Source organism: Streptomyces sp. NPDC059989 (genome assembly GCF_042736975.1).
GTDB lineage: Bacteria > Actinomycetota > Actinomycetes > Streptomycetales > Streptomycetaceae > Streptomyces.
The window spans coordinates 1,503-44,063 of the sequence record NZ_JBHWUO010000057.1 but is presented as its reverse complement, the minus strand read 5'-3'; the positions used below and the strand labels follow the sequence as shown (position 1 = coordinate 44,063).

The 42,561-nt window shown below is 73.0% G+C and carries 38 protein-coding genes and 1 pseudogene; 9 read left to right on the top strand and 30 right to left on the bottom strand.

The features are described from left to right. Window positions 1–258: 258 nt before the first annotated feature. Window positions 259–1,347, bottom strand: coding sequence for a prephenate dehydrogenase (locus ACFWBN_RS33690; RefSeq protein ID WP_385183531.1), 1,089 nt, complete (start codon window positions 1,345–1,347; stop codon window positions 259–261). 119 nt (window positions 1,348–1,466) lie between these two features. Beyond that, window positions 1,467–1,982, bottom strand: a complete 516-nt coding sequence (locus tag ACFWBN_RS33685) for a YidB family protein (RefSeq protein ID WP_385183528.1) — start codon at window positions 1,980–1,982, stop codon at window positions 1,467–1,469. Between the two features lie 59 nt (window positions 1,983–2,041). On the opposite strand from ACFWBN_RS33685, the gene ACFWBN_RS33680 reads away from it, so the two are divergent. The 3 genes from ACFWBN_RS33680 to ACFWBN_RS33670 all read left to right on the top strand — a co-directional run bounded on the left by ACFWBN_RS33680 (window position 2,042) and on the right by ACFWBN_RS33670 (window position 3,648). Continuing rightward, the gene (locus ACFWBN_RS33680; protein ID WP_385183525.1) at window positions 2,042–2,383 is read left to right on the top strand and encodes a DUF952 domain-containing protein; all 342 of its coding nucleotides are present in this window, start codon (window positions 2,042–2,044) and stop codon (window positions 2,381–2,383) included. An 82-nt stretch (window positions 2,384–2,465) separates the two neighbouring features. Beyond that, window positions 2,466–2,939 (top strand): ubiquinol-cytochrome c reductase iron-sulfur subunit, encoded by a 474-nt coding sequence (locus ACFWBN_RS33675; protein ID WP_385183520.1) that lies wholly within the window; start codon window positions 2,466–2,468, stop codon window positions 2,937–2,939. A gap of 28 nt (window positions 2,940–2,967) precedes the next feature. After that, a complete protein-coding gene (locus tag ACFWBN_RS33670; RefSeq protein WP_385183517.1) occupies window positions 2,968–3,648 on the top strand; it encodes a DNA polymerase beta superfamily protein in 681 nt (226 codons plus the stop codon). On the opposite strand, the gene ACFWBN_RS33665 is transcribed toward ACFWBN_RS33670, so the two are convergent. The 14 genes from ACFWBN_RS33665 to ACFWBN_RS33600 form a co-directional block, all read right to left on the bottom strand. After that, window positions 3,637–4,395 carry a DNA polymerase beta superfamily protein gene (locus tag ACFWBN_RS33665; protein ID WP_385183514.1) on the bottom strand — a complete coding sequence of 253 codons (759 nt, stop codon included), beginning with the start codon at window positions 4,393–4,395 and terminating at the stop codon, window positions 3,637–3,639. The two genes, ACFWBN_RS33670 and ACFWBN_RS33665, sit on opposite strands and share 12 nt — an antisense overlap. A 3-nt stretch (window positions 4,396–4,398) precedes the next feature. After that, window positions 4,399–5,409, bottom strand: a complete 1,011-nt coding sequence (locus ACFWBN_RS33660) for an ADP-ribosylglycohydrolase family protein (RefSeq protein WP_385183511.1) — start codon at window positions 5,407–5,409, stop codon at window positions 4,399–4,401. After that, window positions 5,406–6,134 (bottom strand): NUDIX domain-containing protein, encoded by a 729-nt coding sequence (locus ACFWBN_RS33655; RefSeq protein WP_385183508.1) that lies wholly within the window; start codon window positions 6,132–6,134, stop codon window positions 5,406–5,408. The genes ACFWBN_RS33660 and ACFWBN_RS33655 overlap by 4 nt, the downstream gene beginning before the upstream one ends. Next, the gene (locus ACFWBN_RS33650; protein ID WP_385183505.1) at window positions 6,131–7,210 is read right to left on the bottom strand and encodes an AAA family ATPase; all 1,080 of its coding nucleotides are present in this window, start codon (window positions 7,208–7,210) and stop codon (window positions 6,131–6,133) included. The genes ACFWBN_RS33655 and ACFWBN_RS33650 overlap by 4 nt, the downstream gene beginning before the upstream one ends. Further along, window positions 7,207–7,803: a nicotinamide riboside transporter PnuC gene (gene pnuC / locus ACFWBN_RS33645; protein WP_385183502.1), complete on the bottom strand. Its 597-nt coding sequence runs from the start codon at window positions 7,801–7,803 to the stop codon at window positions 7,207–7,209. The genes ACFWBN_RS33650 and pnuC overlap by 4 nt, the downstream gene beginning before the upstream one ends. A 117-nt stretch (window positions 7,804–7,920) precedes the next feature. Then, on the bottom strand, window positions 7,921–9,330 hold the full coding sequence (locus ACFWBN_RS33640) for a pseudouridine synthase (RefSeq protein ID WP_385183499.1): 1,410 nt from the start codon (window positions 9,328–9,330) through the stop codon (window positions 7,921–7,923). Beyond that, on the bottom strand, window positions 9,330–9,977 hold the full coding sequence (gene scpB, locus ACFWBN_RS33635) for an SMC-Scp complex subunit ScpB (RefSeq protein WP_385183496.1): 648 nt from the start codon (window positions 9,975–9,977) through the stop codon (window positions 9,330–9,332). The genes ACFWBN_RS33640 and scpB overlap by 1 nt, the downstream gene beginning before the upstream one ends. Further along, window positions 9,974–10,999 carry a segregation and condensation protein A gene (locus ACFWBN_RS33630; protein ID WP_385183493.1) on the bottom strand — a complete coding sequence of 342 codons (1,026 nt, stop codon included), beginning with the start codon at window positions 10,997–10,999 and terminating at the stop codon, window positions 9,974–9,976. The genes scpB and ACFWBN_RS33630 overlap by 4 nt, the downstream gene beginning before the upstream one ends. Window positions 11,000–11,422: 423 nt before the next feature. Then, window positions 11,423–11,923: a hypothetical protein gene (locus ACFWBN_RS33625; protein ID WP_385183490.1), complete on the bottom strand. Its 501-nt coding sequence runs from the start codon at window positions 11,921–11,923 to the stop codon at window positions 11,423–11,425. Further along, window positions 11,908–12,945 (bottom strand): ParA family protein, encoded by a 1,038-nt coding sequence (locus tag ACFWBN_RS33620; RefSeq protein ID WP_229340921.1) that lies wholly within the window; start codon window positions 12,943–12,945, stop codon window positions 11,908–11,910. Before ACFWBN_RS33620 ends, ACFWBN_RS33625 begins: the two co-directional genes overlap by 16 nt. Before the next feature lie 416 nt (window positions 12,946–13,361). Further along, window positions 13,362–14,477, bottom strand: a complete 1,116-nt coding sequence (ald, locus tag ACFWBN_RS33615) for an alanine dehydrogenase (RefSeq protein ID WP_385183486.1) — start codon at window positions 14,475–14,477, stop codon at window positions 13,362–13,364. A 153-nt stretch (window positions 14,478–14,630) separates the two neighbouring features. After that, the gene (locus ACFWBN_RS33610; protein WP_385183483.1) at window positions 14,631–16,604 is read right to left on the bottom strand and encodes a tetratricopeptide repeat protein; all 1,974 of its coding nucleotides are present in this window, start codon (window positions 16,602–16,604) and stop codon (window positions 14,631–14,633) included. Window positions 16,605–16,994: 390 nt separating this feature from the next. Beyond that, entirely contained in the window at window positions 16,995–17,633 is a 639-nt protein-coding gene (locus ACFWBN_RS33605; RefSeq protein ID WP_385183540.1) for an NUDIX domain-containing protein, read from the bottom strand. A gap of 82 nt (window positions 17,634–17,715) precedes the next feature. Continuing rightward, on the bottom strand, window positions 17,716–19,386 hold the full coding sequence (locus ACFWBN_RS33600; RefSeq protein ID WP_385183537.1) for a CTP synthase: 1,671 nt from the start codon (window positions 19,384–19,386) through the stop codon (window positions 17,716–17,718). A gap of 487 nt (window positions 19,387–19,873) precedes the next feature. Between ACFWBN_RS33600 and ACFWBN_RS33595 the strand changes: the two genes are divergently transcribed. Together ACFWBN_RS33595 and ACFWBN_RS33590 are read left to right on the top strand one after the other, a co-directional pair. After that, window positions 19,874–21,679, top strand: coding sequence for a glycoside hydrolase family 15 protein (locus tag ACFWBN_RS33595; RefSeq protein ID WP_385183480.1), 1,806 nt, complete (start codon window positions 19,874–19,876; stop codon window positions 21,677–21,679). 51 nt (window positions 21,680–21,730) lie between these two features. Further along, window positions 21,731–23,113 (top strand): FAD-binding oxidoreductase, encoded by a 1,383-nt coding sequence (locus tag ACFWBN_RS33590; protein WP_385183477.1) that lies wholly within the window; start codon window positions 21,731–21,733, stop codon window positions 23,111–23,113. A 197-nt stretch (window positions 23,114–23,310) separates the two neighbouring features. Here ACFWBN_RS33590 and ACFWBN_RS33585 read toward each other — a convergent pair whose 3' ends face one another. Both ACFWBN_RS33585 and ACFWBN_RS33580 read right to left on the bottom strand, forming a co-directional pair. After that, window positions 23,311–24,942 carry a flavin monoamine oxidase family protein gene (locus ACFWBN_RS33585; protein WP_385183474.1) on the bottom strand — a complete coding sequence of 544 codons (1,632 nt, stop codon included), beginning with the start codon at window positions 24,940–24,942 and terminating at the stop codon, window positions 23,311–23,313. An 11-nt stretch (window positions 24,943–24,953) separates the two neighbouring features. Beyond that, a complete protein-coding gene (locus ACFWBN_RS33580; RefSeq protein WP_385183471.1) occupies window positions 24,954–26,504 on the bottom strand; it encodes an APC family permease in 1,551 nt (516 codons plus the stop codon). 184 nt (window positions 26,505–26,688) lie between these two features. Here ACFWBN_RS33580 and ACFWBN_RS33575 point away from each other — a divergent pair, with 184 nt between their 5' ends. Beyond that, window positions 26,689–28,314 (top strand): PucR family transcriptional regulator, encoded by a 1,626-nt coding sequence (locus ACFWBN_RS33575; protein WP_385183468.1) that lies wholly within the window; start codon window positions 26,689–26,691, stop codon window positions 28,312–28,314. 228 nt (window positions 28,315–28,542) lie between these two features. On the opposite strand, the gene ACFWBN_RS33570 is transcribed toward ACFWBN_RS33575, so the two are convergent. Then, complete coding sequence (locus ACFWBN_RS33570; RefSeq protein WP_385183465.1) at window positions 28,543–29,286, bottom strand: SDR family NAD(P)-dependent oxidoreductase; 744 nt, start codon at window positions 29,284–29,286, stop codon at window positions 28,543–28,545. 87 nt (window positions 29,287–29,373) lie between these two features. Here ACFWBN_RS33570 and ACFWBN_RS33565 point away from each other — a divergent pair, with 87 nt between their 5' ends. Continuing rightward, window positions 29,374–29,985, top strand: coding sequence for a TetR/AcrR family transcriptional regulator (locus ACFWBN_RS33565; protein ID WP_385183462.1), 612 nt, complete (start codon window positions 29,374–29,376; stop codon window positions 29,983–29,985). 26 nt (window positions 29,986–30,011) lie between these two features. Here ACFWBN_RS33565 and ACFWBN_RS33560 read toward each other — a convergent pair whose 3' ends face one another. The 5 genes from ACFWBN_RS33560 to ACFWBN_RS33540 all read right to left on the bottom strand — a co-directional run bounded on the left by ACFWBN_RS33560 (window position 30,012) and on the right by ACFWBN_RS33540 (window position 35,229). Continuing rightward, window positions 30,012–31,136: a glycosyltransferase family 4 protein gene (locus ACFWBN_RS33560; RefSeq protein ID WP_385183460.1), complete on the bottom strand. Its 1,125-nt coding sequence runs from the start codon at window positions 31,134–31,136 to the stop codon at window positions 30,012–30,014. A 270-nt stretch (window positions 31,137–31,406) separates the two neighbouring features. Beyond that, window positions 31,407–33,131 (bottom strand): DNA repair protein RecN, encoded by a 1,725-nt coding sequence (gene recN / locus ACFWBN_RS33555; protein WP_385183534.1) that lies wholly within the window; start codon window positions 33,129–33,131, stop codon window positions 31,407–31,409. A gap of 103 nt (window positions 33,132–33,234) precedes the next feature. Then, complete coding sequence (locus ACFWBN_RS33550; RefSeq protein ID WP_385183457.1) at window positions 33,235–34,116, bottom strand: NAD kinase; 882 nt, start codon at window positions 34,114–34,116, stop codon at window positions 33,235–33,237. Between the two features lie 68 nt (window positions 34,117–34,184). Next, the gene (locus ACFWBN_RS33545) at window positions 34,185–35,000 is read right to left on the bottom strand and encodes a TlyA family RNA methyltransferase (RefSeq protein ID WP_385183455.1); all 816 of its coding nucleotides are present in this window, start codon (window positions 34,998–35,000) and stop codon (window positions 34,185–34,187) included. Between the two features lie 7 nt (window positions 35,001–35,007). Further along, a complete protein-coding gene (locus tag ACFWBN_RS33540; protein WP_385183452.1) occupies window positions 35,008–35,229 on the bottom strand; it encodes a hypothetical protein in 222 nt (73 codons plus the stop codon). Between the two features lie 65 nt (window positions 35,230–35,294). On the opposite strand from ACFWBN_RS33540, the gene ACFWBN_RS33535 reads away from it, so the two are divergent. After that, window positions 35,295–35,642: an SCP2 sterol-binding domain-containing protein gene (locus ACFWBN_RS33535; protein ID WP_385183449.1), complete on the top strand. Its 348-nt coding sequence runs from the start codon at window positions 35,295–35,297 to the stop codon at window positions 35,640–35,642. Between the two features lie 206 nt (window positions 35,643–35,848). Here ACFWBN_RS33535 and ACFWBN_RS33530 read toward each other — a convergent pair whose 3' ends face one another. The 4 genes from ACFWBN_RS33530 to ACFWBN_RS33515 are packed head-to-tail and all read right to left on the bottom strand — an operon-like array spanning window position 35,849 to window position 39,850. Next, complete coding sequence (locus ACFWBN_RS33530) at window positions 35,849–36,667, bottom strand: ABC transporter ATP-binding protein (protein ID WP_385183446.1); 819 nt, start codon at window positions 36,665–36,667, stop codon at window positions 35,849–35,851. Then, entirely contained in the window at window positions 36,664–37,710 is a 1,047-nt protein-coding gene (locus ACFWBN_RS33525) for a FecCD family ABC transporter permease (protein WP_385183443.1), read from the bottom strand. Before ACFWBN_RS33525 ends, ACFWBN_RS33530 begins: the two co-directional genes overlap by 4 nt. Then, the gene (locus tag ACFWBN_RS33520; RefSeq protein WP_385183441.1) at window positions 37,707–38,765 is read right to left on the bottom strand and encodes a FecCD family ABC transporter permease; all 1,059 of its coding nucleotides are present in this window, start codon (window positions 38,763–38,765) and stop codon (window positions 37,707–37,709) included. Before ACFWBN_RS33520 ends, ACFWBN_RS33525 begins: the two co-directional genes overlap by 4 nt. A 50-nt stretch (window positions 38,766–38,815) precedes the next feature. After that, on the bottom strand, window positions 38,816–39,850 hold the full coding sequence (locus ACFWBN_RS33515) for an HAD-IIA family hydrolase (protein ID WP_385183438.1): 1,035 nt from the start codon (window positions 39,848–39,850) through the stop codon (window positions 38,816–38,818). Between the two features lie 114 nt (window positions 39,851–39,964). On the opposite strand from ACFWBN_RS33515, the gene ACFWBN_RS33510 reads away from it, so the two are divergent. Further along, on the top strand, window positions 39,965–41,236 hold the full coding sequence (locus ACFWBN_RS33510; protein ID WP_385183435.1) for a DUF1015 family protein: 1,272 nt from the start codon (window positions 39,965–39,967) through the stop codon (window positions 41,234–41,236). An 89-nt stretch (window positions 41,237–41,325) separates the two neighbouring features. Here ACFWBN_RS33510 and ACFWBN_RS33505 read toward each other — a convergent pair whose 3' ends face one another. Then, a complete protein-coding gene (locus ACFWBN_RS33505) occupies window positions 41,326–42,183 on the bottom strand; it encodes a tetratricopeptide repeat protein (RefSeq protein WP_385183432.1) in 858 nt (285 codons plus the stop codon). After that, a pseudogene (locus tag ACFWBN_RS33500) lies at window positions 42,165–42,561 on the bottom strand (hypothetical protein); the annotation flags it as partial. The pseudogene ACFWBN_RS33500 and the gene ACFWBN_RS33505, both read right to left, overlap by 19 nt.

Sequence of the window (42,561 nt, the reverse complement as noted above, 5' to 3'; positions counted from 1 at the left end):
CAGCCCCGCCGGCGTTTGAGGCGCGGGGTCCGGGGCGGAGCCCCGAATCCAGCCCCGCCGGCGTTTGAGGCGCGGGGTCCGGGGCGGAGCCCCGAATCCAGCCCCGCCGGCGTTTGAGGCGCGGGGTCCGGGGCGGAGCCCCGAATCCAGCCCCGCCGGCGTTTGAGGCGCGGGGTCCGGGGCGGAGCCCCGATCGGTAGGCCGCACCGGCCCACTCAGGCGGCCCCGCGGCAGCGGCACGGCACGGCACCCGGCCGCCTACTGCTGCCGCAGCGCCCAGCCCCGCTCCCGCAGCTCGGCCGTCAGGCCGGCGACCGCCCGCGGCTCGACCATCAGCTGGACCAGACCGGCCTGCTGCCCCGTCGCGTGCTCGATCCGCACGTCCTCGATGTTGACGCCGGCCCGCCCGGCGTCGGCGAAGATCCGCGCCAGCTCGCCCGGCTGGTCGCTGATGAGGACGGCCACCGTCTCGTACACCGTCGGCGCGGCACCGTGCTTGCCCGGCACCCGGACCCGGCCCGCGTTGCCGCGCCGCAGGACGTCCTCGATGCCCGCCGCGCCCCCGCGCCGCTTCTCCACGTCGGCCGACTGCAGCCCCCGCAGCGCCTCGACCGTCTCCTCCAGGTCGGCCGCGATCCCGGCGAGGACGTCGGCGACCGGGCCCGGGTTCGCCGACAGGATCTCCACCCACATCCGCGGGTCGGAGGCCGCGATGCGGGTGACGTCCCGGATCCCCTGGCCGCACAGCCGGACGGCCGTCTCGTCGGCCTCCTCCAGCCGCGCGGCGACCATGCTCGACACCAGCTGCGGGGTGTGGGAGACGAGCGCCACGGCCCGGTCGTGCGCGTCCGCGTCCATCACCACCGGTACGGCCCGGCACAGGGACACCAGCTCCAGGGCGAGGTTCAGCACCTCGTGGTGCGTGTCCCTGGTCGGGGTCAGCACCCACGGGCGGCCCTCGAAGAGGTCCGCGGTGGCGGCCAGCGGCCCCGACCGCTCCTTGCCCGCCATCGGGTGCGTGCCGATGTACTCGGTGACGTCCACGCCGAGCGCCTCCAGCTCCCGGCGCGGTCCGCCCTTGACGCTGGCGACGTCCACGTACGCGCGCGCCGCCCCGCGGCCGATCGCGTCGGCCAGCGTCGCCGCCACGTGGGCCGGGGGCACCGCGATGATCGCGAGGTCGACCCTGCCCTCCGGGGCCTCGTCCGTGCCGGCCCCGAGGGCGGCCGCGGTGTGGGCCTGGGCCGGGTCGTGGTCGACGAGGTGGACGGTGATCCCGCGCGCGGTCAGCGCGAGCGCCGCGGAGGTGCCGATCAGTCCGGTTCCGATGACGACGGCGGTTCTCACGGAGCTCTCCAGGGGATGCGTGACGACGAGTTGCGACTCAGGGTAGCCAGGCGCCACGGCGCGAGGGCCCGGCTGCCCGTCCTCTGGGACGGCGGCCGGGCCCTCTCGTACGGCGGCTGCTAGAGGTTCTGCTGCCTGATGATGTCCTCCAGCGAGCCGGAGGGGATCGCTCCGGTCGGGGTCAGCTTGTCGACCGCCTGCGGCAGGACCTGGGCGATCTGTTCGGCGGCCGCCTCCGGGCTGACACCGGCCTCCCCCGCGACCTTCTGCAGGGTGTCGGCGGGCAGCGCCTCCTTGATCTGGTCGGCGCTGACCGGCTGGTTGTCCCCGGTGCCGATCCAGGACTGCGCCTGGTCGGCGAGGCCGGACTTGGTGAGCATGTCCATCAGGCCGCCGAGCGGGTTGTTCCCGCCGGCCGCCTGCGCGCCGCCGGCGCCGCCCATCAGCGCGCCGAGCAGCGAGCCGAGGATGTTGCCGCCGCCGCCCTGGCCACCAGCGCCCTGGCCACCGCCCCCGAGGAGTCCGCCGAGAAGAGAACCGAGGTCATTGCCCGCCATGGTCATGCCTTTCGAAGAGGGACCGGGCCGCGCGGACAGCGCCGTACCCGGCTTCGAGACACGGACAATGTCACCCATGGCGGACATGCCCGCCACTTGGCGCACGGACTCGCGCCCATTGCGGTAGAACGATCGGCATGATCTTCCACCTCGTCCCGCTCACCGACTGGACCGCCGCGCCCGAGCTGCCGTACGCCCCGCCCTCCCTCGACTCGGAGGGGTTCGTGCACTGTTCGGCGGACCGTGTCACGGCGCTCGCCATCGCCGAGGCGCGCTACAGCGACGTCGGTGGGACGCTGCTCGCGGTGGAGCTCGACGAGGACGCCCTCACCGCGGAGGTCCGCCGCGAGGGTGAATCCGGCGGCCGCTACCCGCACGTGCACGGCCCGTTGAACCGGAACGCCGTGATCCACGTGTGGGAGGTCGTACGCACACCCGGCAGCCCTGCCTCACTGGCCCCATGGCAACCGGGTCACTGAAACGGCGCGGCGGACTTCTCCTGAGGCCCGCCGCAGGCCAGGATGCTGCTCGCCCATCCGGCCACAATGCGAGGAGAGACTCATGAGCGACCCCACGCGCACCGCCCGGCGCACGGTACTGGCTGCAGGCGCGGCCACCTTGGCAGGCGGTGCGCTGGCCGCCTGCGGAAGCGACGGCGACGCGGCGACGGCCGGGAGCGGGGCGGCCAGCACGCCCGCCGGGTCCGCGTCCGCGTCCGCTCCGGCCACCGCATCCGCGGGCGCCGGGAAGGCCATCGCCAAGGCGGCGGACGTACCCGTCGGCGGCGGCACGATCCTGAAGGAAGAGAAACTGGTCATCACCCAGCCCACGGCGGGATCCTTCCGCTGCTTCACGGCGGTCTGCACCCACCAGGGCTGCCTGGTGAACAAGGTGGAGAACGGCACCATCGACTGCCCCTGCCACGGGAGCATGTTCAAGGACACGGACGGCGCGGTGGCCAAGGGCCCGGCGACCCGCCCGCTGGCGGAGAAGAAGATCACGGTCGCGGCGGACGGCAATATCTCGCTCGCCTAGCGGCGAACCCCTTGCCTAGGCTCGCCGGATGGACGATCTGACGCTGGTACGGGACCACACGGTCTACCAGTGCGTGATGGGCTCCCGGGCGTTCGGGCTGGCGACGGAGGCGAGCGACACCGACCGGCGCGGTGTCTACCTCGCCCCGACGCCGCTGTTCTGGCGGTTCGAGAAGCCCCCCACGCACGTGGAGGGCCCTCGGGACGAGGAGTTCTCCTGGGAGCTGGAGCGCTTCTGCGAACTGGCCCTGCGGGCCAACCCGAACATCCTGGAGTGCCTGCACTCCCCCCTGGTGGAGCAGGTCACCCCGGTCGGCGAGGAACTCCTCTCGCTCCGCGGGGCCTTCCTCTCCCGGCGGGCCCACACCAGCTTCAGCCGCTACGCCGCGTCCCAGCGCGGCAAACTCCTCGCGGACGTCCGCATCCACGGCGCCCCGCGCTGGAAGCACGCCATGCACCTGCTGCGCCTGCTCCTGTCCTGCCGCGACCTGCTCCGCACGGGCCGCCTGACCATCGACGCGGGCCCGCACCGCGACCGCCTCCTGGCGGTCCGGCGCGGCGAGCTCACCTGGTCCGAGGCCGACACCTGGATGGCCCGCCTCCAGGCGGAAACGGACACCGCCCTCGCAACCACCCCCCTCCCCCCGGCCCCGGACCGCGCCCGCGTCGAGGACTTCCTCCTGCGCACCCGCCGCGCGTCAGTGCGCTAGGGCGCGCCGCCGTACGACGAACTCGTCGAGCGCGTCGTACGCCGATCCGTGCTCGGGCAGCCCGGAGGCATCCTGAGCCACGTCCAGCACCCCGTGCAGCGCCTCGAAGTCCTCCCGTACCCGGCCGACGGCCGGTCCCCCGTACGCCCCGTGCTCGGCGGCCACCTTGGCCTCGATCAGGTCGGCGAGGAAACCGGGGGCCTCCGGCACCTCTGCGAGCAGGGTCGGCAGGTGCGCCTGCACCTCGGCCGACCGCATCAGGTGGATGCCGGTCAGCAGGGCCCTGAAGGCGTAGAGCAGCGGTTTGAGTTCGTCGGCCTTCTCGAAGAGCCGCCACTGGGTGTTGGCGAAGCCCCGGTAGTGGTGGGCGTGGTGGGAAGTCAGTACGCCCGGGGCCAGCGCGATGAGCTCCTCGTGCGCCGGCGTCGTGTGGACCACGAGCGGGGACAGCAGCTGCTCCAGGACGTAGCCGTTGCGGTTGAGCATCAGACGGACGAACTTGCGCAGGTCGTGGGTGACGAGGTCCATCTCCACGTCGTCCCGGTCCCACATGCGGGTGCGGGTCTCCTCTGGCTCCCGCAGGCCCAGGAGGGCCTGCGCCGGGAGCAGATGGGCGCCCCGCAGGTCGATGTCGGAGTCCCGGGACGGGAAGCCGTACAGGTGGGCACCCGACACCGTGGCGAAGAGCAGCGGGTCGGGCTGTTCCGCGACGACGGGGGTCAGGTCGAGACTCAGTGCATCCAGCATGGATCAAGCATCCCAGAGGGCCCCGAAGGCGAGGAGTTCGTCGCGGTATTCGATGCGGCCCTCCCAGTCGCGGGGCCAGACGTCCGCGCCGAGGTGGGCTCCGGCGAAGGCGCCGGCGAGGCAGGCGATGGAGTCGGAGTCGCCCCTGGTGCAGGCCGCGCGGCGCAGGGCCGTCAGCGGGTCCTCGGGGAAGAGCAGGAAGCACTGGAGGGCGGTGGCCAGGGCCTCCTCGGCGATCCAGCCGTCGCCGGTGGTCAGGCAGGGGTCGGTCTCGGGGGACGGGGTGCGCAGGGCGGCCGCGAGGCGGTCCAGGACCGCCAGGCATTCGTCCCAGCCGCGCGCGATGAAGGACTCGGGCGAGGCGTCGGAGGCGGTCCGCATCCAGAGGTCGCCGAGCCAGCGCTCGTGGTAGCGGGTGCGGTTCTCCAGGGCGTACGAGCGCAGTCGCCCGACCAGGCCCGTCACCTCGGTGCCCTGCGCCAGCAGGTACGCCGCCCGGGCGGTGAGGTCGGAGGCGGCCAGCGCCGTCGGGTGGCCGTGGGTGAGGGCCGACTGGAGCTGGGCGGCGCCGGCCCGCTCCTCCTCGGTCCAGCCGGGGACCAGCCCGACCGGGACCACCCGCATGTTCGCGCCGCAGCCCTTGGAGCCGAGCTGGCTGGCGTCCCGCCAGTCCCGCTCCGGGTGGTCCAGGAGCCGGCAGGCCTTCAGACAGGTGTTGCCCGGGGCCCGGTTGTTCTCCGGGGAGTGGTACCAGTCGACGAACTCCTCCCGGACCGGGCGGGCGAGACGGAGCGGGCCCACCGGGCCCCGGTCCGTCGCCGTCCGCATGCCCCGCGCCAGGGCGAGGGTCATCTGGGTGTCGTCCGTGACGATCGCCGGCCGGGGCAGCTTCATCTCCCGCCACGGGCCGGTCTTGGCCAGGATCGACGGGACGTCGTTGAACTCCGTCGGGAAGCCGAGGGCGTCGCCCAGGGCCAGGCCGATCAGGGCGCCCGTCGCGGCTCGCTTGGTCATCGGGTGGATCCTTCCGGTCGGAGCAGAGGGGGATGCAGAGCGGTGGCCGGTCCCGGCCGGTACAGCGCGGCCGGTTTGCCGCGGCCCCCGGTCAGCCGGGCGGCTCCCGGTACGGCCTCGACGAAGCCGGGCGTGGCCAGGACCTTGCGGCGGAAGTTGGGGCGGTCGAGGACCGTGTCCCAGACCGTCTCGTAGACGGCCTGGAGCTCCCCGAGGGTGAACTCGGGCGGGCAGAAGGCGGTGGCCAGGCAGGTGTACTCCAGCTTCGAGCCGACCCGCGCCCGCGCGTCCGCCAGGATCGCCGCGTGGTCGAAGGCCAGGTCCGGGACCTCCCCCACCGCCACCCAGCGGGCGTGCGCCGCGTCCCCGCCGCCCTCGGCCGCGGGCTCCGGCATGTCCGGGACCAGCGCCGTGAAGGCCACCGAGACCACCCGCATCCGGGGATCCCGGTCCGGCTCGCTGTAGGTACGGAGCTGCTCCAGGTGCAGGGACGCCACCACGGCCTCCGACAGGCCGGTCTCCTCGGCCAGTTCCCGGCGGGCGGCCGCCTCCGCCGATTCCCGGGGCAGCAGGAAGCCGCCGGGGAGCGCCCAGGCCCCCTCGTACGGTTCCTGCCCGCGCCGGATCAGCAGGACGTGCAGCCGTCCGCCCCGCACGGTGAAGACGGCCAGGTCGACGGTCACCGCGAACGGCTCGAAGGCGGACCGGTCGTATCCGGCGGTCATCGGGTCTCCGGCAGGGGATCGGCGAAGTGCCGGCCCTCGGCGAGCAGTTCGTCCACGGCCCGCACGGCCGCCGCCAGCCGTTCCTCGCGGTCGCCCCGTACGACGAGGAAACGCCTCCCGGTGCGTTCGAGTTCCTCCCGGAACCGCCCGGTCATCCAGGGCCGCAGGTGCGGGCCGTCGCGCAGCCCGTCGTCCTCGAAGGGCACGTCGGCGTGGTCCGTCAGCAGGTAGAGGTCCCGCCGGGTCAGCGAGGCGGTCTTCTCGACCTCCTCGCTGCGGCCGCCCGTGTACCGCTCGTGCCAGATGCCGGTCGCGAAGGAATCGGTGTCGCAGAACAGCACCGGCGAGCCCAGCCGGGCGGCCCGCTCCTCGTCCGCGTCCTGGCGCCGCGCGATGACCGGGAACTCCTCGGAGGCGAAGGAGATGTCCGCCCAGGTGGCCGCGGGGTCGGCCGCCCGGGCCGCCGCCAGCTTCTCCTCGCTGTACCGGCGCCCGTACTCGGCGACCCAGCCCGTCCCGGCCCACACCCCGCCGCGCCGCCGGTAGTGCGCGGCCAGCGCCCGCGACAGCGTCGTCGTCCCGGTGGACTCGGCGCCGAGTACGACGACCCGCCGCGCCAGGGAGGCCCGTACGGCCGGCCCCAGGAAGTCCCAGCAGCCGGCGGGATCCGCCCGCACCGCCGTCCCGGAGACCGGGAACAGCGTCCGCGCCGGGTCCACGCAGACCTCCTCGGCGCCGAACCGCCGCGCGAGCTCGGTCCCGTACTCCTCCGAGGTGAAGACGGCGTCCACCGGCCCGGCCACCGCCCCCCGGAAGATCGCCATGTGCGCCTCCCACACGGCCGGGTCGTGCAGGTCGACCGGGACGTCGTCGACCGCGCCGACGACCTCCGCGCCCGGGTGCGCCTCGCGCATCCATGCGACCCGGTCGGCGAGCGGGACGGACTCCACGGAGGCCGCGCAGACCAGCACGGTCAGCCGTTCGCACTGGTCCTGGGCGGTGCGCACCAGGTGGTGGTGGCCGGCGTGCGGCGGATAGAACTTGCCGAGGACCAGGCCGTGCCCGTAGCGCCTCATGCCTGCGCCTCCAGGGCCGTACGGAGGCCCCGGGCCGGGAGCGTCCGGCGCCAGTTGAGCAGGCCGACCACGCACAGCGCGAGGAAGCCCACGTAGAGGACGGAGGTGAGGTAGAGCTCCTTGTAGGCGTAGAGCGGGATGTACACGAGGTCGGCGGCGATCCACAGCCACCAGGACTCGACGAGCTTGCGGCACTGGCCGTAGGTGGCCGCGAGCGAGAGCCCGGTCGTCAGGGCGTCCCAGAACGGCACGGTGGAGTCGGTGACCTCGGCCAGCAGCAGGGTCAGGCCGAGCACCCCCACCGCCCCCGCCGCGGCCAGCCCGGCCCATTCGGTGCGCGTGGTGCGGCGCACCGGCAGGGCCTCGGCGGTTCCTGGTCCACCCCCGTGGGTCCAGGACCACCAGCCGTACGCGGCGAGGGCGATGAAGACGATCTGCAGCCCGGCGTCGGCGTAGAGGCCGGCCTGGGCGAAGAGCACGATGAAGAAGATGTTGTTGGCGATGCCGATGGGCCAGTTGGCGACGTGCTGACGGGCCACGAGCCACACGCACAGGGCACCAGTGGCGAATCCGAGTACCTCGGTCCAGCTCATGACCGCCCCTCCCTTTTATAGTCAAGTTGACTATAAACACGGATGGGGGCGCCGCACAAGGAAAGAGCCCGCAGTGCCTCAGGGCACTGCGGGCTCTCACGCCTGGATCGGGCGGTACTACAGACCGACCTCGCGCATCAGCATGCCGACCTCGGTGTTGGTCAGGCGGCGCAGCCAGCCGGACTTCTGGTCACCGAGCTCGATCGGACCGAAGGAGGTCCGGACGAGCTTCTCGACCGGGAAGCCCGCCTCGGCCATCATGCGGCGGACGATGTGCTTGCGGCCCTCGTGGAGGGTGACCTCGACGAGGTAGTTCTTGCCGACCTGGTCGACGACGCGGAAGTGGTCGGCGCGGGCGTACCCGTCCTCCAGCTCGATGCCGTCCTTGAGGCGCTTGCCGATCTCACGCGGCAGCGGGCCGGTGATCGCGGCGACGTACGTCTTCTTCACGCCGTACTTCGGGTGCGTGAGGCGGTGGGCCAGCTCGCCGTGGTTGGTGAGCAGGATGATGCCCTCGGTCTCGGTGTCGAGCCGGCCGACGTGGAAGAGACGCGTCTCACGGTTGGTGACGTAGTCGCCCAGGCACTGGCGGCCGTCCGGGTCCTCCATGGTGGAGACGACGCCGGCCGGCTTGTTCAGCGCGAAGAACAGGTACGACTGGGTGGCGACGGTCAGGCCGTCCACCTTGATCTCGTCCTTCGGCAGGACGCGCTTGCCCTGCGACAGCACGATCTCGCCGTTGACCTCGACACGGGCCTGCTCGATGAGCTCCTCGCAGGCGCGGCGCGAGCCCATGCCGGCGCGGGCGAGCACCTTCTGCAGACGCTCCCCCTCCTCCTCGGCGCCCGGGAAGGTCTTCGGGGTCTTGATCACGGGCTTGTCGGCGTACCGGTCGCGCACGCGCTCCTCGATGCGCGCGTCCAGCTCGCGCGGACGGGACTGGCCGCTGCGGCTGCCCGGGCCGCTGCGCGGGCCGCCGGCGCCGCCGATGCCGGGGGTCTTGGAGGTCTTGGGGCCGCCCTTGGCGCCACCGCGCGCGGCCGCGCCGCGGGCACCGCCACCGCCGGCCTTGGGGCCGCTGCGGCCGCTGCGCTCGCCCTCGGGGCCCACGTCGTAGCGACGCTCCTCGGGGCGCGGGTTGCGGATGCGGGCGGGCGGCTGGTCGCGGTCGCGCGAGTCGGAGCCGCCCTGGTAGCCGCCGCCGGAGGAGGAGCCTCCGCGGTAGCCACCGCCGCCGGAGGAAGAGCCACCGCGGTAGCCACCGCCGCCGGAGCCGGAGCCGCCGCGGGAGCCGCCCCCGCCGGAGCCGGAGCCGCCGCGGGAGCCGCCCCCACCGGAGGAGCTGCCGCCGCGGTAACCGCCGCCGCCGGAGGAGCTGCCGCCGCGGGAGCCACCACCGCCGCCGGAGCCGCCGCCGCGGTAACCGCCGCCGCCGCCGGAGGAGCTGCCGCCGCGGGAGTTACCGCGTGCGCCACCACCCCCGCCGCCGCTGTTCCTGTTGCCGCCGCCGTTGCCGTTGCTTCGCATCAAATGTCCGTCGTCTTGTCGTCGTCTTCATCAGTGTCCGGTGCGTCCGGATCGAACGACGGCACACCTTCTTGCGTCTCGGCTTCGATCGCCTCCGCCTCGGGGAGGAAGGGCGCGAGCTCCGGGAGCTCGTCCAGGCCGCGCAGGCCCATCCGCTCCAAAAAGTGGTTCGTCGTCCTGTACAGGATCGCACCTGTTTCGGGTTCCGTCCCCGCCTCCTCCACCAGACCCCGCTGGAGGAGGGTCCGCATGACCCCGTCGCAGTTGACTCCGCGGACCGCCGAGACCCGCGACCGGCTCACCGGCTGGCGGTACGCGACGACCGCGAGGGTCTCCAGGGCCGCCTGGGTGAGCCGGGCCTGCTGGCCGTCCAGTACGAAGCCCTCGACGGCCGGGGCGTAGGCGGCCCGGCTGTAGAAGCGCCAGCCGCCGGCGACGAGCCGGAGCTCGAAGCCGCGGCCCTGGACGGTGTACTCGTCGGCGAGCTCGCGCAGGGCGTCCGCGACCTCGCGCGGGGTGCGCTGCAGCACCTTGGCGAGGTGCGCCTCGGTCGCGGGCTCGTCCACGACCATGAGGACGGCTTCCAGGGCCGGCTTCAGCTCCAGCGCGGCCACCGTGCCGGCGGCCGTCGCGTCGTCGCTGCTCAATCCTTCGCCTCCACGATCTGGTCGAACTCGTCGGTCACGGTCGGCATGCCGTCGCCGTCCCCGCCGCTCCAGCGGACGGTCAGGGTCTTCAGGGCCTCCTCCTGGTCGAGGACCACCGCCTTCTCGCGGTAGAGCTCCAGGAGGGCCAGGAAGCGCGCGACGACGGTGAGGGTGTCCTCGGCGTCCTCGGTGAGCTCCTGGAAGGTGGCCTCCCCGCGGGCCTTCAGCATCCGTACGACGAGCCCGGCCTGCTCGCGCACGCTGACGAGCGGTGCGTGGATGTGGTCCACGTACACCTGGGGCTTCGCCTTGGGCTGCATGGCCTTGACGGCGAGGCGGGCGAAACCCTCCGCGCCGATGCTGATGACGACCTCGGGGAGCAGGTCGGCGTGGTGCGGCTCCAGCCCCACGGTCCGCGGGTAGCGCCGGGCCTCGGCCTCGGCGCGGTCCTCGAAGATCTCGGCGATGCGCTTGTACGCCCGGTACTGGAGCAGGCGTGCGAAGAGCAGGTCCCTGGCCTCGAGCAGGGCGAGGTCGGCCTCGTCCTCGACCTCGGCGGCAGGCAGCAGCCGGGCGGCCTTCAGGTCGAGCAGGGTGGCGGCGACCACGAGGAACTCGGTGGTCTGGTCGAGGTCCCAGTCGGGGCCCATGGCCCGGATGTGGGCCATGAACTCGTCGGTGACCTTGGACAGCGCGACCTCGGTGACGTCGAGCTTGTGCCGGGAGATCAGCTGGAGCAGCAGATCGAAGGGCCCCTCGAAGTTGGCGAGCCGCAAGGTGAACCGGCCGCCTCCGGCGGGGTCGGCGGTCTCGGGCACCTCCCCCGGCCCCCCTACGGGCGCTTCGCGGCCCTCCGCGGGGGCGTCATGGCCCCCGGGGGCCTCCCGGGGGTCCTCGCCGGGTCCGGGCGGTCCGGGCCGCACAGCGGGCGCCCCGGGGGCCTCAGGGGCTTCAGAGGCGGTACCGGGCCCCCGGCCCAGGACGCGGCGGGTGGGTCGGCCGGGTTCGGCGGGCAGGGGCATCGCGGTCCAGGGTGGTACGGAAGGGTCGTCGGGGCAGCCTACGGCCGGACCCGGCCCCACCGCCGGGCCCCCGGCCGTGTCGGCCGCCGGACACGTGCGGCGCCGCTTCCTGGGGCTCCGCCCCAGACCCTCCCCCAGACTCCGTCCGGGGGGACCCCCACGCCTCAATGGCCGGCGGGGCTAATCTTTGCCCGCTCCCGGCCGTCGTGTGCGGCGCACAACCCACAGAGCGGCACCTGCGGGGCGTAGCCCAGCCAAATCCAGCCCCGCCGGCGTTTGAGGCGCGGGGGCTCGGGGGCGGAGCCCCCGCAGCGGCGCCGCACCTGAAGGCGGCCTGCGCGGGCTCGGGGGCAGGGCCCCCGCAGCGGCGCCGCACCTGAAGGCGGCCGGGCATCCGCGCAGCGGGAAGCGCAGCGGGAGCGGTCAGCGGCCCCGAAGGCGGCGGACCAGGATGCTGGCGTCCCCGCGGGATTCCAGATCGGCGAGGACGACCGCGACCGCCTCGCGCACGATGCGCCCGCGGTCGACCGCCAGCCCGTGCTCGCCGCGCAGCACCAGCCGCGCGTGCTCCAGGTCCATGAGCTCCTCGGCGGAGACGTAGACCGTGATCTTCTCGTCGTGCCGCTCGCGCCCGCTGGGCCGCCGGTTCGCGCCCCGGCCCTGCCCCTTGCCCCGCCGGTCCGGCTGGGAGGTTCCGTTGACAGAACCTTCCTGCGACCGCCGGGGTGCGCCCACGCCGGGCTCCGTGCCGGCCTCAGCCTCCCGGCTGCGGCCCTCCCCCGCCGTGCCGTCCGCCGAGGCGGCCGAGTGCTCGGCGCCCTGCGCCTCCTCGGCCCCGCGCCGGGGCGAGGACGACTGGAGGGCCATCCCCCCGGTCGTGCGGAACAGTTCGTCGGCTCCGGGCAGACTCACTCGGCGTGACACCGGGCGAGCACCTCCCTGGCCAGCTGGCGGTAGGCGGCGGCGCCGACGGAGTTGGAGGCGTACGTGGTGATCGGCTCACCGGCGACCGTGGTCTCAGGGAAGCGCACCGTGCGGCCGATGACCGTGTGGTAGACGTGGTCGTCGAAGGCCTCGACGACGCGCGCCAGCACCTCGCGGCTGTGCACCGTACGGGAGTCGTACATCGTGGCGAGGATGCCGTCGAGCTCCAGCTCGGGGTTGAGTCTCTCCTGCACCTTCTCGATGGTCTCGGTCAGCAGCGCCACACCGCGCAGCGCGAAGAACTCGCACTCCAGCGGGACGATGACCTTGTGAGCCGCCGTCAGGGCGTTCACGGTCAGCAGGCCGAGCGAGGGCTGACAGTCGATCACGATGTAGTCGTAGTCGGCCATCAGGGGCTTCAGGGCCCGCTGGAGGGTCGACTCGCGCGCGACCTCGCTGACCAACTGCACCTCGGCCGCGGACAGGTCGATGTTGCTCGGCAGCAGGTCCATGTTGGGGACCGCCGTCTTGAGCAGCACCTCGTCGGCCGACATGCCCCGCTCCATGAGCAGGTTGTAGACCGTCAGGTCGAGTTCCATCGGGTTCACGCCGAGGCCCACGGACAGCGCGCCCTGCGGGTCGAAGTCGACGAGCAGCACGCGGCGCCCGTACTCGGCGAGGGCGGCGCCCAGGTTGATGGTCGACGTGGTCTTGCCCACGCCGCCCTTCTGGTTGCACATCGCGATGATCTTCGCGGGACCGTGGTCGGTCAACGGACCCGGGATGGGGAAGTACGGGAGCGGGCGTCCGGTCGGGCCGATCCGCTCGCGGCGCTGGCGGGCAGCGTCGGGGGCGAGGGTGGCCGCGTACTCGGGGTCCGGTTCGTACTCCGCGTCGGGGTCGTAGAAGTGCCCTTCGGGCACGTTTTCGTAGTCGGCGAAACCCACGGGCTTTTCGCCGCTCAGGTCGCCGGCCCTGGAGTTCACGTCTAGGCCGTCCATGCTCTTTTGGGGCGTCGTCATGTGCTGGTGGTTTGCGAAGGTGCGGACTGCGACGGAGCCGACAGCTTCGAGCCCTCGACCACCCCCAGGAGCAAATGTCGACTCATTCACAAGTCGTCTTACCTCCTCGGACGTGACCAGGACACTTATCGATAGGTCAGCGTGGCACCATGCCGACGGTTGGCGACTCTATGGCGTGTCACCACTCAGCGGCAACACAATCCGCCGGACCCGGCACGATGTGTCGGCAACCGAACACCACTCTGTCAAGGGCGTGCGGGCTGCCACCGCGAAGTTTCGCGGGTGCGCGAAAGGGTTAAAGGGTTACGTTCGAGGCGAGTTGAGCGGGCTCCGCGGGCACCCCGCAAACGCGTCCGGCCGGACCTTGCGGGCAAGGTCCGGCCGGATACGTGAGATTGACGTCAGTCGTTGACGTTTCAGCCGAGCAGCGTGCTCAGCTCGAGGGTCTCGAGACCGTGGGCCTCGGCGACCGGACCGTAAACGACCTGGCCGTCATGGGTGTTGAGGCCCAGCGCGAGCGCCGGGTCACGACGCAGCGCCTCGACCCAGCCGAGGTTCGCGAGCTGCACGATGTAGGGCAGCGTGGCGTTCGTCAGGGCGTAGGTGGAGGTGTTCGGCACCGCGCCCGGCATGTTGGCGACGCAGTAGAAGACCGAGTTGTGGACCTGGAAGGTCGGCTCGGCGTGGGTGGTCGGACGGGAGTCCTCGAAGCAGCCGCCCTGGTCGATCGCAATGTCGACAAGTACACTTCCGGGCTTCATCTTGGCGACGAGCTCGTTGGTGACCAGCTTCGGGGCCTTCGCACCCGGGATCAGCACCGCGCCGATGACGAGGTCGGCCTCGACGACGGCCTTCTCCAGCTCGTAGGCGTTGGAGACGATCGTCTTGATCTTCGTACCGAAGATCTTGTCGGCCTCGCGGAGCTTGTTGATGTCGCGGTCCAGCAGGGTCACGTGGAAGCCCATGCCGATGGCGATCTGCGCGGCGTTCCAGCCGGAGACGCCGCCGCCGATGACGACGCACTCGCCGGCGTGGGTGCCGGGGACACCGCCCGGGAGGACGCCGCGGCCGCCGGCCGAGCGCATCAGGTGGTAGGCGCCGACCTGCGGGGCCAGGCGGCCCGCGACCTCGGACATCGGGGCGAGCAGCGGGAGCGCGCGGGTGGCGGTCTCGACCGTCTCGTACGCGATGGCGGTGGTGCCGGACTCCAGCAGGGCGTCCGTGCACTCGCGGGAGGCCGCGAGGTGCAGGTAGGTGAAGAGGGTCTGGTCCTTGCGGAGGCGGTGGTACTCCTCCGCGATCGGCTCCTTGACCTTCAGCAGCAGGTCAGCGGTCGCCCAGACCTCGTCGGCGGTACCGAGGATCTCGGCGCCGGCCGAGACGTACTCGGCGTCCGTGATCGAGGAGCCCACACCGGCGTTCTGCTCGATGAAGACCTGGTGGCCGTTGCGGACCAGCTCATGCACGCCGGCGGGCGTGATGGCGACCCGGAACTCGTTGTTCTTGACCTCGCGGGGGATGCCGACCTTCATCGTCGATCACGGTCCTTGACTCAGGGGGAATAACGGGGGCACTTCCATACATACCCGCCCACAAGAACGCGCAACGGGATGCACCACAGGATGACGTGGTGAAGCCAGTTTAATGAAGGATGAACTCGTGTCTAGCCTTGCAAACAAATAATCTTAGTCGGATCCACTACGGATTTCGCAGGCTGCGGGGTCCTCTCCCAGCAATCTGTCGGCCGCGGAACGGTGCAGCCTGGCGGCCGCGGGGTCGCCCAGCCGGTCGAGCGTGTCGGCCAGCCGCACCTGCAGCGCGGCCTGGAGCCGCTGGTCCCCGGCACGGCGCGCGAGCTCCACCGCCTCGCGGCAGGTGTGGAGCGATTCCTCGGGCCGGCCGGCGTACTCCTGGACCCGGGCCATCTCGCTCAACGCCTTTGCCTGACCCGGGACATCGGCCAGCCGCCGGTAGCCCGCGGCGGCGGCCCGCCAGCTGCGCAGCGCGTCCCCGTAGCGGCCCGCGTACGTGTGTACGTTTCCGAGCCGCCCGTACAGCCGGGCCTCGTCTTCGCGCTCCCCCCGCGCGTGCGCCTGGGCGAGTGCCCGGCCGAACCAGTCGGAGGCCCGGTGCCAGTCCGCCAACTCCTGGTACGCGCCGCCTACGGATTCCATCGCGCGGCCGGTGGCGTACGGGTCATTCGCGGCCCGTCCGGCGTCCAGCGCGGCCCGGTAGCGCTCCAGCGCCTCCTGGGTCCGGCCGGTCTCGGCGTCCAGATCGGCCAGATTGAGCAGCGCGGCGGCCTGCTCGCGGTGCAGGCCGCGGCGCTCGGCCACGTCCAGGACCAGGCGGTGCAGCCCGTACAGCTCGGGGGCGGCCCCTGCGGTGCCGCGGTGCTCCGCGAGCGCCCGTACGAGGGCTGCGACCAGCCGGCGGGCCAGGGTGTCCAGCTCCCCGTCGGCCACGGCGAGGGAGGCCGCGGCGGAGAGGGCGGGCAGCCGGGTGTCCAGCCAGGTGGCGGCGGCCCGCCGGTCGGGGAAGCGCAGGGCGCGCGGCAGGGCGTCCAGCTTCTCGGACACGCCGAGAAGACCGTCCTCGTCCGCCTCGGCCATGGCCCGGCAGGAGTGCAGCAGCCGTACGGTGCGCTCCAGCATCCGGGCCCGGGCGAGCTGGACCTCGGCCAGCCGCTCCTTGGCCTCCAGCAGGGCCTGGAGCAGGGGCGCCAGGCAGCCGGGCAGCAGGAACAGGCCGTCGTTCGCGTGGTGCAGGAGGCCCAGCCCGACGAAATCGTCCAGCGTGGACTGCGCGGCGGCGACGGAGCAGCCGGCCAGGGCGGACGCGGTGTGCGAGTCGACGACGCCGGCGGGGGCGAGCGGCAGGAGCCGCAGGGTCCGCTGGGCGGGCTGCGGCAGGGACTCGTAGACCAGCCGGAACGCGCGGCCGAGCGGTCCGCCGGCACTGGCGGGCATGTCGTGCAGCTGCTTGGCCACGTCGGCGACGGAGGCCTTGGGGTGCGCGGCGAGCCACCCGCCGACGAGGGCGAGCACGGCGGGCTGGCCCCCGCACTCCTCCGCGACGGCTTCGGCGGCGCGGGGGTCGACGGTGACGCGGATGTCGCCGATGCGGTGGGCGAGCATCCGGACGGCGGAGGGGGTGTCCAGTCCGCCGAGGGTGCAGGGGCGCACGTCGGGGATCCCGGTGAGGGGGCCCTCGGCGGTGACGACGACGAGGCACTCGGGGGTGTCCGGCAGCAGGGCGTCGACCTGGTGCGGGTTGTCGGCGTCGTCGACCAGGATGATCATCCGCCGGCCGTCGAGCGCGGTGCGCAGGGCGGAGCTGAGCTCGTCCTCCCCGGCCCCGGGGGGCGTGGTCTGCCCGAGCCCCTCGATCAGCCCCCTGACGGCCCGCTCGGTGGCCACGGCCTCCCCGCCGGGGGCGGTGAGCCGGGTCCGGAGCACGCCGTCGGGATACTGCTCGGCGACCTCCCGCACGAACGCCTCGGCCAGCGCGGTCCGCCCGGAGCCCGGCCGCCCGGCGATGAGCAGGACCCGCGCGCGGGGCGCCTTGGCCTTGCGGCCGGAAAGGGTGTCGAGTCCGGTCCGTGCGATGTCCTCGCGCAGCTCCTTGAGCTCACGCCGCCGCCCGACGAAATCCGCCACGGATCCGCTCCTCTCGCTGCCTTCGGATTGCGAGCGTAGTTCACGCAGAGCGACGGACAGGGTGGAGCGCGGCGGACAAATCCCCCAATCGGATCAGCCGATGTTCCCATTTTCTACCCGCGCCTCGTCCGGGCGGACCCGGCGCCTCAATCGCCGGCTCAAACGCCGGAGGGGCTGGATTTGGCTCATGCCGCCCGCCTGGTGCGGCTGGATTGCCCGCAGGGCAATTTCAGCCCCGCCGGCGTTTGAGGCGCCGCCGGGGGCAAAACCAGCCTCGCCGGCGTTTGAGGCGCGGGGGTCCGGGGGCCGGCCCCCGGCAGCGGCGCCGCGCCCGCGGGACGGCGGGGGCACATCCAGCCCCTCCGGCGGAGCCGGCGCGGCGCCCGCGGGCTACGCCTCGTACGGGCGGGCCGGCCAGGGGGCCGAGGCCGGGCGCAGGGACTCCACCCCGCCGGGGCCCGCGGCAAGGGCGGCCGACAGTGCCAAGACCCCCGTCACCAGCCCCGGGTTGCCCAGTCGGCCCGCCAGGACCCCGGCGACCAGGTCGGCGAGGGGGACGCGGGCGATCTCCATGTCGGCCTCCTCCTCGGAGACCTCGTACCGCTCCCCCTCCGCCTCGGACAGGTCACGCGCGAGGAAGATCCGGACCGCCTCGTCCGAACCCCCCGGCGAGGAGAAGAAGTCGGCGAGCACCCGCCAGTCCTCCGCCTTGACGTGCGCCTCCTCGTACAGCTCCCGCTCCGCCGCGCTCAGCGGGTTCTCCCCCGGCACGTCGAGCAGTCCCGCCGGCAGCTCCCACAGCCGGTGCCGCACGGGGTGCCGGAACTGCTTGAGGATCAGCACCCGCTGCTGCTCGTCGAGGGCGAGGACGCACACCGAGCCGGGGTGCGCCTGGTAGTCGCGGCGCACCACCGAACGGTCCGGCATCCGCACCTGGTCCGATTTGACCGCGGTCTTCGCGCCCTGGAACGGGGTCCGCGAGGCGATGACCTCCCACGACTCCGGTGTGTCCACGATGTCGTTGCCCATGGCCATGGCCAGTACCTTTCCGAAAACGCGACAGCCGGGGCACGATCCGTGCCCCGGCTGTCTACGTTATGCGGTCAGGCGCTCACTTCGCGGACTGCTGCCGCTCCACGGCCGCCTTGACCAGGCCCGCGAACAGCGGGTGCGGGCGCGTCGGGCGCGAGCGCAGCTCCGGGTGGGCCTGGGTGGCCACCAGGTAGGGGTGCACCTCGCGCGGGTACTCGACGTACTCGACCAGCTTGTTGTCCGGGGACGTACCGGAGAAGACCAGACCGGCCTTCTTCTCCAGCTCGCCGCGGTAGGAGTTGTTGACCTCGTAGCGGTGGCGGTGGCGCTCGTCCACGTACGCCTGGTCGCCGTAGACCTCGCGCACGATGGAGCCCTCGGCGAGCTTCGCCGGGTACATGCCCAGGCGCATGGTGCCGCCCAGGTCGCCCGCGCCCTCGACGAAGGCCAGCTGCTCCTCCATGGTCGAGATGACCGGGTGCGGGGTGGAGGCGTCGAACTCGGTGGAGTTCGCGTCCTCGATGCCCGCGAGGTTCCGCGCGGCCTCGATGACCACGCACTGCAGGCCCAGGCACAGGCCGAGCAGCGGGATCTTGTTCTCGCGGGCGTAGGTGATCGCGCCGACCTTGCCGTTGACGCCGCGGTCGCCGAAGCCGCCGGGCACGCAGATCGCGTCCACGTCGCCGAGCACCTCCGCGGCGCCGGCCGGGGTCCTGCAGTCGTCGGAGGTGACCCACTTGATCTGGACGCGGGCCTTGTTGGCGAAACCGCCGGCGCGCAGCGCCTCGGTCACCGACAGGTAGGCGTCGGGCAGGTCGATGTACTTGCCGACGAGCGCGACCTTGACCTCGTGGTCGGGGTTGTGGACGCGGTCCAGCAGGTCCTCCCAGACCGTCCAGTCCACGTCGCGGAACGGCAGGTCGAGCTTGCGCACGACGTAGGCGTCCAGGCCCTCGGTGTGCAGGACCTTCGGGATGTCGTAGATCGACTTGGCGTCGATGGCCGCGACCACGGCCGCCTCGTCCACGTCGCACATCAGCGAGATCTTGCGCTTGATGGAGGTCGGGACGTCGCGGTCGGCGCGCAGCACGATCGCGTCGGGCTGGATGCCGATGTTGCGCAGGGCCGCGACCGAGTGCTGGGTCGGCTTGGTCTTCAGCTCGCCGGAGGGGCCGATGTAGGGCAGCAGCGAGATGTGCACGACGAAGACGTTGTCGCGGCCGACCTCGTGGCGGACCTGGCGGACGGTCTCCAGGAACGGCAGCGACTCGATGTCGCCGACGGTGCCCCCGACCTCGGTGATGACGACGTCGACGTCCTCGGTCGCCATGCGCCGGATGCGGTGCTTGATCTCGTTGGTGATGTGCGGGATGACCTGGACGGTGTCGCCGAGGTACTCGCCGCGCCGCTCCTTGGCGATGACCGTGTTGTAGACCTGGCCGGTGGTGACGTTGGCCGAGCCGTCGAGGTCGACGTCGAGGAAGCGCTCGTAGTGGCCGATGTCCAGGTCCGTCTCGGCGCCGTCGTTGGTGACGAACACCTCGCCGTGCTGGAACGGGTTCATCGTGCCCGGGTCGACGTTCAGGTACGGGTCGAGCTTCTGCATCGTGACCCGCAGGCCGCGCGCCTTCAGGAGCGCACCCAGGCTGGAGGCCGTCAGGCCCTTGCCGAGGGAGGAAGCGACACCCCCGGTGACGAAGATGTGCTTGGTCGTCATGGCTGTGCTGTTTCGAAAAGCAGCGGGCGGCATCGCCAAGAGGGGGCTCCCGTGGTCGCGAGGTGAGGTGCGTCCGACGCCGGCCACCGTCGATCCGGAAGGGTCTCAGGGGGCGCCGAAGCTGCGGTTTCGGGGCTCCTGATTTGCACAGGCAGACCACCGGTCCACGGGGTACCAGCCTATCAGCGCCCGGAGCCGTCCGCCTCCGGCCACGCGGCGCGGAGGTTCCGTCCGCGGGCGGTCGCGGGGGCGTCGCGGGACGTCGTGCCCGCGCACCGGCCGCTCACCCGTTTGGCCCAACCACATTCTTCCGGGGCTTAAGGAGATCACTAGGGTGCCGTCATATCCTGCTCGGATATCGCACACATCGCCGCCGAGCAGTCCGTCGGACGACTCTCACCGAGCCGGTATACGGAATCATGGCTCTCACGCGGGGATCCCCACACACAGGAGACCGCGCAACCAGCGCAATGCAAGCGCCCTTCGGGGTGGACGTGACCGTTCGACTGGAGATGCCAACGTGTCCGGGCGCATCGAGGATTACGCACTGATCGGGGACATGCAGACCGCGGCGTTGGTCTGCCGGGACGGGGCAGTGGACTGGTTGTGTCTGCCACGTTTCGACTCCCATGCCGTGTTCGCGAGCATTCTCGGCACCGAGGATCACGGCTTCTGGCGGATCGGCCCGGCGTTCCCGGCGGGATCCGAGGCCCCGCGTGCCGCCCGCCGCCGCTACCGCGGCGACTCGCTCGTGCTGGAGTCGGAGTGGGAGACCCCGCGCGGCACCGTGCGGGTGATCGACTTCATGCCGCCCCGCGAGGACCACGCCCCGCAGCTGATCCGCATCGTGGAGGGCGTCAGCGGGCGCGTCCCGATGCGCTCCGCGCTGCGCATGCGGTTCAGCTACGGGCGCGTCGTGCCCTGGGTGCACAAGGTCGACGGGCGCACCGTCGCCGTGGCCGGCCCCGACTCGGTCTGGCTGGACACCGAGGCGCAGACGTACGGCAAGGACCTGACCACGTACTCCGACTTCACCGTCGGGCCGGGCGACCGGATGGCCTTCAGCATCAGCTGGGAGCGCTCGCACAAGAGCGCGCCGGAGCCCCCCGACGCCGAGGCGGCGCTGGAATCGACCACCGAGTTCTGGCGCGAGTGGGTCGAGCAGTGCACGTACCACGGGCCCTACCGGGAGGCCGTGGTCCGCTCCCTGATCACCCTCAAGGCCCTCACGTACGGCCCCACGGGCGGGATCGTCGCCGCGCCGACCACCTCCCTGCCGGAGGAGATCGGCGGCGTCCGCAACTGGGACTACCGCTACACGTGGCTGCGCGACGCCGCCATCACCCTGTCCTCGCTGCTGCGCACCGGCTACCGCGAGGAGGCCCGCGCCTGGCGCGAGTGGCTGCTGCGCGCGGTGGCCGGCGACCCGGAGAACCTGCAGATCATGTACGGGATCGCGGGCGAGCGGGAGCTCGGCGAGACCGAGCTGGACTGGCTGCCGGGCTACGAGGGCTCCCGCCCGGTCCGCGTCGGGAACGGCGCCGCGGGCCAGCTCCAGCTCGACGTGTACGGCGAGGTCACCGAGGCCCTGCACCTGGGCCACATGACCGGCCTGGCCCGCAGCGACTACGCCTCGCTGCTCCAGCTGAAGCTGATCCGCTACCTGGAGACCCACTGGGACCAGCCGGACGAGGGCATCTGGGAGGTGCGCGGCCCGCGCCGCCACTTCGTGCACTCGAAGGTGATGGCCTGGGTGGCCGTGGACCGCACGATCAAGCTGATTGAGAGCGGGGACGCGGACGGCCCGCTGGAGCGCTGGCGCGAGCTGCGCGACGAGATCCACCAGGACGTGTGCGAGAAGGGCTACGACAAGGAGCGCAACACCTTCACCCAGTCGTACGGGTCGAAGGAGCTGGACGCCTCCCTGCTGCTGATCCCGCAGATGGGCTTCCTGCCGCCGGACGACAAGCGGGTCATCGGCACCATCGAGGCGATCCAGCGCGAGCTGTCCACGCCCGACGGTTTCATCCTGCGCTACCCGACGGCGGGCGAGGAGGCCGGCGTGGACGGCCTGGAGGGCGACGAGGGGGCCTTCCTGGCCTGCTCGTTCTGGATGGCCGACGACCTGGCGATGATCGGGCGGGTGGACGAGGCGCGGCGGCTCTTCGAGAAGCTGCTGTCGCTCCGCAACGACCTGGGGCTGCTGGCCGAGGAGTGGGACCCGCGGCTCCAGCGGCAGGTGGGGAACTTCCCGCAGGCCTTCAGCCACGTTCCGCTGATCGACACGGCCCTGCGGCTGACGGCGAGCGGGGCGTACGGAGGCTGACTAGCCTGGAAGTGTCGTACGCCCCTCCGCCCCTCTCGGAAGGGGGTAGCCATGGCTCCCCTCTCGAAGGCGGGCACGGCACTCGCCGAGCTCCGCGACGATCTGTCCGGTGACGTCTTCGCTCCGGACGATCCGGGGTACGACGAGGCCCGCACGCTCTACAACGGGATGATCGACCGCAGGCCCGCCGTGATCGCGCAGTGCGCGAGCCCGGTGGACGTGGTGACCGCCGTGCGCTTCGCACGGCGGCTCGACCTGCCCGTCGCGGTGCGCGGCGGCGGCCACAGCGTCGCCGGGATGTCCCTCAACGACGGCGGCCTGGTCGTGGACCTGCGCCGGATGAACGCGGTCACGGTCCATCCCGGGGCGAAGGCCGTCCGCGTCGAGGGCGGCGCCACGATGAGCCACCTGGACCGGGCCTGCGAGCCGTACGGGCTGGCGACCACCGGCGGCCGCGTCTCCACCACCGGGGTCGGCGGCTTCGTGCTGGGCGGCGGCACCGGGTGGCTGGACCGGAAGTTCGGCCTGGCGGTGGACAACCTGCTGGGCGCGGAGCTGGTGACCGCCGACGGCGAGATGGTGACGGCGACCGAGCAGGACCACCCCGAGCTGTTCTGGGGGCTGCACGGCGGCGGCGGGAACTTCGGCATCGCGACCTCGCTGACCCTGCGGCTGCACGAGCTGCCGGTCATGTCCGTGGCGTTCGTGCTGTACCTGCCGGAGCGCGGGCCCGAGATGGTCCGTACGTACCGGGACGTCATGGAGGACGGTCCGCGCGAGGCCGGCGGCGGCGCCATCTACATGACCGGCCCGCCCGAGGAGTTCGTCCCGCCGCACCTGGTCGGCCTGCTGCTGGCGGCCGCGCTGGTCACCTACGCGGGCCCCGAGGAGGAGCTGCGCAGGCTGGTCGCGCCGCTGCTGGCGATCCCGCACGAGGCGGAGATGGTGACGGCCCTGCCCTACGCGGACCTCCAGTGCATGATCGACGACCCGCCGGGCATGCGGAACTACTGGTCGGCGGAGTACCTGACCGGTGTGCCCGACGAGTTCGTGGACGTGTTCTGCGCCCGCGCGGACTCCATGCCGGTGCCGTCCGGCACCCAGCACGTCGTGTGGCCGCAGGGCGGCGCGATCGCGGAGGGCCCGGCCGACTATCCGGTGTCGTTCCGCGACGCGCCGTGGGCGGTGCACCCGTTCGGCGCCTGGGAGGACCCGGCCGACGACGAACGCGGCCGCCAGTGGGTCAAGGACGTCCGCGCCGACGTCCAGCCGTGGAGCACCGGCGCGGTGTACCTCAACTTCACCGGGGACGAGGGCGCGGACCGGACGGTCGCCGGCCTCGGCCCCGACAACATGCGGCGGCTGGGCGAGCTGAAGCGGCAGTACGACCCGGACAACGTCTTCCGCTTCAACCACAACATCCGGCCCGTCTAGTGCTGTGGCCGGAAAGGTTTGCCGGGTCGCGGCGTCCGGTGCGGTGCATCGCAAGGCGGAGGACCGCGGCTCGTACTGGACGTACTTGCGTGGTCCGACAACGCGGCGAGGTGCCGTGCCTGGGGGTACCTCCCAGCGGTAGCTGGGGGAGCGCCGCGACCCGGTGAACCTTTCCGGTCACAGCACTAGGAGCGGAGTCAAGTGAGGGCGGCGATCACCTCGCGTGCCGCGCGCTCGCCCTCGGTGGCGCCGCCCTCCATGAAGCCCTGGAAGTCGTAGCTGCAGTGCTCGCCGCCGATGTGGATGTTGCCCTGCGCGGTGCCCTCGTACTTGGCGTAGCGGTGCAGATAGCCGGTGGGCCAGTAGGAGTAGGCCCCGAGGGAGTACGGGTTGCGGTGCCAGGCGGAGATCTGGGCCCGCCCGTTCCAGACCGCCTTGGTGCCCGGGAAGAAGGAGTCGACGCCGGTCAGCACCCGGCCCGCGAGGTCCCGTACGTACGGGTCGGACTCGGTGGCGAAGGGGGTGCCCGGGGTGAGCGCCCCGGCCAGGGTGCCGCCGCCGTACTGCAGCAGGATCCCGCCGGTGCCGGGCTGCACCTTGGTGGTGTCCCAGGTCTGCTGGACCGGCGAGTCGGTGAAGCAGTCGCCGGCGGAGACCCCGGGCCAGGGGCCGGTGCCGCGCCAGGGGCGGGCGGTGAACTGCATGTTGAGCTTGGTGCAGTAGCCCATCCTGGCGTCCCTGAGCAGGTTGCGCATGAGGGGGTCGAAGCCGGCCCCGGAGGTGTCGATGCGCTGGAGGATCGGGAGCGGCAGGCAGAGGACGGTGTGGTCGGCGACGACCGTGCGGGTGGCGCCGGAGTCGTCGAAGGTGAGGGTCTGGGTGCCGTCGGCGTTGGCGCGTACGGCGACCAGCTCGCGGCCCATGACGATCGAACCGGCGGGCAGGGCCGCGGCGATGGCGTTCGGCAGCCGGTCGTTGCCCCCGGTGATGTGGTAGCGCTCGTTGGACAGGCCCCAGACGTTGAAGTGGCCGGGGTTGGGCTGATAGCCCATCAGGAGGACCAGGGCGAGGGCGGACTGCCGGTCGGTGTCGGCGCCGTACTCGACGTTGTAGGCCACGTCGATGAAGCGGCCGAGCCGCGAGCCGTGGCCGCCGGGGACCCGGGTCTCGATCCACTCGTGGAGGGTCATGTCGTCGAGGGCGGTGCCGGCGGGCGTGGTGCTGTTCCAGCTGACCTCGCCGGCCTCCTGGAGGTCGCGGCGCAGGGCCTGGTAGACGGCCTTGAAGTCCTCGTCGGCCTGGCCGCGGGAGTAGTAGCCGCCGTTGAACCAGAGGACTTCCTCGGCCCCGTTGGGGCCGCCGCCGAGGAAGTCCTCGGTGGGGAGGTCGAACCGCCGGCACAGCTCCAGGATCTTCTTGTGGCTGGTGTCGATGAGCTCGCCGCCGATCTCGGAGGTCTGCCCGTACGCCCAGTGCTCGCGCTGGGTCCACATGCGGCCGCCGACCCGGGCCGGGTTGGCCTCGTAGAGGGTGCAGGCGACGCCCGCGTCCTTGAGGGTCAGGGCGGCCGTCAGGCCCGAGATGCCGGCGCCGACCACGGCGACGCGGGCGGGGCCGACGGGCTTCTTGGCGGGGGCGGCCTCGACGGCATGGGCGGTCGCGGTCGCGGAGGAGGCGAGGGCGGCCGTGAGGCCGAGGGCGGCGGCGCGGCCGAGGAGTTCGCGGCGGGTGGAGCCGCGGACCTCGGCGACGGGCAGGCCGAGCCGGCGGGCGGCGGCGTGTTCGGCGGCGAGCTGCTTCAGGGCGTGCATGAGGGGCGTACGGGCCATGGCGGGGCTCCTCAGACGTTCGCGACGGTGGCGGAGGGGGAGGTAGGTGCGTCGGGGCGCTCGGCCGCGTCCTCCAGGACGATCCGGCCGATGATCTCGTAGCGCTCGGGGGCCTTCGCCTTGAGCCAGAGGCCGAGGCCGAGGCCGCCGGCGAAGACGCCGCCGACGATCCACGGGATCAGCGTGAAGAAGACGGATCCGGCGGCGCTGCCGGCCGCGGTCTCCATGTTGAGCACCAGCAGGACCACGACGGCGATCATCCCGATGCCGCCGAGCAGCGGCGCGGTGAAGGTCTTGAACCAGTGCCGGTCCTCGGGGTGGTTCTTGCGGAAGTAGCCGATGACGGCGAAGGAGCACAGCGTCTGGACGATGAGGATCGCCATCGTGCCGAGGATCGCGAGCAGGGTGTAGAGGTGCAGGTAGGGGTCCTGCCCGGTGAGCCAGAAGCCGGCGACGAGCGCGGTGGCGATGGCGGTCTGCACGACCGAGGCCACGTACGGCGAGCCGTGCTTGGCGTGGGTGCGGCCGAGCTTCGGGGACAGGAAGCCCTCGCGGCCGATGGCGTAGAGGTAGCGGGCGGCGCACTGGTGGAAGGCCATGCCGCAGGCGAAGGAGCCGGTGAGCAGCAGCCACTGGAAGGCGTCGACGGCCCACGCGCCGATGAAGGTCTGGGTGGGGGCGAAGAAGAGGTCGAGGGGGCTGGTGGAGGCCGAGAGCTCCACGGATCGGGCCAGTCCGTTGCCGGCGATGGTCATCCAGGACACGTAGATGTAGAAGAGGCCGACGCCGACGACGGAGATCAGGGTCGCCTTGGGGATGACCCGCTTGGGGTCGCGGGACTCCTCTCCGTACATGGCGGTGGACTCGAAGCCGACCCAGGACCAGAAGGCGAAGAAGAGGCCGAGCCCGGCGGAGGTCCCGGTGAAGGCGTTCTTCGGGTTGACCGGCTCCAGCGGGATCCCTTCCGGGCCGCCGCCCGCGATCAGCACGGCGGTGGCGACGGCGAACAGCACGGCGATCTCGGCGACGAGCATGACGCCGAGGGCCTTGGCGGTGAGGTTGATGTCGAAGTGGGCGAGGGCGGCGGTGACGGCGAGCATCGCGGCCGCGTACAGGACCCAGGGCAGGTCGACGCCGAGCTGGTCGTGGACGGTGGTCTTGGCGAAGTAGGAGAAGACCCCGACGATCGAGGCCTCGAAGACGATGTAGGCGAGGACGGCGAGCATCCCGGACGCCATGCCGGCGATGCGGCCGAGGCCGTGCGAGATGTAGCCGTAGAAGGCGCCGGCGGCGGTGATCCGCTTGGCCATGGCCACGTAGCCGACCGCGAAGACGGTCAGGACGAGGGTCGCGAAGAGATAGCCGGCCGGGGCGCCGGTGCCGTTCCCGAAGCCGACCGCGATGGGGAGGTTTCCGGTCATGGCGGTGATCGGGGCGGCGGTGGCGACGGCCATGAAGACGACGCCGACCAGTCCGACCGAGTTGGCTTTGAGCCGCTGCACTTGCGGGGCGGCGGATGCCTGGTCCTTGTGACCGGTGGTGCCGGTGGTGCCTCTGCTCATGACTGCTGCCTCTTCCGTGTGGAGGGCGCCCACTCTCGCCCCGCGTGACGCAGACCACAATCGGCACGCGGTCCGATAATCCCCTTGTCGGGGCGACGAGTTGTCGGGCCGGATGGGGGCACACGCGCCTCCGTAACCGGCCGGTGATGTGCTCGGAACAGGCCTGGCGGTAGCGTCCCGCGCTATGGACAACCAGGGCGGAATCACGGTTCAGCGGGCACTGGAGCTGCCGGGGCTGCGCAGCGGGCTGCCGGAGGTGGTGGCCTGCGCCGACCGGCTGGGCCGGACCGTCCGCTGGGTGCACGCGGGCGAGGTGCCGAACATCGCGTCCCTGCTCAAGGGCGGCGAGCTGCTGCTGACCACGGGGCTGGGCCTCGGCACCCGGCCCGCCGAGCAGCGTGCCTTCGTACGCCGCCTCGCGGACCGGGGCATCGCGGCGCTGGTGGTCGAGCTGGGCCCGCGCTTCACCCGGCTCCCGGCGACGATCGTGGACACGGCCCGCGCAGCGGGTCTCCCCCTCGTCCAACTCCACCGCGAGGTCCCCTTCGTCGCCGTCACGGAGGAGGTGCACACCGAGATCGTCAACCACCACTACGCGCTGCTCCAGCGGGCCGAGGAGGTCCACCGGCGCTGTACGGAGGCCCTGCTGGGCGGTGGCGGCATCCCGCAAGTCCTGAAGATCCTGGCCGACTTCACGGGGAACCCGGTCTTCCTGGAGACCCCCGACGGGCAGCTGCTGTACGCGGCCGGCAGCTCGGGCGGGGACGCGGGCGCCGATCCGCTGCAGGTGTGGGAGGGCCTGCGGGGCCAGCGCGAGGCCGAGCCGTCGGCGAACACGGTGGTGATCGACGTGCCGGGCGGCGGCCACGGCACGGGCTCGGTCCGCGCGCGGGTGGTCCTGGTCGGGGTCTCGGCCCCGCTGCAGCCGGTCCACCGGATGGCGGCGGAACGCACGGCGGGCGTCCTGGCCGTCGTACTGATGCAGGCCCGCCAGGAGGAGGAGCTGGCGGCGCGCGGCCGCGGCGACTTCCTGACGGACCTGGCGGAGGGCCGCATCTCGGCGGAGGACGCCCCGGCGCAGGCCCGGGTCCTGGGCTTCAAGCCGGGGGCGGGCCCGCTGCTGCCGATCGTGATGCGGCTGTCCTCGGAACTGGCCCCCTCCGGCAACTGGGCGGTCCTGGCCCGCGCGGTCCTGGAGGAGCTGTCGTCCGTCGGGGTCCCGGTGCTGCTGGGCGTCCGCCCGGTCGAGGGCCGTGTACCCCTGCTGGTCTCCCTGCGCACCGAATCGGAGCGCACGGCGGTGGCGGACCGGGTGGCCACGGCGCTGCGGGCGGGCGTGGAGCGCGCCGGCCTCGACCGTGCGGGGGCGCCGCCGGCGGTGGTCGTCGGGGTCGCGGGCGGCTGGGCGGCGGCCTCGGCGGGCCTGCGCCACGCCGCGGAGACCGCCACGGCGGCCCACGGCCTGCCGGCCCGCCCCTGGTACGACGCCCGCCGCCTGGACATCGACCTCCTCCTCTGGCGGCTGCGCGAACACCCCGACCTGGCGGCCTTCGTGGACCGCGCGATCGGCCCGCTCCGCACCCACGACACGACGTCCCGCCCCCCGCTCCTCCCCACGCTGGAGACATACCTGGCCCACGCGGGCCGCAAGGCGGAAACGGCCCGCGAGCTCCACCTGAACCGCCAGACCCTCTACAACCGCCTGGCCCGCATCTCGGAACTCCTGGGCACGGACCTGGACGACCCCGAAACGGTCCTCTCCTTGAGCCTGGCCCTGCGCGCGCGCCGCCACGTGCCCACGCCTTCTTGACGCGCCCCTCGCACGGCTCGGCCCCGGGGGCCCACCCTCTCGATGCGCCCCTCGCACGTTCCCCGGGGCTCCGCCCCGGACCCCGTACGGGCGCTCCGCGCCCCGATCCTTGAGCCGCACCGGCCCGCCCAGCCGCAGCCAAATCCAGCCCCGCCGGCGATTGAGGCGCGGGGGTCCGGGGGCGGAGCCCCTGGGAAGGCGGGGCACGGCCTGGTTCGCGGCGGGCCGTCAGGACAGGTAGCCGCCGTCGATGTCCAGCACGGCCCCGGTGATGAACGACGCCGCCGCCCCGGCCAGGAAGACGATCCCGGCCGCCACCTCCTCCGGCCGCCCGAAGCGCCCCATCGCATTGGCCGCCCGCTGCACATCCGCGAACGGCCCGTCCGGCCGGTTCATGTCCGTCGCCACCGACCCGGCCCGCACCACGTTCACCGTGATGCCCCGCGGGGCCAGGTCCCGCGCCGCGCCCTTGCTGTAGGCGACGATCGCCGCCTTGGTCGCTGCGTAGTCGGCGACCCCCGCGAACCCGGGCCGCACGGACAGGTTCGACCCGACCGTGACGATCCGGCCCCCTTCGCCCATCACCCTCGCCGCGGCCCGGACACCCGCGGCGACCCCGCCCACGTTGACGGCCAACTGCCGTTCGACGGCCTCGAGGTCGGCCTCCTCGTCCACTCGGCCGCCCACCAACACACCCGCGTTGTTGACCAGGATGTCCAGCCGTCCGAAATCGTCCGCCACGGCCTCCACCAGCTCGGTCACCTGCTTCGCATCGGCCTGGTCGGCCCGGTACGCCGCCGCCCGTATCCCACCGCTCCGCAGCTCCCCGGCCAACGCCTCCGCCCGATCCGCCGAGGACACGTAGCTGATCGCCACGTCCGCCCCCTCGGCCGCCAACGCCCGTACGGTCGCCTCGCCGATACCGCGCGCACCCCCGGTGACCAGCGCCACCTTGCCGTTCAGACCTGCCACGAGAACCCCAACCCTTCTAGACCGATCGGTACGAAACAAGGAGCAGGCTACTATATCGATCGGTACACAATGACAGGGGAGGCAGGCATGGCCACCGGACGACCACGCGAGTTCGATGTGGACGAGCGCCTGGACCTCGCGATGCGCGTCTTCTGGGAGCACGGCTACGAAGGGGCCGGGCTGGCCGAGCTCACCGAGGCGATGGGCATCAGCCGCCCGAGCCTCTACGCCGCCTACGGAAACAAGGAGACCCTCTTCCGCAGGGCGGTCGAGCGCTACGCCGACGGCCCCGCGCGGCACATCCGCGAGGCGCTCCTGAAACCCACCGCCCGCGCGGCCGCCGAGCACCTGCTCCGGGGCGCCGTCGAGGTCACCACGTCAGCGGAGAACCCCTCCGCCGGGTGCCTCGTCGTCCAGGGCGCGCTCGCCACGAGCAGCCAGGCCGATGGAATCCGCGAGGAGTTGGCGGCCCGCCGCCACACCGGCGAGGAACGGCTCCGCGAACGGTTCGAGCTCGCCCGACAGGAAGGCGAGCTCCCGGACGACACCGACGCCGCCGCACTCGCGCGCTACATCACGACGGTCTCGTACGGGATCTCGGTCCAGGCGTCGAGCGGCGCCACCCGCGAAGACCTCCACCGCACGGTGACCCTGGCCCTCCTCGCCTGGCCCTCCCACACCCAGGGGCCCCAGCGGTAGCCGGGGCAGAGCCCCCAACGGCACCCCTACCGCCGGCCCCGCTCCGTCAACTCGTCGTAGACGGACAGCACCTGCGCCACCGTGTCGTCCTCCGACGGCCACGTCCCGGCCTGCGCACGCCCGGCGGCGGCCAGCTCGGCCCGGCGGTCCGGGTCCGCCAACAGGCCGGACACGGCCGAGGCGAGGGCCCCCGCATCGCCCGGCGGGACCAGCACCGCCCCCTCGCCCACCAGCTCCGGCACTCCGCCCACCGCCGTCGCCACCAGCGGCACCCCGACCCGCAGCGCCTCCTGCGCCAGCAGGGCCCGCTCCTCCCAGCGGCTCGGCAGTACCGCCACGTCCGCCGCCGCCAGCAGCTGCGCCGCGTCCCGGCGCCGCCCCAGCAGCCGTACGGGGAGCCCCTCGGCCTCGATCCGCCGGGACAGTTCGGCCCGGAGCGGCCCCTCACCCGCGATCACCAGCAGCGGCAGGGGCTCCAGCGTCCGCCATTCCCGCGCCGCGTCGAGCAGTACGGAGTACCCGCGGTGCGGCACCAGGCTCCCGACCGCGATCAGCAACGGCCGGGCCACCGCTCCGAGTTCCGCCCGCGCCTTGCCCGGATCCGCATCCGCCCTCCCCGCCGGCACAGCCGCCACGGCGGCCACCGGCGCCAGCCGCGCGTCCCGCGCACCCCGCAGCCGCGCGAGGTCCACCTGGTCCGATGAGGCCCCCAGCACCACCGCCGCGGCCCGCGCCACGTGCCGCTCCAGCATCCGGCTCAGCCGCCCGAGCGCACCCGCGGCCGCCGGGCCGTCGCCGTGCCAGCTCACCACCAGCGGCACCCGCCGCCCCCGCAGGGCCAGCGCGGCCCGCAACCCGGCCCGCACCCCGTGCGCGTGCACCACGTCGGCCGCGGCGCACGCGGCCCGCAGCGCGCCCACCGCATCGGGCGAGAACTGCGCCCCGGCGCCGGTGAAGTCGTACTCCCCCTCCGCCTCGACGGGCGCGCACACCGTGACCCGTACGCCGCGCGCGGCGAGCCCGGTCGTGAGCGACCGCACGTGTGCGCTGCTGCCCACGCCCGCGGCCCCGCCCAGCACTTGGACGGTACGCAGGGGCGGGCGCCCATAGGGCTGTGCCGGGAGGGAGGCGGAGACCGGGGAGCTGCTCACGGGCCGAAGCTCCAGGGTGAGGGAGTCAGAGACGTCGCCCAGGATGCCAGTCCGCACGCGCGTTCCGGGACCATACGGGTGCGGATACCGTGAGAGATACCGCAGGACACCCCCCATCCTCACCCACACGGGCTAGCGGAGCGTCACCCCGACGCCCTGGCACCCCGCCGCCCCGCCGCTCCAGAAACGACCGAGGGCCCGGAGCGCCGTGCGCCCCGGACCCGGGTCCCGTCGTCCGGCGGATCCGACCGATCCGGCGGATCCGATCGGTCAGCCGTCCGCGCGCGCCGCCGCGAGGAGTTCCTCGGCGTGCGCCCGCGCCGACACCGAGTCCTCGTGGCCGGCCAGCATGCGCGACAGCTCGCGGATGCGGGCCTCGCCCTCCAGGACGGTGACCCCGCTGCGCGTCACGGACCCGTCGTTGGTCTTCTCGACGAGCAGCTGCCGGTCCGCGAAGGCCGCGACCTGCGGCAGGTGCGTGACGACCACGACCTGCGCCGACTTGGCCAGCTTCGCCAGCCTCCGGCCCACCTCGACCGCCGCCTTGCCGCCGACGCCCGCGTCGACCTCGTCGAAGAGGTACGTGGGCACCGGGTCGGAGCCCGCGAAGACCACCTCGACCGCCAGCATCACCCGGGACAGCTCGCCGCCCGAGGCGCCCTTGGCGATCGGCCGCGGCTGGGCCCCGGGGTGCGGGGCCAGCAGCAGCTCGACCTCGTCCGCGCCCGAAGGTCCGTAGGCGACGGCCCGGCCGTCCACCTCCACCCCGTCCGCGTCCTCGACCTGCCGGATGTCGATCGTCACCCGCGCGTGCGGCATCGCCAGCGACGCCAGCTCCTCCGTCACGGCCGAGGCGAACCGCGTCGCCGCCTCCACCCGCGCGTCCGTCAACGCCTGTGCCAGCAGGGACAGTTCGGACCGCAGACCGTCCCGCTCCGCGGTCAGCTCGGTGATCCGCTCGTCGTCGCCGTCCAGCTCCAGCAGCCGCGCCGCGCCCCGCTCGGCCCACTCCAGCACCGCGTCCACGGTGCCGTAGGAGCCGTACTTGCGGGTCAGCTGGGTCAGGGCCGCCCGCCGCTCCTCCACCGCCGCCAGCCGCAGCGGATCGGCGTCCAGGTCGTCGGCGTAGCCCGCCAGCTCCCCGGCCACGTCGGACAGCAGGATGCCCAGCTCCCCGATCCGCTCGGCGAGCGCGCCCAGGGCCGCGTCGTGGGACCGTACGGACTCCAGGGCCCGGTGGGCGCCCGCGACGAGCGTGTTCGCGTCGATGCCCTCGGGGTCCTCGGGATTGCCCGCGAGCGCGGCGTGCGCCACCTGCGCCGCCGAGGACAGGGACTCGGCGTGCCCGAGCCGCTCCGCCTCCGCCGCCAGCTCGGCGTCCTCGCCGGTCACCGGCTCCACGGCCGCGATCTCGTCCAACCCGAAGCGCAGCAGGTCCGCCTCCTGGGCCCGCTCACGGGCCCGGGTGGTGATCTCCTCCAGCTCGACGGCGACCGCGCGCAGCCGGCGGTAGGCCGAGCCGTACTTCTCCAGCGGGACGGCGACGGCGTCCCCGGCGTACCGGTCGAGGGCCTGCCGCTGCCGGGCCGGCCGCAGCAGCCCCTGCTGGTCGGTCTGCCCGTGGACGGCGACCAGGTCGTCGGCGAGCTCGCCGAGCAGGCCGACGGGCACGGAGCGGCCGCCGACGTGGGCGCGCGAGCGCCCCTCGGCGGACACCGTCCGGCTGATCAGCAGGGCGCCGTCGTCGAGCTCGGCCCCGGCCTCCTCGGCGCGCACGGCGGCGGGGGCGTCCGGGCGCATGACGATGCGGCCCTCGACGACTGCGGCCTTGGCCCCGATCCGTACGAGCGCCGGATCGGCACGTCCGCCGAGCAGCAGCCCGAGGCTGGTGACGACCATCGTCTTGCCCGCACCGGTCTCGCCGGTCACCGCGGTGAAACCGGGCGACAGCTCGACCACCGCGTCGTCGATGACCCCGAGCGACCGTATCCGCATCTCCTCAAGCACGGGACGACGATACCGAGGTTTCACCGGTGCCATGTGACGTCACCCGCCCGGAGTTCTCCGAACGCGCGTGCTATTGGGGACGAGTCCGGACTCAGTGGGGCGCCCCGCGCCACCCCGACACCGGCAGCGCGAACTTCGCGACGAGCCGGTCCGTGAAGGAAGCGTGGTGCAGGCGCGCGAGCCGTACGGGCACCGCCCCGCGCCGGACCTCCACCCTGGCCCCCGCCGGCAGCTCCAGCATGCGCCGTCCGTCACACCACAGCACCCCGTGCGGGGTCCCGGTCTGCACCTCCACCGCCAGCACCGAGTTCGGCGAGGTCACCAGCGGCTTCGCGAACAGTGCGTGCGCGCTGATCGGCACCATCAGCAGCGCCTCCACCTCCGGCCAGACCACCGGCCCGCCCGCGGAGAACGCGTACGCCGTCGAACCGGTCGGGGTCGCGCAGACGATCCCGTCACAGCCGAACCCGGACACCGGGCGGCCGTCGATCTCCAGGACCACCTCGAGCATCCGCTCCGGCGACACCTTCTGGACCGCGGCCTCGTTCAGCGCCCAGTCCTGGTGCACCACGTCCCCGTTGGTCCGCACGACGACATCGAGCGTCATCCGCTCCTCGACCTCGTACTCGCGCGTCACCACCCGGTCCACGACCTTGTCCAGGTCGTCGCGCTCGGCCTCGGCGAGGAAGCCCACCCGCCCCAGGTTGACGCCCAGCATCGGCACCCCCGAGGCGCGCGCGAACTCCGCTCCCCGCAGCAGGGTCCCGTCCCCACCCAGCACGATCAGCAGCTCACAGCCGTCCAGCACGCCCGGGGTGGAATCGGTGACCAGCTCCACCTCGCGCGGCAGCGGCAGGTCCGCCGCCTCGTGCGCGAAGACCCGTACGCCCAGCCCGCACCGCAGCAGGCCCTTCACGACCAGCTCGGCACTGCGGATGGCCGCCGGCCGCCCGGTGTGCGCGAGCAGAAACACGGTGCGCCCCCCTACCGGACCACCGCAACCATCCGAACCGACCGAACCCGCTGAACCCTCTGAATCTGTCACTGCGGCCCCTCCGCCACTGCACGGTCAACATCCGCCGGGTCGAGTACCGGTGCCCCCGCCCGCAGCCACAGAAAGTACTCGACGTTCCCCGACGGCCCCGGGAGCGGACTCGCCGTCACCCCGAGCACCCCCAGCCCCAACTTCCAGGCCTGCGCCGCCACGTCCCGCACGGCCTCGGCCCGCAGCTCCGCACTGCGCACCACACCGCCGCTGCCGAGCCGCTCCTTGCCGACCTCGAACTGCGGCTTGACCATCAGCACCAGATCGGCGTCCGGCGCACAGCACCGCACGAGCGCGGGCAGCACCAGACCGATGGAGATGAAGGACAGATCGCCGACGACGAGGTCCACCGGCGTCCCGTCGATCTGCTCGACCGTCAGCTCGCGTACGTTCGTCCGGTCCTTGACGGTGACCCGGTCGTCGCTCTGCAGCGACCAGGCGAGCTGCCCGTAGCCGACGTCGACGGCCACCACGTGCGCGACGCCCGCGCGCAGCAGCACGTCGGTGAACCCGCCGGTGGAAGCACCCGCGTCCAGCGCGCGACGGCCCTCGACGGCCAGCCCCTGCGGCCGGAAGGCGGCGAGCGCCCCGGCGAGCTTGTGCCCGCCGCGCGACACGTAGTCCGGATCGCTGTCGTCCTTGAGGACCACGAGGGCCGCACTGGTCTCGACCTGGGTGGCGGCCTTGGTCGCGGTGGTGCCGCCCACGGTCACCCGGCCCGCGGCGATCAGCTGTGCGGCGTGCTCGCGCGAGCGGGCCATGCTGCGGCGCACCAGTTCGGCGTCCAGGCGGCGGCGTGCCACTCCTGCCACGTTCGGTTCAGCTCCTGTTTTCGTACGGACCGGGGACGGGCGGTGCGTCCAGCGCGCTCAGCGCCTCGCGCAGCCCCCTGTGGACATCCTCGTACACGGCGAGGTGTCCGTCCGCAGCGAGGTGGTCGGCGTCGGCCAGCCGCGCCAGGTGCCCGTCCACCCCGGCGTGCCCGGTGGGCGTGCGTACGACGCCCAGCGCGGCGGGCTCGGCGGCGTCTTCGTCGGTCATGCCCCCGACGCTACCCCGAAGCGCCCCGCGACCACGCACGGCTCTGCGGTACCGTCGTGATCACGATGGCTACGATCGAGGAGTGCCGCGAAGCACTCGACCGACTCTCCGGCAACCTGGCGCGCGCCGACGGCGACGTGCGCGGCGCGGCCGCCCTTGACCGTTCCCTGAGCTGCCACATCACGGACCTGGACCACACCTTCGCGGGCCGTCTCGACGGTGGCCGCATCCGCGTGGACGCGGTCGCTCCCGGCCCACCCGCAACAAAGGCCGAAATCCGCCTCACGATGGCCGGTGACGACCTGCTCGCCCTGGTCGCGGGCGACCTCCACTTCGCCAAGGCCTGGGCCTCCGGCCGCATCCGCCTGGAAGCCGGCTTCCGCGACCTGATGCGGCTCCGCACCCTGCTCTAGGGGCGCCGGGTCGGCCCTGCGGGGCGTGTCCCCAGGGCTCCGCCCCGGACCCCGCTCCTCAAACGCCGGAGGGGCTGAAATGGCGCTCCGCGCCATCCAGCCCACCGGGCGGCACCTTCGAGCGCAGCTCAGCCAAAATCCAGCCCCGCCGGCGTTTGAGGCGCGGGGGTCCGGGGGCAGAGCCCCCGGCAGCGGCGCCGCGCCCGCTAGACGGCGGCCCGAGCCTTCCGCGCCGCCGGAATCACCAACGGAGTCCCCGTTTCCGGATCGGAGATCACCTGGCAGCGCAGCCCGAACACCCGCTCCACCAGCTCGGCCGTGACCACCTCCGCCGGCGCCCCCTCCGCCACGACCTCCCCGCCCCGCATCGCGATCAGATGCGTGGCGTACCGCGCCGCATGGTTCAGGTCGTGCAGCACGGCCACCAGCGTCCGCCCCTGCGTCTCGTGCAGTTCCGCGCACAGGTCCAGCACGTCGATCTGGTGCTGGATGTCCAGGTACGTCGTCGGCTCGTCGAGCAGCAGCAGCGGCGTCTGCTGCGCCAGCGCCATCGCGATCCACACCCGCTGCCGCTGTCCGCCCGACAGCTCGTCCACGGCCCGGTCGGCGAGCTCGGCGACCCCGGTCGAGGCCATCGACTCCGCCACGATCCGCTCGTCCTCCGCCGACCACTGCCGCAGCAGCCCCTGGTGCGGGTACCGGCCCCGCGAGACCAGGTCGGCGACCGTGATGCCGTCCGGCGCGATCGAGGACTGCGGGAGCAGCCCGAGCGTCTTGGCGACCTTCTTCGCCGGCATCGACCCGATGGCCTGCCCGTCGAGCAGCACCCGCCCGGCCGACGGCTTCAGCATCCGCGACAGCGCCCGCAGCAGCGTGGACTTGCCGCACGCGTTGGGTCCGACGATCACGGTGAAGGAGTTGTCGGGGATCTCCACCGACAGGTTCTCGGCGATGACCCGCTGGTCGTAGCCGAGGGTCACGTTCTCCGCGGTCAGCCGCTGCACTTGCCCACTCCTAGAGTTCATATACGTCCCGCCTTGCGCTCGGTGACGAGCAGCCACAGCAGATACACACCGCCGACGAGCCCGGTCACCACGCCCACCGGCAGCTGATCGGCGCCGAAGGCCCGCTGCGAGGCCCAGTCGGACACCAGCAGCAGCACCGAGCCCATGAGCGCGCCGGCCACCAGGTTTCCGCCCGGCGAGCGCGTCAGCCGCCGGGCCAGCTGCGGCGCGGCCAGCGCCACGAAGCTGATGGGCCCGGCCGCGGCGCTCGCCGCAGTGGTCAGCAGGATCGCCGCGAGCATCAGCAGCAGCCGCGTGCGCTCCACCCGCACCCCCAGGGCGTACGCGGCGTCGTCGCCCATCTCCATCATCCGCAGGGCCCGGCCCTGCCCGAGGACCAGCGGGAACAGCACCGCGCACACCGCGAGCAGCGGCCACACCTGCGCCCAGTCCCGCCCGGCCAGCGAGCCGGTCAGCCAGACCATGGCGCGGGTGGCCTCGACCATCTGGGCCTTGGTGATCAGGTACTGGATCACGGCGATGAGCATGGCGGAGGCGCCGATGCCGACCAGCACCAGCCGGTAGCCCTGGATGCCCTTCTTGTACGCCAGCAGGTAGACGACGACCCCGGCCAGCAGGCCGCCGATCAGCGCGCCGACGGCCACCTCGGTGGCGCCGCCCTTGAACAGGATGATGACGACGAGCGCGCCGACCACCGACCCGTACCCGAAGCCCAGCAGGTCCGGGGAGCCGAGCGGGTTGCGGGAGACGGACTGGAAGACGGCCCCGGCCATCCCGAGGGCGGCGCCCACGAGCAGGGCCACCAGGACCCGCGGCAGCCGCAGGTCGTTGACGATGAAGTCGTTGGCGGGGCTGCCGTTGCCCAGCAGGGTCTGTACGACGTCCCACGGCGCGATGTCGAAGTCCCCGGTGCCGATGAGCAGCACGGCCAGCGCAAACGCGGCGACGGCGAGCAGCACTCCTACGGCCAGGGCGCGCCGCTCCACGCGCAGCGAGATCCCGCCGGGGAGGTGCAGCCGACGGACTTTGGCGGTCACGCTCACAGCTGGGCCATCCTCTTGCGCCGAACCAGATAGATGAAGACGGGGCCGCCGATGAGCGCGGTCACGACACCGACCTGCAGTTCGGCCGGCCGGGTGACGACCCGGCCGACGACGTCGGCGCCGAGCAGCAGGACGGGCGACAGGACGGCCGAGTACGCGAGCACCCAGCGCATGTCGGGCCCGGTGAACGCCCGTACCAGGTGCGGGATCATCAGCCCGATGAAGACGATGGGCCCGCAGGCGGCGGTCGCCGCACCGCACAGCAGGGTGATGGCGAGCATCGCGCCGATCCGGGTCCGCGTCAGGTTGGCGCCGAGCGCCCGCGCGGTGTCGTCGCCCATGGCCATCGCGTTGAGCGGCCGGCCGAGGGTCAGCGCGAGCACCGCGCCGACCAGGAGGAAGGGCGCGACCTGCCGGACGGTCTCCATGTTGGCCGAGGCCAGCGAACCCACCGTCCAGAAGCGCAGTTTGTCCAGCGCCTTGCTGTCCATCAGCTGCACGGCGTTGATGTAGCCGATCAGGGCCGCGCTGGCCGCCGTACCCGCGAGCGCGAGGCGCACCGGCGTCGCGCTGCGGCTGCCCCCGAGCACGTACACGACGACGGAGACGACCGCGGCGCCGAGGAAGGCCCACCACACGAACTCGCTCAGCGAGCTCGCGCCGAAGAAGCTGATCGCGGAGACCACGGCGGCCGCGGCCCCGGCGTTGACGCCGAGGATGCCGGGCTCGGCCAGCGGGTTGCGGGTCAGCGCCTGCATGACCGCCCCGGACAGGCCGAGTCCGAGCCCCACCATCAGCCCGAGGAGGGTGCGCGGCACCCGCAGGTCCCGCACCACCACGTCGGAGGGCGTCCCCGCGTAGTCGAAGAGGCCGTGCCAGACCTCGTCGAGGGGCATCTGCTTGGCGCCCACGGCGATGCTCACGACCGCGACCAGCGCGAGCACCGCGAGGGCGCCGAGCAGACCGGCGACGCGCGGGGCATGGCGCGGGCGGGCGACGGCGGCCTGCGCGGGCACCGTGCTCGGTTCGGGTTCAGGGGGACTCTCGACCAACACGGAGGTTAGGTTAGCCTACCCTCTACCCTCGTCGGACCCCCCGCAGGACCCTAAAGCCCCAGCCTGGCCAGCGCCTTCGCGGCGTCCAGCGTGCAGACCCCGTCCCCGGCAGCCGTCCACGCCGCCGCGCACAGCGCCCGCAGCCCGTCGATCGGGTCCCCGTCCTCGCCGCGCAGCTCCAGTACGCCGTCCAGCGCGACCGCGGTCCAGCCGCCGCAGCGGAAGCCCTCGGCGGCCCGCTCGACCTCCGGCTGACCGGTCAGCAGCCCCCGCAGGTCCCGGTCCACGTAGGTCGGCCGGTGCCGGGGCTCGGCCCGCACCAGCTGCGCCGCGTCCGTCACCCCGGTCAGCACCAGCAGCGAGTCCACCTCACCGTTGAAGGCGCCCTCGATGTCCGTGTCCAGCCGGTCCCCCACCACCAGCGGCCGCTCGGCCCCGGTCCGCAGCACCGTCTCCCGGTGCATCGGGGGCAGCGGCTTGCCCGCCACCTGCGGCTCCGCGCCCGTGGCGATCCGTACGACCTCCACCGCCGCCCCGTTGCCCGGCGCGATCCCGCGCGCCCCCGGGATCGTCAGATCGGTGTTCGACGCGAACCACGGCACGCCCCGGTTGATCGCGTACGAGGCCTCCGCGAACCGCCCCCACGCCAGTTCGGGCCCGCCGTACCCCTGGACGACCGCCGCGAGACCCTCCTCCTCGGCGGACTCCACCGGCACCAGCCCCCGCTCGCGCAGCGCGACCCGCAGCCCCTCCCCGCCGATCACCAGCACCTTCGAACCCGGCTCCACCTGCTCCGCGATCAGCCGGGCCACCGCCTGCGCCGAGGTGATCACCTCGGCCGCCTCGGTGGGAATGCCCAGCTCGCCCAGGTGCTCCGCGACGGCGTCCGGGGTCCGCAGCGCGTTGTTCGTGACGTACGCGAGGTGCATCCCGTCCGCCCTGGCCGCGGCCAGGGACTCCACGGCGTGCGCGATGGCCTCACCGCCCGCGTACACGACACCGTCGAGGTCCAGCAGGGCCGTGTCGTACGCCTGGTGCAGACTCCGCTCACTCGCCGCGGGACTGGTCCTGCTCAGCCGGGTCATCCTGTCCGCTCCTCCCGGGGACCCCTCCCGGCGGTAGCCGGGGGAGATCGTTCCTGTCCGATTCCGTACTCCCCCGATCATCCCGCATCGCGAGACGCGTCTTACCATGCACCAATGACCACATCTGGCACCGCGGACCATGGGCTGCGCCTGATCCCGTTCCATGGCCTGCGCTACGTCCCGGAGCGTGTCGGCAGTCTGGCCGCCGTCACCTCTCCGCCGTACGACGTGGTCGTGCGCCCCGACGGAGTCGACCACCTCGAATCCGCCGACCCGCACAACATCGTCCGCCTGATCCTCCCGCAGGCCGGCACCCCCGCCGCGCGCAACGAACAGGCCGCGCGCACCCTGCACGACTGGCTCGCCGAAGGCATCCTCAGCGCCGACCCCGAGCCCGCGCTCTACGTGTACGAACAGCGCCGGGCCGGCCTCCTCCAGCGCGGCGTCATCGGCGCCCTCGCCCTGACCACCGCCGACGCCGGCATCGTCCTGCCCCACGAGGACGTGATGCCGGACGTGGTCACCGACCGGGCCGGCCTGATGCGGGCCACCTCGGCCAATCTCGAACCGCTCCTCCTCACCTACCGCGGCGACGATCCCGCGGCGGGCGCGGCCTCGGTCGTCGAGAAGACCGCCCGGCGCGCCCCCCTCCTCTCGACGACCACCGAGGACGGGTTCCAGCACCGCCTCTGGGCCATCACGGACCCGGCGGAGCTCGCCGCCGTCACCGCCGACCTCAGCCACCGCCAGGCCCTCATCGCCGACGGCCACCACCGCTGGGCGACCTACCTGCGCCTCCAGGAGGAGCACGGCTCCCCGACGGCCTGGGACTTCGGCCTGGTCCTGCTCGTGGACACCGCCCGCTACCCGCTCCAGGTCCGCGCCATCCACCGGATGCTGCGCCGCCTGCCGCTCGCGGACGCCGTGGCCGCGGTCACCGGCACCTTCCGGGTCCGCCCGGTCGACGGGCCGCTCCCCCTGGCCCTGGAGGCCCTCGCGGACGCCGCGGAACGCGGCAACGCCTTCCTCCTCACCGGCGACGGAACCTTCCACCTGGTCACCGACCCGGATCCGGCGCTCCTCGACCGCACGGTCCGGCACGACCGCCCCGAGGCCTGGCGCCGGCTCGACGCCACCGTCCTGCACGCCACCCTGCTCGACGCCGTGTGGCACGTCCCGGACGCACCCGACCAGATCACGTACATCCACGACGCCGCAGCCACCGTGGAGATGGCCGAGCGCCACGGGGGCACCGCCGTCCTGCTGCATCCCGTACGGGAGGAAGTCGTACGGGACCTGGCCCGCCAGGGCGTCACCATGCCCCGCAAGTCCACCTCCTTCGGACCGAAGCCGGCCACCGGCCTGGTCCTGCGCGGCCTGGCCTGACCGCACGCCGGAGCCCGGACCCCGGACATGAAGAAGGGCGGTACCCCACCGGGGGTACCGCCCTTCTTCACTTCACCGGCGCTTCAGGCTCAGGCCTTGTCGTCGTCCTCGACGGGGACGACCTCGTCCGTGACGTCGAAGTCGGCCTCGGACTGCTCCAGCGGCTCGTACTCCTCGTCGTCCTCGTCGTAGTACTCGGCGACGTCGGAGGCACGCTCGGCCGCGGCGACCTCGGCCGCGTCCTGGTCGTCGTCGTCCTCGTCCTCGTCCAGGTCCGCGTCCGCGTCCTCGTCCTCGTCCTCGTCGACGAGGTCGATCGCGGCATCGACGAACTCGACACCGTCGAGCTCGGCGAGACGGTCGGAGGCGTCCGTGGACCCGTCCTTGTCCGCTTCGAGGGTCTTGCCGAACCACTCGCGCGCCTCGTCCTCACGACCGGCCGCCAGCAGGGCGTCGGCGTAGGCGTACCGCAGGCGCGCGGTCCACGGCTGGACGGAGCTGGAGGCCAGCTCCGGGCTCTGCAGGGTCACGATGGCGGCTTCGAGCTGCCCCTGGTCCCGCCGGGCACCGGCCGCGACCAGCCGCATCTCGACCTGGCCGGCCTTGTCCAGCTTCTGCACCTCGGGCTCGCCGGCCATGGCCAGCGCCCGCTCCGGACGGCCGAGGCCGCGCTCGCAGTCGGCCATGACGGGCCACAGCTCGACCGAGCCGGTCATGCGCTTGGCGGCACGGAACTCCGCGAGCGCCTCGCTGTACTTCTGCGTGGCGTACGCGGCGAAGCCGGCGGCCTCGCGGACGGCGGCGACACGGGAGGCCAGTCGCAGGGCGATGCGCGAGTACGCGTACGCCTGCTCCGGGTCCTCGTCGATCAGCCGCGCGACCATGACCAGGTTCTTGGAGACCTCCTCGGCCAGCCCCTTGGGCAGGCTCAGCAGCTCCTGACGCACATCGGCGTCGATCTCGAGACCGGTGACGTCCTCGTCGATCGGAAGCCGCTTGACCGGGTCCCGGTCGCGGTCCGCGCGGTAGTCGCGGTCGCCGCCGCGGTCATCGCGACCACGGTAGCCACCACGGTCACCACCGCGATCGTCACGGCCACCACGGTCACCACCGCGATCGTCACGGCCACCACGGAACCCGCCGCGGTCGCCACCGCGGTCGTCGCGGCGCGGGTAGCTGGGACGGTCGCCGCCACGGTCGTCACGGCCACCACGGAAGCCGCCACGCTCGTCATCACGACGGGGGTAGGACGGACGCCCACCGCGGTCGTCGTCACGGCGCGGGTAGGACGGACGGTCTCCACCACGGTCATCGCGACGGAAACC

Coding starts and splice junctions, on each gene's coding strand:
- ACFWBN_RS33685 (WP_385183528.1), bottom strand. CDS start 1,982: ATGGGTGACATTGTCCGTGTCTCGAAGCCGGGTACGGCGCTGTCCGCG.
- ACFWBN_RS33680 (WP_385183525.1), top strand. CDS start 2,042: ATGATCTTCCACCTCGTCCCGCTCACCGACTGGACCGCCGCGCCCGAG.
- ACFWBN_RS33675 (WP_385183520.1), top strand. CDS start 2,466: ATGAGCGACCCCACGCGCACCGCCCGGCGCACGGTACTGGCTGCAGGC.
- ACFWBN_RS33670 (WP_385183517.1), top strand. CDS start 2,968: ATGGACGATCTGACGCTGGTACGGGACCACACGGTCTACCAGTGCGTG.
- ACFWBN_RS33665 (WP_385183514.1), bottom strand. CDS start 4,395: ATGCTGGATGCACTGAGTCTCGACCTGACCCCCGTCGTCGCGGAACAG.
- ACFWBN_RS33660 (WP_385183511.1), bottom strand. CDS start 5,409: ATGACCAAGCGAGCCGCGACGGGCGCCCTGATCGGCCTGGCCCTGGGC.
- ACFWBN_RS33655 (WP_385183508.1), bottom strand. CDS start 6,134: ATGACCGCCGGATACGACCGGTCCGCCTTCGAGCCGTTCGCGGTGACC.
- ACFWBN_RS33650 (WP_385183505.1), bottom strand. CDS start 7,210: ATGAGGCGCTACGGGCACGGCCTGGTCCTCGGCAAGTTCTATCCGCCG.
- pnuC (WP_385183502.1), bottom strand. CDS start 7,803: ATGAGCTGGACCGAGGTACTCGGATTCGCCACTGGTGCCCTGTGCGTG.
- ACFWBN_RS33640 (WP_385183499.1), bottom strand. CDS start 9,330: ATGCGAAGCAACGGCAACGGCGGCGGCAACAGGAACAGCGGCGGCGGG.
- ACFWBN_RS33630 (WP_385183493.1), bottom strand. CDS start 10,999: ATGCCCCTGCCCGCCGAACCCGGCCGACCCACCCGCCGCGTCCTGGGC.
- ACFWBN_RS33620 (WP_229340921.1), bottom strand. CDS start 12,945: ATGACGACGCCCCAAAAGAGCATGGACGGCCTAGACGTGAACTCCAGG.
- ald (WP_385183486.1), bottom strand. CDS start 14,477: ATGAAGGTCGGCATCCCCCGCGAGGTCAAGAACAACGAGTTCCGGGTC.
- ACFWBN_RS33605 (WP_385183540.1), bottom strand. CDS start 17,633: ATGGGCAACGACATCGTGGACACACCGGAGTCGTGGGAGGTCATCGCC.
- ACFWBN_RS33600 (WP_385183537.1), bottom strand. CDS start 19,386: ATGCCGCCCGCTGCTTTTCGAAACAGCACAGCCATGACGACCAAGCAC.
- ACFWBN_RS33590 (WP_385183477.1), top strand. CDS start 21,731: ATGGCTCCCCTCTCGAAGGCGGGCACGGCACTCGCCGAGCTCCGCGAC.
- ACFWBN_RS33585 (WP_385183474.1), bottom strand. CDS start 24,942: ATGGCCCGTACGCCCCTCATGCACGCCCTGAAGCAGCTCGCCGCCGAA.
- ACFWBN_RS33580 (WP_385183471.1), bottom strand. CDS start 26,504: ATGAGCAGAGGCACCACCGGCACCACCGGTCACAAGGACCAGGCATCC.
- ACFWBN_RS33575 (WP_385183468.1), top strand. CDS start 26,689: ATGGACAACCAGGGCGGAATCACGGTTCAGCGGGCACTGGAGCTGCCG.
- ACFWBN_RS33565 (WP_385183462.1), top strand. CDS start 29,374: ATGGCCACCGGACGACCACGCGAGTTCGATGTGGACGAGCGCCTGGAC.
- recN (WP_385183534.1), bottom strand. CDS start 33,131: ATGCGGATACGGTCGCTCGGGGTCATCGACGACGCGGTGGTCGAGCTG.
- ACFWBN_RS33540 (WP_385183452.1), bottom strand. CDS start 35,229: ATGACCGACGAAGACGCCGCCGAGCCCGCCGCGCTGGGCGTCGTACGC.
- ACFWBN_RS33535 (WP_385183449.1), top strand. CDS start 35,295: ATGGCTACGATCGAGGAGTGCCGCGAAGCACTCGACCGACTCTCCGGC.
- ACFWBN_RS33530 (WP_385183446.1), bottom strand. CDS start 36,667: ATGAACTCTAGGAGTGGGCAAGTGCAGCGGCTGACCGCGGAGAACGTG.
- ACFWBN_RS33515 (WP_385183438.1), bottom strand. CDS start 39,850: ATGACCCGGCTGAGCAGGACCAGTCCCGCGGCGAGTGAGCGGAGTCTG.
- ACFWBN_RS33510 (WP_385183435.1), top strand. CDS start 39,965: ATGACCACATCTGGCACCGCGGACCATGGGCTGCGCCTGATCCCGTTC.